We start from the raw sequence: 41,496 nt of genomic DNA on the forward strand, positions 1-41,496 counted from the left end.
ATATATAGTGCAGAGAATTTAAAAGAGGCAAAGAGAAATTTTCAGTTATGGGAGAGCAAGTGGGGCAGACTTTATCCTAAAGCAGCAGAGTGTATAAGGAAGAACTGGGAGCAATTGACAGCTTTTTACAAGACACCTAAGGCATTATGGAAGAAGTTAAGGACAACAAACATAATAGAGAGGGCATTTAGGGAAGTAAGGCGAAGAACGAGAACTATGAGTTGTTTTAATAATGTTGAAAGTATTGAAAGAATAGTTTTTGCAGTGATAAGCCATTTAAACGAAAAATGGAGGAATACACCTATTTATGAATTTACACAAAGTTATTGACATTACCATTTTTAATCTTTTGGAGCAGAAATATGGTAAAGTTAAATTTGATTTAATAATAGTCTCGGACAACGATGCCCTGTTATTTACAATTAAATATTATCACAGGTTATTTTACAGAGTGCCTGTTGTTTTTTGTGGAATAAATAATTTTAAAGATAGTCTGATAGAAAAATACAGAAAATGGTTTACAGGTATTGCTGAAGAAACAGATGTAGAAGGTACGATTAATATAGCCCTTAGGCTTCATCCGGATACAAAGAGAGTTTATGTTATAAATGACATTACAACAACAGGCTTGGCGATGAAAAAGAATCTTCTTGAGATATTTCCAAAATTTTCAGATAAAGTAAATTTTATCTTGCTTGAAAACCCTGATATGAAAGAATTACAGAAAGAGGTAGAAAAAATTCCTCCAAAGAGTATAATTCTTCTTTTGCTTGTAAATAGAGACAGAACAGGCAATTTTTTTGCCTACGAGGAAAGTCTTGATTTACTTTATCCTCATAGCAAATCTCCCATATACAGTGTATGGGATTTTTACCTTGGCAGAGGAATTGTTGGAGGAAAATTAACAAGTGCTTACCTGCAGGGCAAAAAAGCTGGTGAACTTGCTATGCAGATTTTGCAGGGGAAATCTCCATCTGAGATTCCAGTTATTAAGGAAAGCCCGAATGAATACATGTTTGATTATAATGAACTCAAAAGATTCCATGTTTCTTTAAATAAGCTTCCAAAAGAAAGTAGAGTTATAAATCTTCCTGAAAGCTTCTGGGTAAAGTACCGAAAGACATTGATAGGGATTACTTTAATTTTTATTGGATTATCACTTGTAATAATTGTTCTTTCAATAAACATTTCAAAAAGAAAAAAAGTGGAAAAAGAGTTGAGAATCTCAGAAGAAAAATACAGAGACCTCTATGATAATGCTCCTGATATGTATCACTCTGTTGATAAAAATGGAATTATTATTGAATGCAATGAAACAGAGGCAAAAATGCTGGGATACAAAAAAGAAGAGATAATTGGCAAACCTATTACTTATTTCATGACAGAGGAGTCAAGAAAGGCTCAAGAAGAATTTTTCCCGAACCTTGAAAAATACAGCTTTATTCAAATTGAAAGGGATTTTGTCCGTAAGGATGGCTCAGTTTTCACTGCAGCTTTAAATGTTTATGTTGAAGTAGATGAAAAAGGAAATTTCATTAAGACAAAAACAATAGGAAGAGATATAACATACAGAAAGAAAATTGAGGAAGAACTAAGAAAATCCAAAGAAGCATTGAGAAAACTTTCAGTATACTTGCAGAATGTAAGAGAAAATGAGAGAAAAGAGATTGCTAGAGAAATTCACGATGAGCTTGGTCAGCCTCTTACAGCATTAAAACTCTCACTTTCGTGGATTAAAAAACGTATTGATGATGAGATTCTTAACAAAAAGTTTGATGAAACCATAAATATTGTTAATTCACTAATAAAACAGGTTCAAAACCTGGCAAACAAATTGCGCCCCTCTCTCCTTGATCATTTAACACTGGAAGATGCCATAATGTGGCAGATTAAAGAATTTGAGAGAAATACTTCCATAACATGTCATGTTGATATTGCAGACAATAACTTGAAACTATCGAAGAATCTTGCATTAAATATCTTCAGAATATTTCAGGAAGCCCTCACAAATATTGCAAGACATGCGAATGCAACAGTTGTACATGTTAAAATGTTCAGGTCTAATGGGAGTATTTTGCTGATCATTAAAGACAACGGCGTAGGCATATCAGAAGATAAGATAAAAAGTCCAGAATCATTTGGATTGATGGCAATGAGAGAGAGAGCCTATTCTATAAATGCAACTTTTGATATAAGAAAAAGTTCAGAAGGGGGAACAGAGGTGATTCTCTCAGTCCCTTTGAAAGAAAATGTATAAGAAACTTAAAATTTTAATTGTTGATGATCATACTCTTTTCAGGAAAGGATTAAAGGAAATTCTTCTTGATATCCCCCATATTGAGGAATGCAAAGAAGCAAAAAGTGGCAGAGAGGCTATTGAGATTCTCTCGAAAGAAAAATTTGACATAGTTTTTCTTGATATTGCCATGCCTGACATGGACGGAATAGAGACTCTAAAAAAAATAAAAGCAGAGCATCCTGACACAAACATACTTATGCTCAGCATGTATCCTGAGGAGCAGTATGCTATGAGATCGCTAAAATATGGAGCTTCAGGTTATCTGACAAAGTCTGCGGATCCTGAAGAACTCTTGAAGGCAATTGATAAGATTATTAAGGGTGGTAAATACTTACCAAAGGCTTTTTCTGAAAAATTGATTGACTATATTGAAAAAACAAAGGAAATTCCACCTCATGAGAAGTTATCAGAAAGAGAATTTCAGGTTTTTTTGATGATAGCCAGAGGAAAAAGTCTTGTTGAAATTTCCAGGGAACTTTCAATAAGCATAAAAACTGTAAGTACATACAGAGCAAGAATTCTTGAAAAACTTGAATGTAGAAATAATGCTGAGATTATAAACTATGCAATCAGACACGGTCTGATAGTTTAGATATAGTAAAAGAGCTTGCAACTACTAAAATAAACAGGCTTATAATAAAACTTAGCCATCCAAAATTTTTATATACAATTCCTGGTAAATAGGAACCTAAAACTCCACCAGAATAATAAAAAGCTATGTATGCTCCATTTATAAGACTTTTTCGCTCTGTTGCCATCTTATTCAGATAACCGGAAGCAACTGAATGAACAAGAAACATACCAGAACAAAAACCAAACATTGTGATAAATATTAGAAAGATATTGGGAAAACTCAACATTAAGAGAAAAAATCCAAAGATAGAAAAACCAAGAAGCATTGTTTTTGTCTCATCACCGATTAATCTTATGATTTTTGTTGCAATAAAAGACATAAAAATACCTGTTATATAACCTGAATAGATAAATCCTATAAGCATTTCGCTGGCTTCCTTATTAATACTTTTTATTCTGAATGGTAAAAAGTTAGTTATTCCTGTAAAAACGAAAAATAGACAGAAAACAGAAATGTAAATATATAGGTTCCTTTTATGAAGTATGACCTTAAAATTCTCTAAACTGAAATACTCTGGTTTTTCCTTTTTAGGTAACTTTAAATCTTCCATAAAATAATAAACTATGGGAAGAACCAGAATAAGGCTTAATGACATTATTTGAAAACAGGCTCTCCATCCAAAATAATTGGCTATAATACTGCCAAGCACTCTTCCAAGAAGTCCTCCAATGGTAGTAAAAGCAATATAGTAAGACATAAAAAACTGAATTCTCTCCTTTACAGATTTTAATGCAATATATGTGGTATTTGAAGTAAGAATTGCAGAGATTAAAAAACCCTCTATAAATCTTAGAAATATAACTAACGAAACATTTACTGCCATTGATATTGAAAATACAACCAAAGAGTGTACTGTCGCAGCAAGAAGGATCATCTTTCTTGGCGATAAAAAATTTAGCAGAATTCCTGAAATTACTGGAATAAATGTAAGTGGAATGAATGTGGCACTCATAATAAGCGATATTGTATCCATCTCTACATTAAAAGAATTTCCAAGCAGAGGTAAAAGGGGTTGTGGCATATGTAATGCTGAGATTGTGAGGATAGTCGTATAAATTATAGCAAGGAAATCCCTGATTGGCATTTGTTATGATCCCTTAAAAAATAAAAAAAACCCCTCTCTCTTCACCCTGTATCAGTAACGATAATTAAATCCTTTTTTTACAATGTTATCTTCACTAATTTATCAAATATATGAATGGTGTCAACAAATCTTATAATTTTCTGATGAGACTCTATCACAATTGAATGGGTTCTTGCACCTCCTCCAAAAAATCTTACTCCATTTAGAAGGTCACCTTTTGTTACTCCTGTGGCAACAAAAATTATATTGTCGCTTGGAACAAGATCATCAAGAGTATAAACTTTATCCTCACTTATATCCATACCATACTGAATTGCTCTTTTCTTTTCCTCTTCATTTCTCCATCTAATTCTTGCCTGCATCTCTCCGCCAAGACACTTAACTGCTGCTGCTGAAAGCACTCCTTCTGGAGCTCCTCCAATTCCCATTAAAGCATGAATACCTGTTCCTTCAACTGTGGCTGCAATTGCTGGAGTAATATCTCCATCAGAAATCAGTTTAATTCTTGCACCGGCAGCCCTTATTTCTTTGATTAAGTTTTCATGACGGGGTCTGTCAAGCACAACTACCACAAGATCATCTATATCTCTTCCAAGAGCTTTTGCAAGGGCTTCAAGATTTTCTTTGACAGATTTTCTTATGTCCACCATTCCCTTTGCCTGAGGACGAACAACAAGCTTTTCCATGTAAGTATCAGGACAGTAAAGAAGTCCGTTTTTCTCTGTTACAGCCATCACAGTTAAGGCATTTGGCATTCCAGTTGCACATAGATTGGTTCCTTCAAGGGGATCAACGGCTATGTCAACCTCAGGACCTGTTCCACTTCCTACCTCCTCACCAATATAAAGCATCGGAGCTTCATCTCTTTCACCTTCACCAATTACGATTCTTCCTTTGATTGGTATATCATTAAGGGCTTTACGCATTGCTGTTACAGCAGCCTGATCTGCTTCCTTTCTGTTTCCTTTTCCCATCAATCTTGCTGCTTCAATTGCTGCAAGCTCGCATACTCTCAAAATTGCAGGAGTTAGTGAACTATTCATATTAATTTCCTCCTATTATTTTTTTGAAGTTATTGAATAAAAGCCTGAAATGACCTTTTTTACCCTTTGAGACTTACACTTTGGACATCTTACTTTTCTTTTTTCCATTTCGCTTATGCTCATTCTCTTTGTAAAAGTTTCATTGCACTTTTGGCATTGAAACTCATACAAAGGCATAAGCCACCTCCTAAATTTCTATTTTTATATATTATATTTTATCCTTTAACTTTATTCTCGTTTACAAGAATTTCTATAAGCACTTCAATAGGACTTGTATTGTTTCTGTCAGCTATCTGTCTTAGTGTCTCCCCTTCCCTTGCCTCAATTCCTTTATTTTTAAGTTTATGGATGGCTGTTTTAATATCAAGTCTATTTTCTTCACAAATCTGTTTAAGGGTTTTCTTACCCAATCCCTTTCCCTCAAATTCTCTTATAATTTCATCTTTTGTCCACCTTGAGCTTTCAGTTTGATGAACAATTTTTTGTTCAGTCTGATAATCTGACTTTCTATCAATCTGATTTTGTTTCCCCTCAAGAGGTTTAAGGATTTCATAAATTTCAAGAGGACTCAATCCATTTTTCTTGGCTATTAAACCAAGGCTTTCTTTTGTAGATTGAAATTTTATGTCTCTTTGTTTCAAAGCTAAAACTGCCTGTTCAAGGTCTATGTTTCTTCTCTTAGAGAATTCTTCAAGGGAGAGTAGTTCCGCATGTCCGAAAGGAGGTTCATAATCAGGTGATTTTACCCAAGACTGCTTAAGATACTCGCTTAAATCAATAATAAAGCTGAAGGGTGGGAAAGGCTTTAATGAACCAATAAAGCTTAGAATAACGATAATGCTTACAATTGCAAGCTCTTTCTTTAAATTGAAGGCTTTTTTTACTTTGCTGTAGATATAGTTTAAAAGCACATTCCAGTTATAGTAGATATGAAAAAAAGCAGCGGTCATAAAGAATATGCAGAAGACTATGTGCATATTTGTCCAGTCTGTTTTGGTAAGTCCAAGAAATTTCCAGTTTATCCAGTAGGCAATTCTACCTTGAGGAGTAAAATAGAGAACAATACCTGATATGAAAACAAATAAAAAAGAAAAAGCTGTAAAAAGGCTCACAAATCCTCTAAAATTGAACTTTTTCATTGCTTGATCTCCTACTTTATAGTATTCCTTTTTCCTTCATGCTAAAATATCTTTCTCTTCCTATGATTACATGGTCAAGTATGGGAATTTCAAGTATCTCCGATGCTTTTTTCAATTTCTTTGTTATTTCTATGTCCTGTTCACTCGGTGAAGGATCACCACTTGGATGATTATGAACAAGTATCACTGCATAGGCAGACTCTTTCACTGCTTCTTTGAATACTTCTCTTGGATGAATCAGAGACTGATTGAGAGTGCCCTCTGAAACTTTAACTTCCTTAATTAGTTTTAGTTTTGTATCAAGCAGTAAAGTAATGAATACTTCCTTTTTAAGTCCTTCAAGCTTTGGAAAGAAGCAGTCATAAACAGTGGAGGCGGAGCTGAAAACTTGTTGATTAGCTTTCTGACTTAGTGCTCTTTTGCCAAGTTCAAAAGAAGCTCTGATCTGGGCAATTTTGGCAGTGCCAAGTCCTTTGAACTTTTTAAGCTCAGCTATGGATGCTTCCTCAAGACCTCTAAGACCTCCAAAGTTTTGAAGAAGTTCAATTGCTGTATCCATTACGCTTTTCCCATTTGAGCCTGTCCTCAATACTATTGCAAGTAGTTGAGCATCGCTTAAAGCCTCTGCACCATATTTTATAAGCCGTTCTCTTGGTCTTTCAGTTTCTGGCCATTCCCTAACTGAGCTCATTTTACTGTGGCGCCAGGATTTACCTCTCTGTCAACTGTAAGTATTGATATTGTTCCATCAGAGCCTGTTGCTGCAAGAAGCATTCCCTGAGATTCAACTCCCATAAGCTTTGCAGGCTTCAGATTAGATACAACCACAATTGACCTTCCGATAAGTTCCTCTGGTGTATATTGCTCACCAATACCTGCAACAATCTGCCTTTGTTCCCCTATATCAACTATAAGCTTTATAAGTTTCTTTGAACCTTTAACTCTCTCTGCTGAAAGAACTTTTCCAACTTTCAGTTTTATCTTCATGAATTCTTCAATTCCTATTAGTTCTTCCATCTTTTCCTCCTTATGTTCTACTTTTGCTGATTCTTCCTTGATTAAGTCTATCCTCGGGAAAAGCTGTTCAATTCTTTCTGTTTTTATATCTTTGAGATCAATTTCCCACTTAACCATTTTGTAATCAATTTCCAAATCTCTCAATCCAAGAGCTTTCCATATTTTCTCCGCTGTTTCTGGCATGAAAGGATGTATAAAAAGTGTAATTACCCTGATAGCATTCCATATATTAAAAAGTATTATGGAGACTCTTTCAGGGTTTTCTTTTGCTACTTTCCATGGCTCTGTTTTTGCAATGTAGTTGTTTGAAAGGGAAATAGCAGTCCATATCTTCTCAAGGACAATGTTCAGTTTAAATTCGTCCCAGAGTGTTTCATTGTCTATCTCTTCAATCAATGTTTTAAAGGAAAGAACAAATTCACCATCAGAGGTATTATTTTCCCAAAAAGAAGGCTCTATTTTTACAGCACCTTTCATATACTTTTCATTCATCGCAAGAAAACGATTGACCAGATTGCCGAGGTCATTGGCAAGGTCATTATTTATTCTTCTGACAAGTGCCTCTTCTGAAAAATCACCATCAAGTCCGAAGGATACCTCTCTAAAGAGAAAGTATCTAAAAGCATCTACACCATATTTTTTTATCACCTCTGAAGGGTTAACCACATTTCCAAGAGATTTTGACATCTTTTTGCCCTTTACTGTCCACCATCCATGGGCAAAGATATTTCGTGGCAGTGGAAGTCCAAGTGCCATAAGCATTGTAGACCAGTAAACAGCATGGGTTGTAAGGATATCTTTACCTATAAGATGATGATCTGGAGGCCACCAAAGGGTTTCAGAAGGTGCAAGATATTTCAGGGCTGAATAGTAATTAACCAGTGCATCAAACCATACATAGGTTGTGTAGTTTTCATCAAATGGGAGAGGAATTCCCCATTCAAGTCTATGTCTTGGACGGGAAATACAGAGATCACCGAGAGGTTTAGTTTTAAGAAAACCTAAAACCTCATTCTTTCTCGATTCTGGGAGAATGTATTTTGGATTTTTTTCTATGTATTCAATTAAAGCCTGCTGATACTTTGACATAAGAAAGAAATAGTTTTCCTCTTCAATACATTCAACCTCTCTTCCGCAGTCAGGACATTTTCCATCTATCAAATCTTTTTCTGTCCAGAATCTTTCACAGGGCGTGCAATACATACCACAGTATTTTCTTTTTTCAATCTCACCTTTATCATAAAGTTTTTGAAGTATTTCCTGGACAACTTTTTTGTGCTCTTCATCGGTTGTGCGGATAAAAGCATCATTGCTTATATTTAGTTCTTTCCATAGTGTTTTAAAATTTTCTACCATTATATCCGCATGCTCCTTTGGAAGTCTTCCACGCTCACGAGCTGCCTTTTCAACCTTTTGCCCATGCTCATCTGTTCCTGTAAGGAAAAATACTTTTTTATCTTTAAATCTCATATATCTTGCAAGTATATCAGCAGCTACGGTGGTATATGCATGTCCAATATGGGGAATATCATTAACATAGTATATGGGGGTTGTTATGTAAAATCCCTTATTTTGATTCATCTTTTCCTCCATGACTTTCCTCTATTAATTCATCATCCGCTTCTTTTATAATTAAAGAAAACTTTTTAAATTCTGGCTCTTTTTCTTCCTGAGTGAAAATTTCCTCATCAGTGATTATTTCCTCTATTTCACCATAATATTCATGTCTGAGACAGCATTTCAATCTTCCGCAAACTCCTGAAAGTTTGGATACATTGAGCACAATTTCTTGATCCTTAGCCATTTTTAAGGAAATTGGCTTAAAAAAACTAACAAAAGTTTTACAGCATATTTCTCTTCCACAAACTCCTATTCCACCAAGAAATTTTGCTTCATCTCTCACACCTATCTGTCGCATCTCTATTCTTGTTTTAAACTTTGCTGCAAGGTCTCTAACTAATTCTCTGAAATCAATTCTACCTTCAGCAGTAAAATAAAAGATTATTCTCTTTCTATCAAGAGCAGCCTCAACTACTAAAAGTTTCATTGGCAACTGTCTCTCTTTTATTCTTTGAAGACAAAAATCCCAGGCTTCTTTTTCGAGAAGGAGATTTTTCTGAAAATCATCCATATCTTCGTTGGTAGCTTTTCTAATAACCGGTTTGAAAGTATTTTCACTGTCAAAGGAAGTTTTAATAACATATCCTAAGGTCAATCCAAAATCACCTTCTACAACAACAAAATCACCTTTTTTTAGTTCTATCCCCAGATTATTTAAATAACGATAGACCTTCCCAAAGGGTCTAACTCTTACATGCACTACATTGTTCATACTAACTCCTTGGTGTTCTCTCTTAATGCTTTGCTATCAAACTGCCAAATAACGAAATTACATAATTCCACACTATTGATTTATTTAAATTCAAATCAATGCTTCTTTTTATATTTTGTAACTCTCCATATAGCTCAAACAAATGCTCTAAAGAAACACCTTTTTTTAGTTTAAAATCTGTAGGTAAAATTGAGCAATAAGCACTAATGAAATTTCCATTTGAGGACTCTTTAAGAAAAATTCTAACAATACAGTCTCTTAGAAAAATACACAAAAGATCTATCCACCATTTGACCTCTTCATTGTCTTTCCAGGGAGATTTTTTATTTTTTTCTATGATATTTTTTAATGTACTGTTGAACCACTGAATTTCTTTTAGTATATCCCTGGATGTAAAAAGTCCTGGTTTCCCCATAATGATTCTGATTACACCATCTTCAACATCTGGAAAAATCTCCTTTACTTTTTTTGTTGGAAGAGGTGTAAAGTATAATTTAAAACATCTTGAAATTAAGGGCTCTGGCAAACCGAATATGTTCTCACATATAAGAATTATTACCGTATCTATTGGAGGTTCTTCAACTGTTTTAAGAAATGCATTTGCTGCTGCATTATTCATTTTATGAGCTTCTTTTATAATAACAACCTTGTATTTTCCTTCAAGAGGGCGAAAAGAGACAAATTCCTCAACTTCTCTTATACTATCTACTGTGATTGTATTCTTTTCAGGAGCTAAAATTTTAACATCTGGATGTATTCCCTGTTCAATTTTTTTACAGGATATACATATATCACATGCATCTATCTCAGAATTATAACAATTCAAAGCCTTAGCATAAACAACAGCTGCTCTCGTTTTTCCAATATAAGGGTCTCCTATGAATAAAAAGGCATTTGGAATCCTTTTTGTTCTTAATGTCCCTTGCAGAACTCTTAAAGCTCTCTCCTGAGATGTAATTTCACTAAAACCCATTTTAGAGAGATTCTATGATAGATATTACTTTTTTGTATATCTTTTCAGCTACTATCTCTGTAGGCTCTGTAGCATCTAAAACAAAAAATCTTTCCTGACTTCTCTTTGCAAGTTCAAGATAACCGTTTCTAACTTTTTCGTGGAATGAAAAATTTTCTATCTCAAATTTATCTTTTTTATTAATCTTTCTGTTTCTTCCAAGCCCAATCTCTACAGGGCAGTCAAGTAACACTGTTAAATCAGGCATGAAATCATTAAAAAGCTCTCTGTTTAAGTTTTGAATTAAATCAATTGATATACCCCGTGCATATCCTTGATAAACTATTGTTGAATCAGTAAATCTATCGCATATTACAGTAAACCCAACTTCAAGATATGGCTTTATTTTCTCTTCAATATGCTGAGCCCTGTCTGCAAAATAAAGAAGAAGTTCGCATAAAGGAGTTATTTTAATTTCTGAATTAAGAAGAAGTTCTCTTATATGCTTTCCAGCTTCTGTATCTCCTGGTTCATAAGTGTAAACAACATCATATCCCTGTTTTTTTAGTGATTCAAAAAGCAGTTTTCCCTGCGTAGTCTTTCCAGAACCTTCTATTCCTTCAAAAGTAATAAAAATTCCTTTAGCCATTTATCATTCTGCTTTTTAACTCTTTAAGAACTCTGCAAATTCTCTCGGAGTTTGGAATATCAAGAGACCCCATTCCACAGGATGGGGTAAGAAGTGAGTTTTTTCTTATTAAAGGTAAAGTTTTAGATATCTCATCAATTTTTATTAAAGACTTTTCAATTATCTCTTCATCACGAAGAGCATTTAAATCATCTGTTGTCGGAACAAATCCCCATGCTATGTAGCCATTTCTATCAAGAAACTCTGCTATTTCGTCTCTATAGATTTTAAAAAAGTCAAAAAAAGAAAAGGCATCAAAACTTAGAATATCAATGTCAAGAGCAAGCACTCTTTTCCAATCTGTCCTTCCACAACAATGAATTCCTGCTTTTGCATTAAGTGATTTAATAAATGAGACGAGTTCCTTAATCAATCTTGTTGCTTCATCCTGTTCAACGGAGATATATGCAGAAGTACCAACTGCCTGAAGAATTGGCTCATCAAGAAAAATTATTATATCTTCAGCAAAAGTTCTCAAAAACTCTATCTGCCATCTTACTTTTGCCTTAAGATGCATAAGACAGAGTTCTCTTAAAGTTTCATCAAAATAAACCAATTTACCATCTTCGTCTTTCAAAGATAAAGTAAAAGTAACCGGTCCTGTAATCTGTCCTTTAAAAATCTTTAGCCTGTCTTTTATCAACTTCTGCATACCATAAAGCCCAACTGCAAAACTTTCACTCATAGGAGATACCATTTCATCGTGATAGTTACTTAACCACTCAACAATAATTTCTTCATCTTTTCTGATATAAACTTTGTCTGAATCAAAGACTACACCTGGCAATCCCTCAGAAAACTGCGGAATCATCTGTTCATTAAAAGAATATTTAGGCATCTGAGGCCAGAAGGGAATATCAAAATGTTGCAATATAAGTTCACAGGCAGACAAAACCTCAGTATGGGGCATACTTCCTATGCCTGTAGTGCTGAATGGTCCGAGCATAATTACTCCATTGAGCTGAGTTTTTTTAATATATCGGGATACTCTTTTTTAAAATCAGGGAAAACCCTCTTTAAAAACATCTTGATTGCCTTGATTTCAATTTCAAGTTCATTAATTTTTTCTAAATTTTTATTAATGTCGTCAATTTTTTCTGATATTACCTTTATTTCAGCTTCTATCAAGGCAATCTTTTCTTTTAAACTCATCAGATCCTTCATAGTTTTATCCTTTATTTATTTCTTCTTTGTGCTCTCATTTTTTTACGGAGCTTTCTGTATTTGTGCTTCTTTATCTTTTTCTTCCTCCACTTAAGAACACTGCCCACTCAATTCACCTCCTTTTTCAAGTTTTGATTGTCTCTATAAAGGCTTCAAGCCATAGTTCATTGACAGTAGAGTTTGTGCCATCGTAGGCAAGTGATATCACAGGAATATTATAATCCTTGTGAATGAATCTTAACAAAGCAGTTACAATAGCTCCTGGCATACATCCAAAAGGCATTGCATTGACAATACCACTTACACCTTTTCTAATTAAATCAACGCTTTTCCCAATACTCAAAATAGTCTCTCCCTCAAAACTGTCTGGAACATAAGGTGATGCAAACTTAAAAATCTCCTTTATGGAGGGTTCATGTAAAAATTTTAACCTTCCTCTTAAAACTGATGAAAATTTCTTTTCTACCCTCCACTGGAAAAATTTATTAATAAGAATTTTTATAATAGCAGATTTGTCCTTTTTTATCAAGGCTTTTCTCAAAGCCATTTTATTTACATAGTGAATCCACTCTTCAATCGGTGTAAGATAGACCTCTGCACCTAAGGCTTCTAGTCTCTTAATCAAATTCTCATTAGAAAATGAATGAGAACGGACAAATATTTCTCCCACAATTCCCACAAGAGGCTTTTTATCCCTGTATTTAGGGATGTTTTCAAAATCTCTTCTCATGTTTTTTAATAACAACTCTATAGAGCCATTTCTATTCTTTAATGTATCGTAAATTTTCAACAGATACTGCTCATAAACTTCTTCAGTTTCACCTTTATTTTTTTCATAGGGTCTTGTCTGTAAAAGCAATTTTGTAAGCAAGCCATAAGCAACAACTCCCTGCCATGCCCTGAGAGAAAACTCTCCTCCTGCAATGTTTAAATCTTTATAAAATTGAGCATCCTGCTGGGGTGAATAAACAGGAACACTTTCAAATCCCAATTTCTTAAGCATCATCCTGTGTGAAACATTATACTGACCAAATCTGCACGGACCTGCACCTGAAGGCATGAAAAAGGCTGTTCTCTGAGGATTAAAATCTTTTGAAAATACAATCTTCAACATATCACCAAGTGTTACAACATAGGGAAAGCATTCTCCTCCTGATACATATTTTCTTGCAAGCTCAACTGAGTCTTTGTCAGAAGGGGGCATTACTTCTGCATCAATTCCACAGTAGTTAAAGGCTGCTTTTAAAGCAAAGGCATGGTCAGACATTCTTGGAATAAATATAGTTCTTTTTGATAAATCTGTATTTGAACTCTTGATTAATAGAGGTATGAACTTTTTAAATCTCTCTCTTTCTGTTCTATCTTTTACGCTATCTATAAAAGCTTCAAGTCTTGTAACAACTCCTGCATCAGCGCTGTGTTCATCAATCTCAAGAATTAAATAGGGTCTTTCAGCCATCTCTTCTTTAAAGTAATTTATTATGAATGAGTCAGGTCCGCAGGAAAAGTTGGTAATAAACACAGGATATACTCCATCAAGCTTATGAATAAACTTTGAAGCTTTTATAATTCTCTGTCCTGAACGCCAGTAAAGATTACTCCACTCCTCTTTTATGTTTATTCCCTCAATGGGTAACATGTCCATAGGAATTGGTAACACATTGAGACGGGTAAGTTTTCCTGAAATATCAAGGCTAACTGCCTGATCAAAGGAATTGTATGACCTGCCAAGAATAACAACAGTAGATTGCTGCCCAAGTGATTTATCTTTTGCTGTTTCAAGAAGTTTTAACCCTTCCTTTTGCAGTTGCTTAACAAACTCTCTTTGCTTTTGCCGTGCAATTTCTATTTTTGAATCAAGGTTTTTTATAGGTGAAACTCCTTTAAAAGCTTGATTCAGTTCCTTTTTGAGATAATCAAATCCTCTTGAAAAATCTATTCTCGGTATGAGAAACTTTGCTTCTTTAAAAAGCTTTCTGCTTACATATGGAATTGTCTGCACAAGAGGACATGCAAGACCTTTTTCATACTCATCATGAATATTAAGATTTATAAAGCTTGGAAGAAAGATTAAATCAACACCCTTTTCAATCAAATCTGCTACATGTCCATAGGCAACTTTAAGAGGAAAGCATGCCTCAGATAAGACCTTCTCAACTCCCTTGTTAATAATCTCCTTGTTTGTTTTATCTGAAACCCTTACATTAAAACCGAGTTCCCACAGAAACGTACTCCAGAATGGAAGTTGGTCATGAAAGAAAAATATATAAGGAATTCCTATGACAGGAGCTTTTCTGTCTTTGTATGTGCTCTCATACTCTTTATGTGCCTTCCATAGCAGTTCCTCTCTCAGTTTTACAGGATCTGGAAGTCTTGAAGTGTTGTCCTGTTTTTCGTATCTCTCGCATCTGCCTCCATAAAAGAGCTGAGTTTCCTCACCTTCTATCTTAACCCTATTTATTTCACAGTAGTTGGGGCATCCTTTGCACTCAAAAGAATAAATACTGTATTGTCTGTCTTTAAGAGAAAATCCTTTGAATTTGCTAACTTTTCCATTTTTCATAGAATCCCTTGCAATCAAGGCTGCACCAATTGCACCCATTACCTCATGATGAGGTGGAATAATTAACTCTATTTCGCTGTCAACTTTAGCTTTTAAAAAATTCTCAAATGCTGCCTGAACTGCCTTATTGAAGGCAACACCACCCTGAAAGAATACTCTTTTACCAATCGGTTTCCCGGCTACAACTCTGTTTATATAGTTTTCTACAATGCTGTAACAGAGACCTGCCACAATGTCCTCTTTGCGTGCTCCTTTATGAAGATTTATGACAAGGGAGTTTTCCATAAAAACAGTGCATCTCTCACCAAGTCTGCATGGTCTTTTAGATGCAAAGGCAAGACTCTGAAACTCTTCAAGGCTTATACCCAGTTTGTCAGCCTGTTCTTCAATGAAAGAGCCTGTTCCTGCTGCACAGGCTTTGTTCATCTCAAAATCTATGACTTCACCATTTTTAATCCTTATGTATTTAGAATCCTGACCACCAATTTCAAAAATTGTGTCAATGTTTCTGTCATAATGAACAGCACCTCGTGCATGGGCTGTTATCTCATTCTTTACCACATCGGCACCTACAAAATCAGCAATCATGTAGCGACCAGAACCTGTTACACCAACACCTTTTATCCTTATATCAGGGAATTCCATGCCTATCTCACTCAAACCTCTTTTTACTGCATCAATTGGCTTTCCAGCAGTAGGAAGATATCTTTTTGTGATAAGCTCTCCATTTTCATCTATAAGAACAATATTTGTGCTTACAGAGCCCACATCAATACCAAGATAAGCCTGCTCTGGTGCAATAGAAATTTTTTCTTTGTATAAATCTTCCTTTTCACTTCCTGAAACAACAGAGTTTGAAAGAGGTGGAAGTCCATATTCTATCTCTGCCTTTATCGTTCCCAGTTTTTCAATGATTTCATCATTTAAAAACACTTCGCTACTCTGAGCTTTCAGGGCAGCACCAATTGCACCGGTTACCTCAAAATGCTCTGGTATGAGTATTTCATCTATGCCCAAAACCTTTTTAAATGCCCTTATCATTCCCTTATTTGCTGCAACACCACCCTGAAAAGAGACTTCTTTCTGAAGAGCTCTACCTTTAAACATTGTTGCCTTGAAGTTTCTTGCAAGGGCAAAACACAAACCTGCAATTATGTCTTCTACTGGAGTTGCTATCTGCTGAAGATGAATCATGTCTGACTTGGCAAATACACTGCATCTGCCTGCAATCTTTGAAGGTCTTTTTGATTTTAAAGCGAGCTCGCTGAACTCTTGTATTGTAAGTCCAAGTCTTTCTGCCTGTTGCTCAAGAAAAGAGCCTGTTCCTGCTGCGCATATGCTATTAAGGGAAAAATCTCTGATTCTTCCTCCTCTGTCAAGGAAAATGAGCTTTGAATCTTCTCCACCAATCTCAATAATTGTTCTTACCTGAGGATAGAAAAATGATGTTGCTGTTGCCTGTGACAAAATCTCATTTACATAAGGCGCACCAACAGTTTTTGCAATAAATCTTCCTGATACACCTGTAAAACAAAGCTTTATGCTTCCATATCGGGAAAGTATTTCTTTGAGTATTTTTGAAACAACCTCAGCGGGTTTTCCTAAATGTTTTAAATAGAGCTTTTCCCGAATTCTGAAATCGTTATCAAGAACTGCTATCTTGGCAGTTTCGCTTCCTACATCAATACCAAGATAAAGCTCAGAAGCCATACTCACGCCATCTTTTTGTTACAAGCTCTTTTATCTCTTCTGCCTGGATTATTTCCTCTGGCCAGTCTCTCATCATGCCTTCTTCACGGCTTTTTCGAGTTGCATCAATCCCCATTTTACCGCCAAATCTCGGAAAGCTTGCTGAATGATCAAGCTCATCCACAGGACCCTCTGAGATTATCACATCTCTACGCCAGTCAACATTATTAAGCACCTTCCATGCAGTAGTTGACAAATCCTGAACATTAACATCTTCATCAACCACAATTATAAGCTTTGAAAACATCATCTGTCCCATTCCCCATAGCCCGTGAATAACTTTTTTGCCATGTCCTGGATACTGCTTTTTTATTGAAACTATGGCTGCATTATGAAAAACTCCTTCCATGGGAAGGTTCATATCTACAATTTCAGGAAACTGCATCCTGAGCAAAGGCAGAAAAATTCTCTCAGTTGCCTTTCCCATATAGCAGTCTTCCATGGGAGGCTTTCCAACAACTGTGGCAGGATATATGGGATCTTTTCTATGGGTAATGCATGTTACATGAAAAACAGGAAATTTATCTACCGGAGAGTAAAAACCTGTATGATCACCAAAAGGACCTTCATCTCTTAATTCATCGGGCTCTACATAACCTTCAAGAACAATCTCAGCATTTGCAGGCACCTCTATGTCACAGGTTACACACTTAACCATCTCAACAGGACTTCTCCGTAAGAATCCAGCAAATACCATCTCATCAACTCCGTACGGAAGAGGCGCAGTAGAAGAGTAAATAACTGCCGGGTCAGAGCCAATGGCAACAGCAACAGGCATTCTTTGACCGAGTTCCTTATATTTTCTGTAATGAGTTGCACCATCTTTATGAATGTGCCAGTGCATTCCTGTTGTCTTCTCATCATAGACATGCATGCGATACATTCCACAGTTTTGCTTTCCTGTTTCAGGGTCACGGGTAAAAACCATTGGAAAGGTAATAAATCTTCCGCCATCCTTGGGCCATGTTTTAAGGATAGGAAGTTTGTTCAGGTCCGGCTCATGATTTACTATTTCCTGACAGGGTGCTTTGTTTACTCTTTTTGGCAGGTATTTGCTTACCTCAATTAATTCAAAAACAGCCTTTATCTTTTCTTTAAAACTTTTAGGTGGTGTCTGATTTAAGAGCTTTTCTATTCTTTTTCCTATATCATCAAGGCTTTCAACTTCAAGGGCAAGGCACATTCTTTCAAAAGAGCCAAAAATGTTGGTAACAACAGGGATTGATGAGCCTCTGACATTTTCAAAAAACAAAGCCTTTCCGCCATTTGGTGACTTGCACATTCTGTCAGTTATCTCAGCAATCTCAAGAACAGGGTCAACCTCTACTTTGACTCTGTGAAGAAGCCCTTTGTTTTCAAGAACTTTTATAAATTCTCTTAAATCCCTGTAAGCCATATAAAGTTATTATCTCTGCAAATGCCACATTATGTCAATTGATGGAAAAAGATAGATATCTTGTTTCCAAAAGCAGAAATAAAAGAGTATAATTAGAAAAAAGTTATTAAAACTCAAAGAAAAATGGAGGTGAAAAAGTGGAAACAGCATTGATAGCAAAGGAAGGTAAAATCTCTGAAAAAATGCGGGTGCTTCAACTTGTCACATTCACTCTTGGTGAAGAAGAATACGCCGTTGATATTCTAAAGGTGCAGGAAATAAACAGAATGAAGGAAATAACAAAGGTTCCAAATGCACCTTACTATGTTGAAGGAGTTATCAATCTCAGAGGCAAAGTTATACCTGTTGTAAGTCTAAGAAAGTTCTTTGGACTTCCTGAGGAAGAAGACAGAACAAAGCAGAAAATAATGATAATGGATATTCAGGGAACAACAATAGGATTAATAGTTGATACTGTATCTGAGGTGCTTCGTATATCATCAGACATTGTTGAACCACCACCTTCAATGACCTATTCTGTGAACTCAGAATTTATCTGGGGAATTGCCAAACTTGAAGACAGGCTAATTATACTTCTTGATATGGACAGGCTGATAAGCAAGGAAGAATCACAGAGCATGTTAGGAATAACAGAAAAGGCTGCGATTGAAGAATAAATAATAAAAAATAGGGAGGGGTGTAAAGATGTTTAAGAACCTTACAATCGGCAAAAAACTTACAGTGGGTTTTGGAGTTGTTATTTTTCTATTAGCTTTATCAGGGGCTATAACCCTCTTACAGTTATACTCGATCAAAACCAACATTAAGGACATTGATGAAAGAATTGACAAACTGAATGATTCAGTCTCTGTAAGAAGAGCTATTCTTGCAGTAATTAATAATGTAAAGGACATAATGCTTGCTGAAGATTTAAAAACAAAACAGGAGTTAAAAAAAGCAATTGATGAAAACAGAGCCAAATATAAAGAAAAAATAGAGGCTATAAGAAAAACAACTCATACTAAAGAAGGAGAAGAGCTTTTAAAAAATATTGAAGATGCAGTAAAAGATGCAGCTCAGGTAAACAACAAAGTAATTGAACTTGCTATGGCAGGAAAAAATAAAGAAGCAATAGAGGTTTTTAATCATGAACTTTCACCAAAACTTGCTCGCCTTGAAAAAGCCCTGGATGATGAAGTAGCGTTTCATAATAAAAAACTTGATGCAAGAATTGCAGATGTAAATTCAATTATAGTAAAGGAAATACTTGTCGTCATTATTCTCACAATTGCCTCTGTTTTAATAGGCACTGGTTTTGCCATATTCATCTCCCGTTCAGTTAAAAAACCTGTTACAGAACTCAAAGGAGTTCTTGAAAGGGTTGCACAGGGTGATTTATCAGTTGACATAAAAGCACAGAGCAAAGATGAGCTTGGCATGATTTCTCAATCACTTCACGAAGCAATAGTTTCAATAAAGAAACTCATTGCAGAGTCAAAGACAATTGCAAGCTCTCTTGCATCATCCTCAGAACAACTTTCTTCAACAACAGAGGAAATATCAAGAAATCTTAAATTACAGACAGAGCGTGCCAGTCAGATTGCCTCTGCTGCAGAGGAAATGAGTCAGACTGTTGTTGACATAGCAAAGAATGCATCAAACATTGCAGAAGTATCTGTCACAACCGCCAATGTAGCAAAAGAAGGAAGAGACATGACAATGAACACAGCTAATGAGATAAAAGTAATAGAGGGTGCCATACAGAAACTTTCAGAGGTGATAAATGTCTTGGGTGACCGTTCCCGTCAGATTGGCGAGATTGTAACAGTGATAAAAGACATTGCAGACCAGACAAATCTTTTGGCATTGAATGCTGCGATTGAGGCAGCTCGAGCAGGTGAACAGGGAAGAGGCTTTGCAGTTGTAGCTGATGAAGTGCGTAAACTTGCAGAGAGAACAGCAAAGGCAACAGATGAGATAGCAGAGATGATAAGGGGGATACAGAGTGAAGTTGATGTGGCAGAAGTTTCTATGGAAGATGCAAAAAAGAAGGTGGCAAGTGGTGTAGAGCTTAGCAACAAATCAGCTGAGATACTCGGGCAGATATTTAGCAAGGCACAGGAACTTCAGGGTATGATACAGCAAATTGCATCAGCAACAGAGGAGATGAGCTCAGTTACAGACCATATTACACAGGATATTGGAAGCATTGCAGAGGGTTCAAAAGAGATATCACTTGCCGTTGACCAGTCAGCCCAGACAGCAAGTGATATTGCAAGATTGGGTAGTGAGTTAAATACTGCCATTGGCAGATTTAAAGTTTAGTTATTGACAGCTTTGACAATAAATTTATAGAATTAATTAATCCCTGGGGGAGGTCAGCAGGACCTGAGAGTTCCCGATAAGGGAAGACCCCTTGAACCTGATCCGGGTAATGCCGGCGTAGGGAAAGGGAGAGACTGAGCTAAAACCAGCCTCTATCCTTCAGGGATAGGGGCTTTTTGTTTTGGAGGTTTTATGAAGATAAGAGTAAATGGCAGTGAGATGGATGTTAAAGCAACCACAATTGCAGAGCTATTACAGGAGCTTGAGATAAATCCTCAGAGGGTTGTTGTTGAGGTGAATCTTGAAATAGTCAAGAGAGATAAATTCAACGATTACAAAATAAAAGAAGGCGACTCTATTGAGATCGTCAACTTTGTAGGAGGAGGATAAAATGAATGATCCATTAATTATCAGAGGAATTGAGTTTAAGTCTAGGCTATGGGTTGGAACAGGTAAATATAAAAGTTTTGAGGAAACTGCCCGTGCAATTGAAGCCTCTGGAACAGATGTAGTAACAGTTGCAGTAAGAAGAGTAAATATCATTGACCGCTCAAAGGAAAATCTTCTTGATTATATTGATCCCAAGAAATACAAAATTCTTCCAAATACAGCAGGCTGTTACACAGTTGAAGATGCCCTGAGATACGCAAGACTGGCAAGAGAAGCAGGTGTTTCAGATATGGTAAAGCTTGAAGTAATAGGCGATGAAAAAACCCTTTTCCCTGATGTATGTGGACTTCTTAAAGCAACAGAAATTCTTGCAAAAGAAGGCTTTATTGTTTTTCCATATACGAACGACGACCCTGTAACAGCAAAAAGACTTGTTGATGCCGGTGCTGCTGCAGTGATGCCTCTTGGTGCACCAATTGGCTCAGGACTTGGAATAAGAAATCCCTACAACATAAAGATAATTCTTGAAACAGTTAATGTCCCTGTTATTGTTGATGCAGGAGTGGGTACAGCCTCTGATGTATCACAGGCAATGGAGCTTGGCTGTGATGCTGTTCTTGTAAATACTGCAATAGCAGGTGCAAAAGACCCAATAATGATGGCTCAGGCACTTAAGCATGCCTGTATAGCAGGAAGGCTTGCCTATAAGGCTGGAAGAATTCCTAAGAAACTTTATGCTTCCGCAAGTTCACCCATTGAAGGAATGCTTACATGAAGGTCTATCTCATAGGTGACAGAAAGCTTTTTCCCGATGAAAAAGCTTTTTTAGAGGCAGTTGAGACTGCTCTTAAGGCAGGAGTTAAGGCTTTTCAGTTAAGGGAAAAGGATTTGACTGTAAGGGAACTCTACTTTCTTGCAAAAAAATTGCGTGAGATAACAAAAAGAAATGATGCACTGCTTTTCATAAATGACAGAGTTGACATAGCTTTGGCTGTTGATGCTGATGGAGTTCATCTTCCCAGTAGCGGTTTTCCCGCTCATGTGGTTAGAAAGGTCTGGAAAGATAGATTTATCATAGGTGTATCAACCCATTCACTTGATGAGGCAAGGGAGGCTTCAGAATGGGCTGATTTTATAACCTTCAGCCCTGTTTTCCATACTCCATCAAAGGGAAAACCACAGGGAATAGAGAAATTAAAAGAAGTCAAGGAATCTGTTAAATGCAAGGTCTTTGCTCTCGGAGGGATTAAGCTTGAAAATGTCAATGAAGTATTGCCCTACTGTGACGGAGTTGCCATGGTAAGTGGTATTTTAGCTCAAAGAGACATTGAAGGAGTGGTGAAAAAATTCAATGAAATTTTAGGAGAAAAGCCATGACAAGAGTTGAATTAGCAAAAAAGGGAATAATTACAGATGAGGTAAAAGAGGTCGCAAAAGAAGAAGGTATCTCACCTGAAATACTTTCTCAAAATATAGCAGAAGGAAAGGCTGTTATTACGAGGAATATTCTTCACAATATAAAGCCTCTTGGAATAGGAAAGGGTCTCAGGACAAAGATAAATGCCAATATTGGAACATCCAAAGACAAAACAGACCTTAATGAAGAGCTTGAAAAGCTTGATATAGCTGTCAAATACGGCACAGATGCTGTAATGGACCTTTCAACAGGAGGACCTCTTACAGAGATGAGAAGGGCAATTATAAAACATTCTCCCGTAAGTATCGGGACCGTTCCCATTTATGAGGTTGCTGTAAGGGCAATTGAAAAGTATGGAAGCATTGTGAAGATGACCGCTGATGATATATTTGATGTAATAGAGGAGCATGCAAAGGATGGAGTTGATTTTGTCACAGTTCACTGTGGTGTTACCATGAAGATTGTTGAGATGCTTAAATCTGGTGAGAGAGTTTTACCAATTGTAAGCAGAGGAGGTTCAATTCTTGCAGACTGGATATGCTATAATGGCAAAGAAAATCCTCTTTATGAGTATTTTGATAGACTTCTTGCGATTGCAAAAAAGTATGACCTCACCCTCAGTCTTGGAGACGGGTTAAGACCTGGCTGTCTTATGGATGCAACAGACAAATATCAGTTGCTTGAACTCATAACCATTGGCAAACTAAAGGACATTGCTGTATCAGAGGGTGTTCAATGCATAATTGAAGGACCTGGGCATCTTCCCCTAAATCATGTGGAGACAAACATTAAACTACAGAAAAGCATATGCAAGGAAGCTCCTTTTTATGTTCTCGGTCCTCTTGTAACAGATTGTGCTATGGGTTATGACCATATCGCTGCTGCAATAGGTGGTGCACTGGCAGGTATGTACGGAGCAGATTTTCTATGCTATGTAACACCATCAGAACATATAAGACTTCCAGATAAAGAAGATGTAAAGGAAGGTGTAATTGCTTCAAAGATTGCTGCCCATGCAGCAGACCTTGCAAAGGGGTTACCGCAGGCATGGCAGAGAGACAACAAAATGGCAGAAGCAAGAAGAAACTTTGACTGGCAGAGTCAGATTGCCCTATCATTTGACCCTGAAAAGGTGAGATCTATGCGTTCTGAAAGACCTCCTGTTGAAGATGAGAGAGTATGTAGCATGTGCGGGGAATTCTGCGCAATAAAGATCTCAAGAGAGGCAATTGAGATAGATGTCAGTTTAAACAGGAATGCCTGATCATTTCTGCAGTTGGTTTTGTAATGATTAAATTCATAAATGGAGAAAGAGTAAATTCTGGCTCTGAAACTTTAAATTAAAAACGAGGGGCTAAAACAGAGCCCCTGTTTGATTTTTTAAGAAAACATCTACTTTTACTCTTTATGATAAAATAATAAAAACAGCGGGGGAAGACCAATGAAGGAAATTAAAATTTTTATTGAAGGTATGAGCTGTGAACACTGTGTTAGAAGAGTTTCTCAGGCTCTTGAAAAAGCTGATGTAACAGAAGCAGATGTAAAAATCGGAGAGGCTACTATTGTGTTTGATGAAAATAAAACAAATCTTGAAAGAATAAAAAAAGCCATTGAAGATGCGGGGTATAAACTTAGAGATTAAGTCCTGAGAGAAGCTCCTGTTTCAGCAATGAGCTTTTCAATCAATCTTTTATGAAAGCTTTCAACTTCCTCTGTGGTTAATGTTCTATCAAGAGCTCTGTAGGTAATTCTGAAAGCTATGCTTTTCTGACCTTCAGGAATCCCTTTACCTTGATAGACATCAAAAATATAAACATCTTCAATAAATTCGTTACCGCTGGAATTGATGATGTCAAGCAGTTTCTGTGATTCAAAATCAACTGGCAGTATCAATGCTACATCTCTTTTGACTGGAGGGAATGTGGAGAAAGGTTTATACTTAATCTCATTCTGAACAGACAAAAATATTCTGTCCAGATCAATCTCTGTCATACAGATGAAAGGCTTTGTTTTAAAATTAAGCTTTGATATTAGTTTTGGTGAAATGACTCCAACAAATCCAATTTTTTCACCATTTAAGATAATATCTGCTGACTGTCCTGCATGAAGAAATGGTTCTTTAGATCTGACATAAAAGACATTTTTTATTTTGAAGTGTCTGAAAAATCCATCAATCACTCCTTTCAAAGCATAGAAATCATAGGGGTCATCTTTAAATGGAGTTTTAAAATCCTCTTTCTTGGCTATTATGCCAAGATGGACAGTTTCCTCTGGAAGGGATTTCCCTGCCTTTGCTATAAATACTCTTCCTATCTCAAAGAGTTTCAAATTCTCTATGCCACGGGCTGTATTTTTTTCAACATTCTTTAGCAAATTGGGTAGGAGCATGGTTCTAATTATTGATTCTTCCTGTCTCAATGGGTTAAGTAGGGAGATAAACTGCCTTCGGGCGTCATTTTCTGGAATTTCAAACAAATCAAGGTCTTCAGCAGACATAAAGCTGAAGTTGATAGCCTCACTGTAGCCAAGTGAAATCATGTAGTCTCTGATTAAGTTTAAAAACTTTCTCTTTTGGGCAAGCTCATGGTTTTGCTCTACGTATCTAAAGGCACGAGGCAGTTGAGCAGGTATTTTGTCATAACCATAAATTCTTGCAACCTCTTCAGCAATGTCTTCTTCAATTGATATATCCTGTCTGTGAGAAGGTATTTTAGCAATATAGCCTGAATCCTTTTTTGTAACATCTATCTCAAGAAGCTCAAGGATTTTTAGTATCTCTTCATCAGTAATTGTGGCACCTAAAAAAAGGCGTATTTTTTCTGGAGTAAACACAACCTCCTTCAGAGGAACTTTTACTGGATATATATCTATGGGCTCATAAATCTCTCCACCTGCAATTTGCTGAATAAGAAAAGCTGCTCTGTCAAGAGCTTGTTTAAGAGCCTCTATGTCAGTGCCTCTTTCAAATCTGTATGAAGCTTCTGTTGAAAGTCCAAGTCTCTTTGAAGTTTTTCTTATTCTTTCAGGTTTAAAATAGGCGCTTTCAAGAAGGACATTGGTGGTTTTGTCAGTAACCTCTGTATTTGCTCCTCCCATAATTCCTGCAATTGCAACGGGTTTTACTCCATCCCAGATTAAAAGATCATCAGAACAGAGTTGTCTTTTTACTCCATCAAGTGTGGTAATTTCTACCGAATCCATACCAAAATCTTTAGGAGTTCCTACTCTTATTTGCTTTCCTTCAAGAAGGTCAAGATCAAAGGCATGAAGAGGATGCCCCCACTCGAGTAAAACATAGTTTGTTACGTCAACTACATTGTTTATCGAACGAAGACCTGATGCCTCAAGTCTTTTTTTGAGCCAATCTGGTGATGGACCAACCTTTACATTCTTGATAATCCTTCCAGCATATCGGTAACAGAGTGCCTGATTAATGATAAAAATTTTAAAGTCTGGCTCGGCTTTCTCATTTTGAATTTTGAAGGAAGGTTTTTTAAGTCTCAATCCAAATAGTGCTTTAATCTCTCTTGCTATTCCAATTAGGCTAAGACAATCTGCTCTGTTAGGAGTTATTTCAATATCAATAACCTTATCCCCATGAAAGTCCTCTACAGCTCCCACTTCAAGCCCTGCCATTGTTAAAGAATCAGTGAGTTTTTCTAATTCTATCTGTCCATCAATGTAGTCTTTTAACCAACTGAATAGAACTTTCATCAGAACTGCCTCAAAAATCTTATATCATTCTCAAAAAATAGTCTTATGTCATCAATTCCATATTTAAGCATTGTAAGTCTTTCTACCCCCATACCAAAGGCAAAACCTGTATATTTTCCTTCAGGATATCCTGCAAATTTGAACACATTAGGATGAACCATGCCTGCACCAAGAACTTCAAGCCATCCTGTGCCTTTACAAACCCTGCATCCAACTCCACCACAGATAATACAGCCAATATCTATCTCTGTTGAGGGCTCTGTAAATGGGAAAAAACTTGGTCTAAATCTCACTGGAATATCTCCAAAGAGTCTTTTTAGAAAATAAACAAGCACACCCTTTAGATGGGAAAATGAAACATCTTCATCAACCATCAATCCTTCAACCTGATGAAACATTGGAGTATGAGTTACATCAGAATCCCTTCTATATACCTTCCCTGGAGAGATGAATCTAAGTGGAGGCTTTTTCCTCTCCATCACTCTCACCTGAACAGGTGAAGTATGGGTTCTTAAAACAACTTCATCACTTACATAAAAGGTATCTTGCATGTCTCTGGCAGGATGGTCTTTAGGAATGTTTAATGCTTCAAAATTATAGTAGTCAAGTTCTACTTCAGGACCTTCTTCAACGGTGAAACCAAGTTCTCTGAAAATATCTACTATTTCAAGAAGTGTTTTATTTACTGGGTGACTTCCACCAAAGTAAAAATCCTTACCTCGCAGGGTTATGTCAATTAACTCTTTTTTTAATGCCTCTGATATCTCTTTCTGTTTTAGCTCTTGCTCTTTGTTCTTTATTGTTTCTTCAATAAAGTTTTTAATCTCATTAAGAATCTTTCCCTGAGCTTTTCTTTCTTCAGCTGGAAGTTTTCCTAAACTTTTGATTCTTTCTGTAATAATTCCTTTTTTACCAATATACTTTGCCTTGAGATTAACAAGCTCAGTAAAAGAGTTTATCTCACTTATCTCTTTAATGAAGGCCTGCGCTAAAGGGTCTTGCATTTATGCTGCTTTTACAAATGGTTTTACCTTTTCTACCAGTTCTCCAAAGGCATTTATGTCATTATATGCAATATCAGCAAGAACTTTTCTGTTAAGAGAAATATTAGCCTTCTTAAGTCCATTAATGAACTGACTGTATGTAAGACCAAACATTCTCACAGCTGCATTAATTCTTGTAATCCAGAGTGCTCTGAAATCTCTCTTTTTAAGTCTTCTGTCTTTATATGAATGTTCTAATGCTTTCTCTACAGCCTTTGCGGCTACTTTATATGAGCGATGTCTACCACTGTAATATCCTTTAGCCATTGAAAGAATCTTTTTATGATATCTTCTTGTTTTAAATCCACCCTTTGCTCTTGGCATCTATTCCTCCATTAGTTTTTATCCATTTGTCAGGATGCAAAGCATCCAATTTCCTATATAAAAAATTTAAACTCCTGGGGAGGGATTCGAACCCCCGACCAAGTGGTTAACAGCCACCCGCTCTGCCGGCTGAGCTACCCAGGAATTATTTAAAATTATCAAATTTTGGTAATCTATGTCAAATTTAAAACTTTACTGCTCTGATTTCTTTTCTTCTTTTTCAGGTTTTTTATAATCAACAAACTCAAGTATTGCCATTGGGGCACTATCTTTAATTCTGAATCCGGTTCTTACAATTCTTACATATCCACCATTTCTATCTGCAAATCTTGGCGCAATCTCGTTAAACAACTTCCTTACTAACTCTTTATTTGGTAAATAGCTAAATGCAAGCCTTCTTGAATGAAGATCTCCTCTTTTACCAAAAGTGACAAGTCTATCAGCAATTTCTTTTACAGCCTTTGCCTTAGCAACAGTTGTTTCAATTCTTTCATATTTAATAAGAGATGCCAAAAGCCCTCTTAAAAGCGCCTTTCTCTGATTTGCTGTTCTACCAAAATGTCTTCCATCAACTCTATGCCTCATCCATTACCCCCTCTGAGCTTTTTCATTAAGTTTTTCAAGCATTTCATTACTTATTCTCATACCTAATTTCAAACCCATTGAATTTAACACCTCTTTTATCTCTTCAAGGGAACGCTTACCAAAATTTTTTGTTTTCAAAAGTTCGTTTTCTGTCTTCTGAACAAGTTCAGCAATAGTATTTATTCCAGCACTCTTTAGACAATTATAAGCTCTCACAGATAGCTCAAGTTCTTCAATTGGTTTTAAAATATTTTCATTTAATTCATCAGATGTTAAACTCTCTTCTGTATTATCAATATGTTCTTCCTCTCTTTCTTGAGATTCGGATTCTTTAAAGAAAGTCAAATATTCAAAATGTTTTATCAATATATCCGAAGCTTCACTTATTGCTTTTTCAGGAGTAATGCTGCCGTCAGTCCAGATTTCTAAAATTAATCTATCATAATCAGTAAGTTCTCCAACTCTTGTTTTTTCTACTCTAAAATTAACTTTTTTAATCGGACTAAAGATAGCATCCACTGTAATGGCATCTACGGGTAAATCCTCATCTTTAATTGCCTCTGACGGAACATATCCTCTACCTTTGCTCACATAAAGAGTCATATCTAAAGAAGCATCCTGATCAAGGGAGCAGAGATACTGAGATTTATTTAAAACTTCATATGTTCCATCTGTCTTAATGTCTGCTGCAGTTACCTCAGCTGGACCTTTTACTTTAATAGTAGCTGTCTTTTTATCAAAATTTTGAGTATGATATTTGAATCTCAATTTCTTAACATTTAGAACGATGTCTAAAACATCTTCCTTTACTCCTTTTATTGAACTAATTTCATGTAAAACTCCGTCTATTTTTATTGCATAAACTGCCACTCCCTCAAGTGAAGAAAGCAATACCCTTCTTAATGAGTTTCCCAGAGTTATTCCATATCCTCTTTCAAGTGGCTCTATTATAAGTTTCCCATAAGTATCTGTTAATGTTTCCTGTTCAAATGTAACTTTTTTGGGCATTTGAAATTCTTTATATAAATTCATTTACTGCCTCCCAATTTATGTAAGATTATTTTGAATAAAACTCTACAATCAACTGTTCCTGCACCGGAAGTTGCATTTCATCTCTTTCTGGAATTCTCACAAATTTACCTTTCATCTCTTCAATATTTACCTCTACCCATTCAGGAAAACCTCTTTGTTCAGCTAATGCAAGGCTTTCTTTAATTATTTCTAATTCTTTACCTGATTGGGTTAATTCAATTATATCTCCAGGTCTTACAAGGAAAGAGGGAATATCTACTTTTCTACCATTAACCATAAAGAATCCATGTTTTACTAGCTGCCTTGCCTGTCTCCTGTTTGTAGCAAATCCCATTCTGTAAACTACATTGTCAAGTCTTCTCTCAAGGAGTTTAAGAAGATTTTCACCTGTAACACCTTTCATCTTTGTAGCTTTTTCAAAGTAGTTCTTAAACTGTTTCTCCATTACTCCATAAATTCTTTTGACTTTCTGTTTTTCTCTCAACTGTAATCCATAATCTGATAATTTGCCTCTATTATGTCCATGCTGTCCTGGAGGATATTTTCTTCTTTCAAAGGCACATTTTTCTGTATAACATCTTGTTCCCTTAAGGAAAAGCTTCATGCCTTCTCTTCTACAAAGTCTGCAAAGTGGACCAGTATATCTTGCCATTTTTTAAACCCTCCTTCTCTTTGGAGGTCTGCACCCATTATGAGGTACAGGTGTCACATCTTTAATTAAATTAATCTCAAGACCTGCTGCCTGTAATGCTCTTATTGCTGTTTCTCTCCCTGCTCCAGGACCTTTAATTAAAACATCTATCTGCTTCATTCCCATATCTATAACTCTTTTTGCAACTGTCTCTGCCGCTATTTGAGCTGCATATGGAGTTCCTTTTCTTGAACCTTTAAATCCACAACTTCCTGCAGATGCCCATGCCACTACATTACCATTCGGATCTGTGACTGTTATTATTGTATTATTAAAAGTTGTCTGAACATGAGCTATTCCGTAAGGAACATTCTTTTTAACTTTTTTTATACCTTTCCTTTTTTGTGCCATTAATTTATTTAACCTCCTTTACATTTTTATTTTTTCTTCATAATTTTTCTTCTTGGACCTTTTCGGGTTCTTGCATTTGTGCGTGTTCTCTGCCCTCTTACAGGTAAATTAGCCATATGCCTCAGTCCTCTATAACAGCCTATATCAATCAATCTTTTTATATTCATGGAGATTTCTTTTCTAAGTTCTCCTTCAACTTTATAATTTTTCTCTATTTCAGATCTTATTTTTACTATCTCCTCATCGGTAAGGTCCTTTACCCTTTTGTTAGGATCAACTCCTGTATCCTTCAGTATTTTATTTGATAAACTTCTACCTATTCCAAAAATTCTTGTAAGCCCTATTTCAACTCTTTCATTCTTTGGTATATCAACGCCTGCTATTCTTGCCATCTCATACTCCTTTCTTATCCTTGTCTTTGTTTATGTTTTGGATTTTCGCAAATTACTCTGACTACTCCTTTTCTTTTAATTATTTTGCACTTTGAACAAATCTTTTTTACTGAGGCTCTAACTTTCAATTTACACCTCCTATTTAAATCTGTAAATTATTCTACCCTTAGTAAGATCATAGGGAGATATCTCGACCAAGACCTTGTCTCCCGGTAAAATTTTTATAAAATGCATTCTCATCTTCCCAGAAACATAAGCAATTATAACATGACCATTTTCCAGCCTTACCCTGAACATAGCATTAGGTAAAGCTTCTTCAATTGTTCCCTGCATTTCTATGTGATCTTCTTTTGGCATAACTTGATAATATATCTATATTTTTATAATTTAGTCAAGATTTCTGGTTCACCTTCAGTAATCGCAATAGTATGCTCAAAGTGAGCAGAAAGAGAACCATCCTTAGTAACAGCTGTCCATCCATCTGAAAGAATTTTTACCTCATGAGTTCCTGCATTAACCATAGGTTCAATAGCAAGAGTCATTCCTTTTTTCAGTTTTGGACCAACTCCCTTTGAACCAAAATTTGGAATCTGCGGATCCTCATGTAGAGACATTCCTATTCCATGCCCTACAAAAGCTCTTACAACTGAAAATCCATTCGCTTCAACATGGCTTTGAATGGCATTGGATATATCACCAACTCTATTGCCAGGTATTGCCTCAGCAATTCCCTTATACAATGCTTCTTCAGTAACTTTCAGTAATTTTTCAGCTTCCTCTGAAATTTTTCCTACAGAATATGTATATGCAGCATCTCCATAAAAACTATCGTATATGACTCCTACATCAACACTCACAATATCTCCTTCTTTAATAAAGACCTTTTCTGATGGTATTCCATGAACTACCTGTTCATTTATTGAAATACAAGCACTTGCAGGATATCCTCTATAACCTTTAAATGCAGGAATACCGCCCATTTTAATTATAAAATTTTCAATAAACTGCTCTATCTGTTTTGTTGTCAATCCTTCTTTAATATATATTTTAAGCTCTTCGAGAACTGTTGCCACTATCCGGCAGGATTTACGTATTTTTTTTAACTCTTCAGGACTTTTTAATATAATCACTATTTAATTAGTCCTTCCTGCCCTTTATTCTGAATTTTTTGAAAAATCCTTCGTAAGATCTACTTATCATGTGAGTTTCAATCTGGGAAACAGTATCAAGAGCTACACCAACAGCAATAAGAAGAGATGTTCCACCAAAATAAAAGGGAACTTTAAATTTGGCAATAAGAATTTCAGGCAAAACACAAACAACACTCAAGTAAAGAGCACCAATGAATGTTAGACGAGAAAGCACACGATAAATGTATTCAGAAGTTTTCTGCCCGGGTCTTACTCCTGTAATGTATCCCCCATTTTTCTGGAGATTTTCAGCAATTTCCACAGGATTATAAATCACAGCAGTATAAAAATATGTGAAAAATATTATTAACCCAACATAAAGTATTATATGAAGAAAACTTCCTGGAGCAAGCTGTTTTGCTAATGCCTGTACCCAGGGAACAGCTATAAATCCTGCAACAGTTGCAGGAAACATCAATACTGACGATGCGAAAATTGGTGGAATAACTCCAGCAGAATTAATCTTAAGAGGAAGATATGTGGTATATCCACCATACATCTTTCTTCCAACAACTCTCTTTGCATATTGGATGGGAATCCTTCTCTGACCTCTCTCAATAAATATAATTCCTGCCACAACACCAACCATAACAACAATCAGAATTAAAACAAAGAATATTGACAATTCACCTGTTCTGACTAAATTATATGTATAAAAACAGGCATTTGGAAACCTTGCAACAATTCCTGCAAAAATAATTAAAGATATACCATTTCCTATTCCCTTTTCAGTTATCTGCTCTCCAAGCCACATTAAGAAAGCTGTACCTGCTGTAAGAGTTATCATAGTCACTATTCTGAAAGACCAGCCTGGCTCCTGAATAAACTGTCCACCACCCATACTTTCAAGTCCTATTGCTATTCCAAATCCCTGAATAGCTGCTATTACTATAGTTGCATATCTGGTATATCTGGTAATCTTTTTTCTTCCTTCTTCTCCTTCTTTTGCAAGCTTTTGTAAAGAAGGGATTACAACAGTTAAAAGTTGAAAAATAATAGAGGCACTTATATAGGGCATAACACCTAATGCAAAGATGGTAACCTTTGAGAGAGCTCCGCCTGTGAAAATATCAAAAAAGCCCATGACAGCACCACCGCGCTCAAGTAAGAACTTGCTCAATGCTTCACCATCTATGCCTGGTGTTGGAATATGAGCTCCAATTCTGAATACAGCAAGCATTGCAAGAGTAAATAAAACTCTTGCCCTTAGCTCAGGTATTTTTAAAATATTTCTAAAGGCTGTAACTAGTCCCACTATATGACCTCTACTTTACCACCGATTGATTCAATTTTTTGAAGAGCTGTTTTACTTAAGGCATGAGCCTTAATAGTGACTGGTTTCTTTAATTCACCATCTCCAAGAATTTTTAATCCATCTTTTAGTTTTTTTATTATACCTTTTTGTAAGAGAATTTCTGGAGTAATAACATCAACCTCGTCTATGATTTTATTTAAATCGCCGAGATTTACTACTGCGTATTCCTTTTTAAAGGGAAAATTCGAGAATCCTCTTTTGGGAACTCTTCTTTGAAGTGGCATCTGTCCACCTTCAAAACCAGGACCCTTAGCTCCTCCTGAACGAGCTTTCTGTCCTTTAAGTCCTTTTGTTGCATATCTACCGTGTCCTGAGCCTAATCCTCTTCCAACTCTTTTTGGTCTTTTTTTACTACCAGGAGCTGGTTTTAACTGATTTATTTTCATGAGACTTTTTCCTCCTCTACTGTTTGATTTTCTTCAGAAGATTCTAATTCAGAGGGTTTCATTCTGAATTTTGTTACTGTCGAAGGTTCCTTTAAACTTCTTAATGCTCCTATTGTTGCCTTAACTGAATTGAAGGGATTATGACTTCCAAGTACTTTTGCAACTACATCCTGTACACCTGCTACCTCAAAAACAGCTCTTGCAGGACCGCCTGCAATTATACCAGTTCCTTTTGGAGCAGGATTTATTACTATAGTTGTAGCACCATATTTATATTCCACACGATGGGGAATTGTGGTATCTTTCAAAGGAAATTTTATAAGATTCTTCTTAGCTTTATCTATTGCTTTTCTTATGGCATCAGGAACTTCTGCTGCTTTTCCTTTACCAACGCCAACAATACCTGCTTCATTGCCTACAACAACCAGGGCGCTAAAAGAAAAGCGTCTGCCACCTTTTACAACCTTGGCAACTCTATTTATGTAGACTACTTTGTCTTTTAAATTCAGTTCCTGAGCATTTATTCTTTCCTGCTTCATTGCTCCTCCCTAGAATTGTAATCCCTTCTGCCTTGCAGCATCTGCAAGAGCTTTAACACATCCATGATATTTATAACCTGCTCTGTCAAAAACAACCTTTGTTATTCCTGCTTTAAGAGCTCTCTCTGCAATTAGTTCTCCAACTTTCATAGCAAACTCTTTATTGCCCTTATGACCTGGTAATTCTCTTAATTCTTTCTCAAGAGTTGAAGCAGATACAAGAGTATGTCCCTTCGTATCATCAATAATCTGTGCATATATATGATTGAGACTTCTAAACACACAAAGTCTTGGTCTGTCAGGAGTTCCAAAAACTTTTTTTCTGATTCTCTTACGTCTTCTTTCCCTTAATTCCACTTTAGTGCGCAATGTTAACCCTCCCCCTATTTCTTTCCTGTCTTTCCGGGTTTTAATTTTAAAACTTCATCGGCATATCTAATTCCTTTACCCTTATAAGCATCTGGCGGTCTTACAGCTCTCAGGTTAGCAGCTACCTGTCCAACAAGCTGTTTATCAATACCATATAGAGTAATTGTTGTTTGCTTCTCATCAACAGTAGCTTTAATACCCTCTGGAAGAGCAAACTCTACTGGATGAGAATATCCAACATTAAGTATGAGCTTATTTCCACTTATCTGAGCTCTGTAACCAACACCATGAATTTGAAGAGTTTTGGTAAAACCCTGTGAAACTCCTATAACCATATTGGCTATTAAGCTTCTTGCAAGTCCATGCAGAGCTCTTTGTTTTGAAATATCGGAATCTCTTGTAACAACTACTGTCTTATTATCTATGGTTACTCCTATTCCTTCGGGCAGTTCATAGCTTAACTGTCCTTTTGGACCTTTAACAATTACTTTTTTATTTTCTAATGTTACATTTACTCCATCTGGTATTGTAATTGGTTTTCTTCCTATCCTTGACATCCTTTCACCTCTTACCATACATAGCATATTACTTCTCCACCGACTCCTCTACGTCGGCATTCCTTATCAGTCATAACACCTTGCGATGTGGTCAATATAGCTATACCAAGCCCTCCCATAACACGAGGAATCTCCTCCTTACTGACATATACTCTTCTACCAGGTTTACTGACACGCTCCAAATTTGAAATTACAGAATCACCATCTGGAGTATACTTCAAGTTTATTCTTATGATACCCTGTTTTTTGTCTCTGTTAATCTTATAAGATTTTATAAAACCCTCTTCTTTAAGGATTTTAGCAATCTCAATTTTCATTCTTGAAGCAGGGATATCAACCTTATCTGCTTTTACTCTTATTGCATTTCTAATTCGAGTTAGCATATCTGCAATTGGATCTGTCATCATAGTACCACCTCTTACCAGCTTGCTTTTACAACTCCAGGGATTTTCCCTGAGTTGGCTAAAAATCTAAAACAAATTCTGCAAAGACCAAAATCTCTTAGATATCCCCTTGGACGTCCGCAAATTTTACAACGATTTCTCACTCTTACTTTAAACTTTGGTGGATACTTTGATCTTTCTATTTTACACTTCCTTGCCACAAACTCCTCCTTATCTTATTGGCATTCCAAATTCTTTCAATAATGCTAAAGCCTCTTCATCAGACTTAGCAGTTGTACAAATAGTTATATCAAGCCCGTGTATCATCTCAACTTTATCATAATCTATTTCAGGAAATATAAACTGCTCTTTAATTCCAAAAGAATAATTTCCTCTTCCATCAAAGGATTTTGGAGAAATTCCTCTAAAATCTCTTATTCTCGGTAAAGCAAGAGAAATTAATCTATCTAAAAATTCATACATTCTTTCTCTTCTTAAGGTGACCTTACAACCTATAGGCATTCCTTTTTTAAGCTTGAACGCTGCCAGTGCCTTTTTAGCCTTTGTTATAACAGGTTTCTGACCGGTAATTAAAGCCAGTTGTTTTTCTGCAGCATCAAGAAGCTTTATGTTCTGTATTGCCTCTCCAAGGGTCACATGAACAATTATTTTTTCAAGACGTGGAACCTGCATCACATTTTTATAGTTGAACTTCTTCATTAGTGCTGGAACAATCTCTTTCAGATATTTTTCTTTAAGACGAGGTACATATTTTTTTGCTTCATCGTTCATCAGTCAATAACCTCCTTGCACTTCTTGCAAATCCTCACCTTTCTACCATCTTCTAAAATTCTTGCCCCTATACGGGTAGGTTTATCACATTTTGGGCACATAAGCATTACTTTTGATATATGAACCGGATTTTCTCTTTCAATAATTCCACCCTGTGGATATTTACGAGAAGGTTTCTGATGTTTCTTTACAATATTAATACCTTCTACAATAACTTTTTCATCCTTAGGGAGAACCTTTAAAACTCTTCCCTTTTTATCCTTATCTTTTCCTGATAAAACTAAAACTGTATCTCCTTTCTTAATCCTTAAACTCACTTTATTCCTCCATTTAAATGACTTCTGGAGCAAGTGAAACTATTTTTGTAAATTCTTTCCATCTCAGTTCCCTTGCAACAGGTCCGAATATTCTTGTACCAATGGGTTCAAGCTGATTATTTACCAGTACAACAGCATTCTGATCAAATCTTATATATGAACCATCAGGTCTCCTTACAGATCTGCGCAATCTCACTATTACAGCTTTTACTACCGAACCTTTCTTTATATTACTATCAGGTAGAGCTTCTTTAACACTTACCACAATAATATCCCCTAAACTTGCGTACTTTCTATTTGAACCTCCAAGTACTCTAATGCATTGTACTCTCTTTGCTCCTGAATTATCAGCAACCTCAAGAATGCTTCTTGGCTGAATCATTGAACATCACCCTCCTTAAGAATTCTTAAAACCTTCCATCTTTTTGTTTTGCTAATTGGTTTAGACTCAATTATCTCTACCCTGTCTCCCACTTTACACATATTTTCTTCATCATGGGCTTTGTACTTTTTTCTTGTCTTAATAGTTTTTTTGTAAAGAGGATGCTGAAAAATTCTTTCCACAGAAACAACAACTGTTTTATCCATTTTATCACTTACCACTGTGCCTCTTAATATCTTTTTAGGCATCTCCCTAACTCCTTATTCCTTTTTGTTTCTCTGTTATAATAGTTAAAATTCTTGCAATATCTTTTTTTACTGCTTTAATGCGTTTTACATTCTGAAGCTCACCCTTTGCAAGTTGAAATCTCAAATTAAACAACTCTTTACGTAACTCCTGTTCCTTTTTTTTCAGTTCTTCTATTGAAAAATTTCTTAATTGTACTGCCTTCATACGAAGCTCTCCTGTCTTTTTACAAATTTAGTCTTAACTGGAAGTTTATGAGATGCCAATTCAAAAGCTTCTTTTGCAACCTCTTCTGAAACTCCTGACAATTCAAAGAGAATTCTACCAGGTTTAACCACTGCAACCCAGAATTCAGGATTACCTTTTCCCTTACCCATTCTTGTTTCAGCAGGTTTACGAGTAATTGGCTTATCAGGGAAAATTCTTATCCAGAGCTTACAGCCCTTTTTAGCATGCCTCATTATAGCCACTCTTGCTGCTTCAATCTGCCTTGCTGTAATCCAAGCTGGTTCTAATGCCTTAAGTCCATATTCACCAAATGAAATTGAACTACCTCTGTAGGCAATTCCTTTCATTCTGCCTTTTTGCATTTTACGAAATTTAACTTTCTTCGGAGCTAACATAATCTATTCCTCTCCATTTCTATTTTAAATTTACATATTGCCCAGGTTGCACTTCACCTTTAAAAATCCAGACCTTAACCCCAATTACTCCATAAGTAGTCTTTGCCTCTGCAAAACCATAATCAATATCAGCTCTAAAAGTGCTGAGAGGAACTCTTCCTTCCCTGTACCACTCAGTTCTTGCTATTTCTGCTCCTGCTAATCTACCAGCACAAGATACCTTAATGCCTTTCGCTCCAAACCTCATTGAAGAAGCAACAGCTCTCTTCATTGCCCTACGATAGGCAACTCTTTTTTCTATCTGAAGAGCTATATTTTCAGCGACAAGCTGTGCATCTAACTCTGGTCTTCTTACTTCCTGTACATCAATAGTTGCCTGTTTACCTGTAATTTCCTCAACTTCTTTTTTTAATTTTTCAACTTCTGCACCTTTTTTACCAATAATAATTCCTGGTCTTGCTGCAAATATTAAGACCTTTATTTTTTCTCCAACTCGTTCTATTTCAATTCTTGATATGCCGGCATGATAAAGCTTTTCTTTTAACATTTTTCTAAGCTTCAGATCCTCTATTAACTGATCTGCATATCCTTTCTTAGCAAACCATCTGCTTTCCCATGTCCTTATTATCCCTAATCTATTACCTATCGGATTTGTTTTCTGCCCCAAATCAACACCTCCAGTTAGTTTTCTTCAATTCCAACATATATGGTAATATGTGAAGTTTTCTTTTTAATAATATTTGCTCTTCCCATAGCTCTATGCTCAATTCTCTTCATCATAGGACCCTGATCCACATAAGCTTTGACTATCTTTAATTCATCAATATCTAATCTTGGATTTTTTTGCTCTGCATTTGCCAGAGCAGATCTTAATATCTTTTCAATTATTCTTGCACCTCTGTGAGGCATATATTTAAGCATGAGCAATGCCTCACCAGCTTTTTTCCCACGAATTAAATTTATGACTCTTCTTGCTTTAGTTGGAGTTATACGTGCATATCTTAATATTGCCCTTGCTTCCATCTTTTATTTCCCCTTAGCCTTTTTCTTTTCTTCAGAGCCAGCATGACCTTTAAAAGTTCTTGTAGGTGCAAACTCACCAAGTTTATGACCAATCATATTTTCAGTCACATATACAGGAATAAACTTCTTACCATTATGTACCGCAAAGGTAAGACCAATAAATTCTGGAACAATTGTAGACCTTCTTGACCAAGTTTTTATTGGCTTTTTATCTCCTGTTTCCAGTGCTTTTTTTACCTTTTCCATAAGTTTGGCATCAACAAATGGACCTTTTTTCAGCGATCTTGCCACTTTTAACCCCCTTTACTTCCGCCTCTTTATTATAAACTTATCAGTTCTCTTGTTCTTTCTTGTTTTGATTCCTTCAGGTTTACCCCATGGTGTGCACGCAGGTCTTCCTCCAGAGGACTTACCTTCTCCACCGCCAAGAGGATGATCTATAGGATTCATGGCAACACCTCTAACTGAAGGTCTTCTGCCCATGTGCCTCATTCTTCCCGCTTTTCCAATAATGACATTTTCATGTTCAATATTGCTTACCTGACCTATGGTAGCAAAACAGTTAAGATTTATCAGTCTCACCTCTCCTGATGGTAGTTTTATATGTGCATATTTACCTTCTTTCGCCATGAGTTGAGCCGCAGTTCCTGCACTACGAACAAGCTTTCCTCCCCCTCCAGGATAAAGTTCAATATTATGAATCATTGTTCCCAGAGGTATTTCTCTAAGAGGTAAACTATTACCAACTTTTATCTCCACTCCTGAACCACTCATTACCTTATCACCTACTTTTAATCCATCAGGTGCAAGAATATATCTGTACTCACCATCTACGTATTTTAATAGCGCTATTCTTGCTGATCTATTAGGATCGTACTCAATGCTTTCTACTGTTGCTGGAATTCCGTGTTTATTTCTTTTAAAATCTATAATCCTATAGAGTTTTCTATTACCTCCACCTTTTAACCATGATGTGATTCTACCCTGATTGTTTCTACCTTTTGCCTTTTTAATACATACTGTTAAAGGCTTATAAGGTTCCTCTCTTGTTATTTCGCTAAAATCAGAAAATGTTACAAATCTTCTACCTGGTGATGTTGGTTTGCATCTTTTTATACCCATTATGCACCCTCTATTAGATCTAATTTTTCCCCTGGCTTCAGGGTAATTATTGCTTTTTTAGCTTTATTTGTTTTTGTAAAATAAAAACCTACTCGTTTAACCCGAGGTTTAATATTGATCACATTTACTTTGTCAACCTTTACCTTAAATAATTCCTCAAAGGCTTTCTTAATCTGAACCTTATTTGCTTCTGGATGAACTTCTACAACAACTTTATTCTGTCCCTCTTTAAGATTTAAAGCTTTTTCTGTGAAAATAGGCTTTTTTATTATACTATAAATATCCATTAGGAAACCCCCTTGATGTCAAGCAACTTATCAAGTCCTGCAACTGTGAATATTACCTTATCAAACATTACCACATGATAAGCATTCAGGTCTTCTGCCCTTACAACACCTACATATGGAATATTCCTTGCCGAAAGAAGTATCTTTTCATCTTTTTCTGGAAGAGCTATAAGCACAGATTGTCCTTGCAGTTGCAAATTCTTTAAAATCTCTACCATATCTTTAGTCTTTATTCTTTCAAGTGATAGTTTATCAAGTAACAAAATTTCATTATCTTTATATTTCATCGTAAGAGCTTTAAACAAAGCTGTATCCTTCATCTGCTTTGGTAGCTGTACATAGTAATCTCTTGGCTTAGGACCAAATACTATTCCACCTTTTCTCCACAGAGGAGACCTTATACTACCATGTCTTGCTCTTCCTGTATGTTTTTGTCTCCATGGCTTTCTTCCACCACCAGATACTTCAGCTCTTGTTTTTGTAGAATGAGTTCCCTGTCTCTGATTAGCCATGTAAGCAACCACTACTGTATGAACTACAGATTCATGAGCAGGATTGTCAAATACAATCTCTGGAACTTCTTTTTTCCCAACTATATTATTATTGATATCTCTTATCTCAATCTCCATCATGCCTCTACCTTCCATATTTCTAAGATTCCATTTTCACCACCCGGAACAGCACCTTTGATAAGTATCAAATTCTGTTCCGGAATAACATCAACAACTTTTAAATTCTTTACTGTTACTGTCTCATTTCCCATGTGACCAGCCATACGTTTGCCTTTCCATACTCTTGAAGGGAAAGAGCTTGCACCAATAGAACCAGGAGCTCTGTTAAACATAGAACCATGACTGTCCGGTCCACCTGCAAAATTATGTCTTTTCATAACACCCTGAAATCCTTTTCCTTTTGAAGTTCCCCTTACACTCACCACATCTCCCTTTGTAAATATCTCCACAGTAACTTTATCCCCTACATTAAATCCTGTCATTCTAAACTCTTTTAAAACTCTGCAAGGAGGAACTCCAGCTTTCTTAAAAATTCCAAGCAAAGGTTTAGGAACATTTTTTTCCTTCTTTACTTCCTTAAAACCAAGTTGAACTGCCTCATAACCATCTTTTTCCTTGCTTCTTACCTGCACAACCCAGCAAGGTCCTGCTTCTATCACAGTCACAGGAATAACCCTGCCTTCTTCATCAAATATTTGAGTCATTCCTACTTTTCTACCTAAAATTCCCTTCATAGCTTTATCTCCACATCTACCCCTGCAGAAAGCTCTAACTTCATTAGAGCTTCCACTGTTTCGGGGGTGGGATCATGTATGTCTATCAATCTTTTATGCACTCTTATTTCAAACTGCTCTCTTGATTTTTTGTCCTGGTTTGTAGATCTCAAAACTGTATATCTACTTATTTTTGTTGGCAAAGGAACAGGACCAGAAATTCTGGCACCTGTCCTTTTGACAGTATCAACTATCTCTTTAACAGACTGATCTAAAACTCTATGGTCGTAAGCTTTTAATTTTATTCTAATCTTTTGGTCCATCTTTACTCCAGCACCTCTGTAACTACACCTGCACCTACTGTTCTTCCACCCTCTCTTATGGCAAACCTAAGTCCCTCTTCCATTGCTATCGGTGCTATCAACTCCACTGTCAGA

General features: G+C 36.1%; 57 protein-coding genes, 1 tRNA gene and 1 riboswitch. Of the genes, 10 read left to right on the forward strand and 48 right to left on the reverse strand.

Annotated elements, in window-relative coordinates; translation table 11 throughout:
• From TAGGR_RS09905 to TAGGR_RS09915, 3 genes are all read left to right on the forward strand, one after another.
• On the forward strand, positions 1-330 hold a 330-nt coding region (locus tag TAGGR_RS09905), incomplete at its 5' end, for a transposase (protein ID WP_173636702.1).
• Complete coding sequence (locus TAGGR_RS09910) at positions 308-2,257, forward strand: sensor histidine kinase (RefSeq protein WP_059177204.1); 1,950 nt, start codon at positions 308-310, stop codon at positions 2,255-2,257. The genes TAGGR_RS09905 and TAGGR_RS09910, both read left to right, overlap by 23 nt.
• Positions 2,250-2,891, forward strand: coding sequence for a response regulator (locus TAGGR_RS09915; protein ID WP_059177205.1), 642 nt, complete (start codon positions 2,250-2,252; stop codon positions 2,889-2,891). Before TAGGR_RS09910 ends, TAGGR_RS09915 begins: the two co-directional genes overlap by 8 nt.
• Here TAGGR_RS09915 and TAGGR_RS09920 read toward each other — a convergent pair.
• The 14 genes from TAGGR_RS09920 to TAGGR_RS09975 all read right to left on the reverse strand — a co-directional run bounded on the left by TAGGR_RS09920 (position 2,869) and on the right by TAGGR_RS09975 (position 18,060).
• Positions 2,869-4,017, reverse strand: a complete 1,149-nt coding sequence (locus tag TAGGR_RS09920) for an MFS transporter (RefSeq protein ID WP_059177206.1) — start codon at positions 4,015-4,017, stop codon at positions 2,869-2,871. The two genes, TAGGR_RS09915 and TAGGR_RS09920, sit on opposite strands and share 23 nt — an antisense overlap.
• 77 nt (positions 4,018-4,094) lie before the next feature.
• Entirely contained in the window at positions 4,095-5,060 is a 966-nt protein-coding gene (gene glpX / locus TAGGR_RS09925; protein WP_059177207.1) for a class II fructose-bisphosphatase, read from the reverse strand.
• A 15-nt stretch (positions 5,061-5,075) separates the two neighbouring features.
• Positions 5,076-5,237 (reverse strand): FmdB family zinc ribbon protein, encoded by a 162-nt coding sequence (locus TAGGR_RS10340; RefSeq protein WP_082673658.1) that lies wholly within the window; start codon positions 5,235-5,237, stop codon positions 5,076-5,078.
• 38 nt (positions 5,238-5,275) lie between these two features.
• Positions 5,276-6,199 (reverse strand): DUF4405 domain-containing protein, encoded by a 924-nt coding sequence (locus TAGGR_RS09930; protein WP_059177208.1) that lies wholly within the window; start codon positions 6,197-6,199, stop codon positions 5,276-5,278.
• A 16-nt stretch (positions 6,200-6,215) separates the two neighbouring features.
• Positions 6,216-6,890 (reverse strand): RadC family protein, encoded by a 675-nt coding sequence (gene radC, locus TAGGR_RS09935; protein ID WP_059177209.1) that lies wholly within the window; start codon positions 6,888-6,890, stop codon positions 6,216-6,218.
• Positions 6,887-8,797, reverse strand: a complete 1,911-nt coding sequence (gene metG, locus TAGGR_RS09940) for a methionine--tRNA ligase (protein WP_059177265.1) — start codon at positions 8,795-8,797, stop codon at positions 6,887-6,889. Before metG ends, radC begins: the two co-directional genes overlap by 4 nt.
• On the reverse strand, positions 8,784-9,548 hold the full coding sequence (locus tag TAGGR_RS09945; RefSeq protein ID WP_059177210.1) for a PSP1 domain-containing protein: 765 nt from the start codon (positions 9,546-9,548) through the stop codon (positions 8,784-8,786). Before TAGGR_RS09945 ends, metG begins: the two co-directional genes overlap by 14 nt.
• Before the next feature lie 22 nt (positions 9,549-9,570).
• Positions 9,571-10,521, reverse strand: coding sequence for a DNA polymerase III subunit (locus tag TAGGR_RS09950; protein ID WP_059177211.1), 951 nt, complete (start codon positions 10,519-10,521; stop codon positions 9,571-9,573).
• Between the two features lies 1 nt (position 10,522).
• The gene (tmk, locus tag TAGGR_RS09955; RefSeq protein ID WP_059177212.1) at positions 10,523-11,149 is read right to left on the reverse strand and encodes a dTMP kinase; all 627 of its coding nucleotides are present in this window, start codon (positions 11,147-11,149) and stop codon (positions 10,523-10,525) included.
• Positions 11,142-12,134, reverse strand: a complete 993-nt coding sequence (locus tag TAGGR_RS09960) for a uroporphyrinogen decarboxylase/cobalamine-independent methonine synthase family protein (RefSeq protein WP_059177213.1) — start codon at positions 12,132-12,134, stop codon at positions 11,142-11,144. Before TAGGR_RS09960 ends, tmk begins: the two co-directional genes overlap by 8 nt.
• Before the next feature lie 2 nt (positions 12,135-12,136).
• Positions 12,137-12,352: a hypothetical protein gene (locus TAGGR_RS09965; protein WP_062337926.1), complete on the reverse strand. Its 216-nt coding sequence runs from the start codon at positions 12,350-12,352 to the stop codon at positions 12,137-12,139.
• Positions 12,353-12,363: 11 nt separating this feature from the next.
• Positions 12,364-12,459, reverse strand: a complete 96-nt coding sequence (locus TAGGR_RS11205) for a 30S ribosomal protein bS22 (RefSeq protein WP_082673659.1) — start codon at positions 12,457-12,459, stop codon at positions 12,364-12,366.
• Positions 12,460-12,476: 17 nt separating this feature from the next.
• Complete coding sequence (locus TAGGR_RS09970) at positions 12,477-16,625, reverse strand: acyl-CoA dehydratase activase (RefSeq protein ID WP_059177215.1); 4,149 nt, start codon at positions 16,623-16,625, stop codon at positions 12,477-12,479.
• Positions 16,615-18,060, reverse strand: a complete 1,446-nt coding sequence (locus tag TAGGR_RS09975) for a menaquinone biosynthesis decarboxylase (protein ID WP_059177216.1) — start codon at positions 18,058-18,060, stop codon at positions 16,615-16,617. Before TAGGR_RS09975 ends, TAGGR_RS09970 begins: the two co-directional genes overlap by 11 nt.
• A gap of 137 nt (positions 18,061-18,197) precedes the next feature.
• On the opposite strand from TAGGR_RS09975, the gene TAGGR_RS09980 reads away from it, so the two are divergent.
• The 7 genes from TAGGR_RS09980 (at position 18,198) to TAGGR_RS10010 (ending at position 23,813) form a co-directional block, all read left to right on the forward strand.
• On the forward strand, positions 18,198-18,716 hold the full coding sequence (locus TAGGR_RS09980; protein WP_236698937.1) for a chemotaxis protein CheW: 519 nt from the start codon (positions 18,198-18,200) through the stop codon (positions 18,714-18,716).
• 28 nt (positions 18,717-18,744) lie between these two features.
• Positions 18,745-20,364, forward strand: coding sequence for a methyl-accepting chemotaxis protein (locus tag TAGGR_RS09985; RefSeq protein ID WP_059177217.1), 1,620 nt, complete (start codon positions 18,745-18,747; stop codon positions 20,362-20,364).
• Positions 20,365-20,399: 35 nt separating this feature from the next.
• A riboswitch (TPP riboswitch) is annotated at positions 20,400-20,506 on the forward strand.
• Between the two features lie 50 nt (positions 20,507-20,556).
• Positions 20,557-20,754: a sulfur carrier protein ThiS gene (thiS, locus tag TAGGR_RS09990; protein WP_059177218.1), complete on the forward strand. Its 198-nt coding sequence runs from the start codon at positions 20,557-20,559 to the stop codon at positions 20,752-20,754.
• Between the two features lies 1 nt (position 20,755).
• A complete protein-coding gene (locus TAGGR_RS09995) occupies positions 20,756-21,529 on the forward strand; it encodes a thiazole synthase (RefSeq protein WP_059177219.1) in 774 nt (257 codons plus the stop codon).
• A complete protein-coding gene (gene thiE, locus TAGGR_RS10000; protein ID WP_082673660.1) occupies positions 21,526-22,131 on the forward strand; it encodes a thiamine phosphate synthase in 606 nt (201 codons plus the stop codon). Before TAGGR_RS09995 ends, thiE begins: the two co-directional genes overlap by 4 nt.
• The gene (thiC, locus tag TAGGR_RS10005; RefSeq protein ID WP_059177220.1) at positions 22,128-23,435 is read left to right on the forward strand and encodes a phosphomethylpyrimidine synthase ThiC; all 1,308 of its coding nucleotides are present in this window, start codon (positions 22,128-22,130) and stop codon (positions 23,433-23,435) included. The genes thiE and thiC overlap by 4 nt, the downstream gene beginning before the upstream one ends.
• A gap of 177 nt (positions 23,436-23,612) precedes the next feature.
• The gene (locus TAGGR_RS10010) at positions 23,613-23,813 is read left to right on the forward strand and encodes a heavy-metal-associated domain-containing protein (protein ID WP_059177221.1); all 201 of its coding nucleotides are present in this window, start codon (positions 23,613-23,615) and stop codon (positions 23,811-23,813) included.
• On the opposite strand, the gene pheT is transcribed toward TAGGR_RS10010, so the two are convergent.
• The 34 genes from pheT to TAGGR_RS10350 all read right to left on the reverse strand — a co-directional run.
• Positions 23,810-25,885 (reverse strand): phenylalanine--tRNA ligase subunit beta, encoded by a 2,076-nt coding sequence (gene pheT, locus TAGGR_RS10015; RefSeq protein WP_059177222.1) that lies wholly within the window; start codon positions 25,883-25,885, stop codon positions 23,810-23,812. The genes TAGGR_RS10010 and pheT overlap by 4 nt on opposite strands.
• Positions 25,885-26,889, reverse strand: coding sequence for a phenylalanine--tRNA ligase subunit alpha (gene pheS / locus TAGGR_RS10020; RefSeq protein WP_059177223.1), 1,005 nt, complete (start codon positions 26,887-26,889; stop codon positions 25,885-25,887). Before pheS ends, pheT begins: the two co-directional genes overlap by 1 nt.
• Entirely contained in the window at positions 26,890-27,252 is a 363-nt protein-coding gene (rplT, locus tag TAGGR_RS10025; RefSeq protein WP_059177224.1) for a 50S ribosomal protein L20, read from the reverse strand. It lies immediately after the preceding gene.
• A 71-nt stretch (positions 27,253-27,323) separates the two neighbouring features.
• A tRNA-Asn gene (locus tag TAGGR_RS10030) sits at positions 27,324-27,396 on the reverse strand.
• A 48-nt stretch (positions 27,397-27,444) separates the two neighbouring features.
• Positions 27,445-27,837 (reverse strand): 50S ribosomal protein L17, encoded by a 393-nt coding sequence (gene rplQ / locus TAGGR_RS10035; RefSeq protein ID WP_059177225.1) that lies wholly within the window; start codon positions 27,835-27,837, stop codon positions 27,445-27,447.
• 3 nt (positions 27,838-27,840) lie between these two features.
• Positions 27,841-28,869, reverse strand: a complete 1,029-nt coding sequence (locus tag TAGGR_RS10040; RefSeq protein ID WP_059177226.1) for a DNA-directed RNA polymerase subunit alpha — start codon at positions 28,867-28,869, stop codon at positions 27,841-27,843.
• 25 nt (positions 28,870-28,894) lie between these two features.
• Positions 28,895-29,521, reverse strand: coding sequence for a 30S ribosomal protein S4 (gene rpsD / locus TAGGR_RS10045; protein WP_059177227.1), 627 nt, complete (start codon positions 29,519-29,521; stop codon positions 28,895-28,897).
• 3 nt (positions 29,522-29,524) lie between these two features.
• Positions 29,525-29,911 (reverse strand): 30S ribosomal protein S11, encoded by a 387-nt coding sequence (rpsK, locus tag TAGGR_RS10050; RefSeq protein ID WP_059177228.1) that lies wholly within the window; start codon positions 29,909-29,911, stop codon positions 29,525-29,527.
• Between the two features lie 26 nt (positions 29,912-29,937).
• Positions 29,938-30,303, reverse strand: coding sequence for a 30S ribosomal protein S13 (gene rpsM / locus TAGGR_RS10055; protein WP_059177229.1), 366 nt, complete (start codon positions 30,301-30,303; stop codon positions 29,938-29,940).
• Positions 30,304-30,317: 14 nt separating this feature from the next.
• A complete protein-coding gene (gene rpmJ / locus TAGGR_RS10060) occupies positions 30,318-30,431 on the reverse strand; it encodes a 50S ribosomal protein L36 (protein WP_059177230.1) in 114 nt (37 codons plus the stop codon).
• 10 nt (positions 30,432-30,441) lie between these two features.
• Entirely contained in the window at positions 30,442-30,660 is a 219-nt protein-coding gene (gene infA / locus TAGGR_RS10065) for a translation initiation factor IF-1 (RefSeq protein ID WP_059177231.1), read from the reverse strand.
• 23 nt (positions 30,661-30,683) lie between these two features.
• Positions 30,684-31,433, reverse strand: coding sequence for a type I methionyl aminopeptidase (gene map, locus TAGGR_RS10070; protein WP_059177232.1), 750 nt, complete (start codon positions 31,431-31,433; stop codon positions 30,684-30,686).
• Between the two features lie 7 nt (positions 31,434-31,440).
• On the reverse strand, positions 31,441-32,748 hold the full coding sequence (gene secY / locus TAGGR_RS10075) for a preprotein translocase subunit SecY (protein ID WP_059177233.1): 1,308 nt from the start codon (positions 32,746-32,748) through the stop codon (positions 31,441-31,443).
• Complete coding sequence (rplO, locus tag TAGGR_RS10080; protein ID WP_059177234.1) at positions 32,748-33,194, reverse strand: 50S ribosomal protein L15; 447 nt, start codon at positions 33,192-33,194, stop codon at positions 32,748-32,750. The genes secY and rplO overlap by 1 nt, the downstream gene beginning before the upstream one ends.
• Entirely contained in the window at positions 33,191-33,733 is a 543-nt protein-coding gene (rpsE, locus tag TAGGR_RS10085) for a 30S ribosomal protein S5 (protein ID WP_059177235.1), read from the reverse strand. Before rpsE ends, rplO begins: the two co-directional genes overlap by 4 nt.
• A gap of 9 nt (positions 33,734-33,742) precedes the next feature.
• Positions 33,743-34,102, reverse strand: a complete 360-nt coding sequence (rplR, locus tag TAGGR_RS10090) for a 50S ribosomal protein L18 (protein WP_153000524.1) — start codon at positions 34,100-34,102, stop codon at positions 33,743-33,745.
• 14 nt (positions 34,103-34,116) lie between these two features.
• Positions 34,117-34,659, reverse strand: a complete 543-nt coding sequence (gene rplF / locus TAGGR_RS10095) for a 50S ribosomal protein L6 (protein WP_059177267.1) — start codon at positions 34,657-34,659, stop codon at positions 34,117-34,119.
• 11 nt (positions 34,660-34,670) lie between these two features.
• The gene (gene rpsH / locus TAGGR_RS10100) at positions 34,671-35,066 is read right to left on the reverse strand and encodes a 30S ribosomal protein S8 (protein ID WP_068752876.1); all 396 of its coding nucleotides are present in this window, start codon (positions 35,064-35,066) and stop codon (positions 34,671-34,673) included.
• Between the two features lie 11 nt (positions 35,067-35,077).
• On the reverse strand, positions 35,078-35,263 hold the full coding sequence (locus tag TAGGR_RS10105) for a type Z 30S ribosomal protein S14 (RefSeq protein WP_059177238.1): 186 nt from the start codon (positions 35,261-35,263) through the stop codon (positions 35,078-35,080).
• Between the two features lie 10 nt (positions 35,264-35,273).
• On the reverse strand, positions 35,274-35,834 hold the full coding sequence (rplE, locus tag TAGGR_RS10110; RefSeq protein ID WP_059177239.1) for a 50S ribosomal protein L5: 561 nt from the start codon (positions 35,832-35,834) through the stop codon (positions 35,274-35,276).
• Positions 35,834-36,151, reverse strand: coding sequence for a 50S ribosomal protein L24 (gene rplX, locus TAGGR_RS10115; RefSeq protein ID WP_059177240.1), 318 nt, complete (start codon positions 36,149-36,151; stop codon positions 35,834-35,836). The genes rplE and rplX overlap by 1 nt, the downstream gene beginning before the upstream one ends.
• Before the next feature lie 13 nt (positions 36,152-36,164).
• Positions 36,165-36,533 carry a 50S ribosomal protein L14 gene (rplN, locus tag TAGGR_RS10120; RefSeq protein ID WP_059177241.1) on the reverse strand — a complete coding sequence of 123 codons (369 nt, stop codon included), beginning with the start codon at positions 36,531-36,533 and terminating at the stop codon, positions 36,165-36,167.
• On the reverse strand, positions 36,530-36,781 hold the full coding sequence (gene rpsQ / locus TAGGR_RS10125) for a 30S ribosomal protein S17 (protein WP_059177242.1): 252 nt from the start codon (positions 36,779-36,781) through the stop codon (positions 36,530-36,532). The genes rplN and rpsQ overlap by 4 nt, the downstream gene beginning before the upstream one ends.
• A 4-nt stretch (positions 36,782-36,785) precedes the next feature.
• A complete protein-coding gene (gene rpmC / locus TAGGR_RS10130) occupies positions 36,786-36,986 on the reverse strand; it encodes a 50S ribosomal protein L29 (RefSeq protein WP_059177243.1) in 201 nt (66 codons plus the stop codon).
• Entirely contained in the window at positions 36,983-37,402 is a 420-nt protein-coding gene (gene rplP, locus TAGGR_RS10135) for a 50S ribosomal protein L16 (protein WP_059177244.1), read from the reverse strand. The genes rpmC and rplP overlap by 4 nt, the downstream gene beginning before the upstream one ends.
• Before the next feature lie 19 nt (positions 37,403-37,421).
• Entirely contained in the window at positions 37,422-38,069 is a 648-nt protein-coding gene (gene rpsC, locus TAGGR_RS10140) for a 30S ribosomal protein S3 (protein WP_059177245.1), read from the reverse strand.
• A gap of 14 nt (positions 38,070-38,083) precedes the next feature.
• A complete protein-coding gene (rplV, locus tag TAGGR_RS10145) occupies positions 38,084-38,425 on the reverse strand; it encodes a 50S ribosomal protein L22 (protein WP_059177246.1) in 342 nt (113 codons plus the stop codon).
• 3 nt (positions 38,426-38,428) lie between these two features.
• Complete coding sequence (rpsS, locus tag TAGGR_RS10150) at positions 38,429-38,716, reverse strand: 30S ribosomal protein S19 (RefSeq protein ID WP_059177247.1); 288 nt, start codon at positions 38,714-38,716, stop codon at positions 38,429-38,431.
• Between the two features lie 12 nt (positions 38,717-38,728).
• Positions 38,729-39,547, reverse strand: coding sequence for a 50S ribosomal protein L2 (gene rplB, locus TAGGR_RS10155; RefSeq protein WP_059177248.1), 819 nt, complete (start codon positions 39,545-39,547; stop codon positions 38,729-38,731).
• Positions 39,547-39,834, reverse strand: a complete 288-nt coding sequence (gene rplW / locus TAGGR_RS10160; RefSeq protein ID WP_059177249.1) for a 50S ribosomal protein L23 — start codon at positions 39,832-39,834, stop codon at positions 39,547-39,549. The genes rplB and rplW overlap by 1 nt, the downstream gene beginning before the upstream one ends.
• On the reverse strand, positions 39,834-40,466 hold the full coding sequence (gene rplD / locus TAGGR_RS10165; RefSeq protein WP_059177250.1) for a 50S ribosomal protein L4: 633 nt from the start codon (positions 40,464-40,466) through the stop codon (positions 39,834-39,836). The genes rplW and rplD overlap by 1 nt, the downstream gene beginning before the upstream one ends.
• A complete protein-coding gene (gene rplC, locus TAGGR_RS10170) occupies positions 40,463-41,080 on the reverse strand; it encodes a 50S ribosomal protein L3 (protein WP_059177251.1) in 618 nt (205 codons plus the stop codon). Before rplC ends, rplD begins: the two co-directional genes overlap by 4 nt.
• A complete protein-coding gene (gene rpsJ, locus TAGGR_RS10175) occupies positions 41,077-41,382 on the reverse strand; it encodes a 30S ribosomal protein S10 (RefSeq protein WP_059177252.1) in 306 nt (101 codons plus the stop codon). The genes rplC and rpsJ overlap by 4 nt, the downstream gene beginning before the upstream one ends.
• Before the next feature lie 2 nt (positions 41,383-41,384).
• Positions 41,385-41,496 (reverse strand): EF-Tu C-terminal domain-related protein (locus tag TAGGR_RS10350; protein ID WP_153000525.1); only part of this gene is annotated, 112 nt, incomplete at its 5' end.

This window comes from Thermodesulfovibrio aggregans, from assembly GCF_001514535.1.
Lineage (GTDB): Bacteria > Nitrospirota > Thermodesulfovibrionia > Thermodesulfovibrionales > Thermodesulfovibrionaceae > Thermodesulfovibrio > Thermodesulfovibrio aggregans.

Coding starts and splice junctions, on each gene's coding strand:
- TAGGR_RS09910 (WP_059177204.1), top strand. CDS start 308: ATGAATTTACACAAAGTTATTGACATTACCATTTTTAATCTTTTGGAG.
- TAGGR_RS09915 (WP_059177205.1), top strand. CDS start 2,250: ATGTATAAGAAACTTAAAATTTTAATTGTTGATGATCATACTCTTTTC.
- TAGGR_RS09920 (WP_059177206.1), bottom strand. CDS start 4,017: ATGCCAATCAGGGATTTCCTTGCTATAATTTATACGACTATCCTCACA.
- glpX (WP_059177207.1), bottom strand. CDS start 5,060: ATGAATAGTTCACTAACTCCTGCAATTTTGAGAGTATGCGAGCTTGCA.
- TAGGR_RS10340 (WP_082673658.1), bottom strand. CDS start 5,237: ATGCCTTTGTATGAGTTTCAATGCCAAAAGTGCAATGAAACTTTTACA.
- TAGGR_RS09930 (WP_059177208.1), bottom strand. CDS start 6,199: ATGAAAAAGTTCAATTTTAGAGGATTTGTGAGCCTTTTTACAGCTTTT.
- radC (WP_059177209.1), bottom strand. CDS start 6,890: ATGAGCTCAGTTAGGGAATGGCCAGAAACTGAAAGACCAAGAGAACGG.
- metG (WP_059177265.1), bottom strand. CDS start 8,797: ATGAATCAAAATAAGGGATTTTACATAACAACCCCCATATACTATGTT.
- TAGGR_RS09945 (WP_059177210.1), bottom strand. CDS start 9,548: ATGAACAATGTAGTGCATGTAAGAGTTAGACCCTTTGGGAAGGTCTAT.
- TAGGR_RS09950 (WP_059177211.1), bottom strand. CDS start 10,521: ATGGGTTTTAGTGAAATTACATCTCAGGAGAGAGCTTTAAGAGTTCTG.
- tmk (WP_059177212.1), bottom strand. CDS start 11,149: ATGGCTAAAGGAATTTTTATTACTTTTGAAGGAATAGAAGGTTCTGGA.
- TAGGR_RS09960 (WP_059177213.1), bottom strand. CDS start 12,134: ATGCTCGGACCATTCAGCACTACAGGCATAGGAAGTATGCCCCATACT.
- TAGGR_RS09965 (WP_062337926.1), bottom strand. CDS start 12,352: ATGAAGGATCTGATGAGTTTAAAAGAAAAGATTGCCTTGATAGAAGCT.
- TAGGR_RS09970 (WP_059177215.1), bottom strand. CDS start 16,625: ATGGCTTCTGAGCTTTATCTTGGTATTGATGTAGGAAGCGAAACTGCC.
- TAGGR_RS09975 (WP_059177216.1), bottom strand. CDS start 18,060: ATGGCTTACAGGGATTTAAGAGAATTTATAAAAGTTCTTGAAAACAAA.
- TAGGR_RS09985 (WP_059177217.1), top strand. CDS start 18,745: ATGTTTAAGAACCTTACAATCGGCAAAAAACTTACAGTGGGTTTTGGA.
- thiS (WP_059177218.1), top strand. CDS start 20,557: ATGAAGATAAGAGTAAATGGCAGTGAGATGGATGTTAAAGCAACCACA.
- TAGGR_RS09995 (WP_059177219.1), top strand. CDS start 20,756: ATGAATGATCCATTAATTATCAGAGGAATTGAGTTTAAGTCTAGGCTA.
- thiE (WP_082673660.1), top strand. CDS start 21,526: ATGAAGGTCTATCTCATAGGTGACAGAAAGCTTTTTCCCGATGAAAAA.
- thiC (WP_059177220.1), top strand. CDS start 22,128: ATGACAAGAGTTGAATTAGCAAAAAAGGGAATAATTACAGATGAGGTA.
- TAGGR_RS10010 (WP_059177221.1), top strand. CDS start 23,613: ATGAAGGAAATTAAAATTTTTATTGAAGGTATGAGCTGTGAACACTGT.
- pheT (WP_059177222.1), bottom strand. CDS start 25,885: ATGAAAGTTCTATTCAGTTGGTTAAAAGACTACATTGATGGACAGATA.
- pheS (WP_059177223.1), bottom strand. CDS start 26,889: ATGCAAGACCCTTTAGCGCAGGCCTTCATTAAAGAGATAAGTGAGATA.
- rplT (WP_059177224.1), bottom strand. CDS start 27,252: ATGCCAAGAGCAAAGGGTGGATTTAAAACAAGAAGATATCATAAAAAG.
- rplQ (WP_059177225.1), bottom strand. CDS start 27,837: ATGAGGCATAGAGTTGATGGAAGACATTTTGGTAGAACAGCAAATCAG.
- TAGGR_RS10040 (WP_059177226.1), bottom strand. CDS start 28,869: ATGAATTTATATAAAGAATTTCAAATGCCCAAAAAAGTTACATTTGAA.
- rpsD (WP_059177227.1), bottom strand. CDS start 29,521: ATGGCAAGATATACTGGTCCACTTTGCAGACTTTGTAGAAGAGAAGGC.
- rpsK (WP_059177228.1), bottom strand. CDS start 29,911: ATGGCACAAAAAAGGAAAGGTATAAAAAAAGTTAAAAAGAATGTTCCT.
- rpsM (WP_059177229.1), bottom strand. CDS start 30,303: ATGGCAAGAATAGCAGGCGTTGATATACCAAAGAATGAAAGAGTTGAA.
- infA (WP_059177231.1), bottom strand. CDS start 30,660: ATGCCAAAAGAAGATCACATAGAAATGCAGGGAACAATTGAAGAAGCT.
- rplO (WP_059177234.1), bottom strand. CDS start 33,194: ATGAAAATAAATCAGTTAAAACCAGCTCCTGGTAGTAAAAAAAGACCA.
- rpsE (WP_059177235.1), bottom strand. CDS start 33,733: ATGAAGCAGGAAAGAATAAATGCTCAGGAACTGAATTTAAAAGACAAA.
- rplF (WP_059177267.1), bottom strand. CDS start 34,659: ATGTCAAGGATAGGAAGAAAACCAATTACAATACCAGATGGAGTAAAT.
- rpsH (WP_068752876.1), bottom strand. CDS start 35,066: ATGATGACAGATCCAATTGCAGATATGCTAACTCGAATTAGAAATGCA.
- rplE (WP_059177239.1), bottom strand. CDS start 35,834: ATGAACGATGAAGCAAAAAAATATGTACCTCGTCTTAAAGAAAAATAT.
- rplN (WP_059177241.1), bottom strand. CDS start 36,533: ATGATTCAGCCAAGAAGCATTCTTGAGGTTGCTGATAATTCAGGAGCA.
- rpsQ (WP_059177242.1), bottom strand. CDS start 36,781: ATGCCTAAAAAGATATTAAGAGGCACAGTGGTAAGTGATAAAATGGAT.
- rpmC (WP_059177243.1), bottom strand. CDS start 36,986: ATGAAGGCAGTACAATTAAGAAATTTTTCAATAGAAGAACTGAAAAAA.
- rplP (WP_059177244.1), bottom strand. CDS start 37,402: ATGTTAGCTCCGAAGAAAGTTAAATTTCGTAAAATGCAAAAAGGCAGA.
- rplV (WP_059177246.1), bottom strand. CDS start 38,425: ATGGAAGCAAGGGCAATATTAAGATATGCACGTATAACTCCAACTAAA.
- rplB (WP_059177248.1), bottom strand. CDS start 39,547: ATGGGTATAAAAAGATGCAAACCAACATCACCAGGTAGAAGATTTGTA.
- rplW (WP_059177249.1), bottom strand. CDS start 39,834: ATGGATATTTATAGTATAATAAAAAAGCCTATTTTCACAGAAAAAGCT.
- rplD (WP_059177250.1), bottom strand. CDS start 40,466: ATGATGGAGATTGAGATAAGAGATATCAATAATAATATAGTTGGGAAA.
- rplC (WP_059177251.1), bottom strand. CDS start 41,080: ATGAAGGGAATTTTAGGTAGAAAAGTAGGAATGACTCAAATATTTGAT.
- rpsJ (WP_059177252.1), bottom strand. CDS start 41,382: ATGGACCAAAAGATTAGAATAAAATTAAAAGCTTACGACCATAGAGTT.